The sequence below is a fragment of the Helicobacter sp. 11S02629-2 genome, assembly GCF_002272875.1.
In the GTDB taxonomy this organism is placed as follows: domain Bacteria; phylum Campylobacterota; class Campylobacteria; order Campylobacterales; family Helicobacteraceae; genus Helicobacter_I.
The window spans coordinates 1-57671 of record NZ_MLAN01000001.1; the positions used below are offsets into that span (position 1 = coordinate 1).

Here is a 57671-nt window from a genome sequence, read left to right on the forward strand (position 1 = left end):
CAGATTTAATATCTTCAGATTGAGATATTACTTCATTAGTCTTATTAGATACATTTTGCATAGACTGAGTTATCTCTTCTATAGCAGTAGCAGATTGTTCTAAAGAAGAAGCTTGTGCATTAGAGCTTTGTGATAGGTTTTTGATAGAGCCTTGTAAGGTTTCACACTCTTTAAAAAGATTATTAGCAACATCAAGCTGACCTTTTAGCATATTAGCTATCTCATCTCCTATGTTATTGGCATAAGATTCTATAGCACCCATTGCATTAGGTACTCTTTTTGTAAAGTCTAGTTTCTTGTAAGAGTCAAATACACTAAGTAAGATATTTAAATCTGGACCAACGCCATTTCTTAGTATGTCTAAAAGACCATTTATCGCATCTCTTAGCTGCATAAGCTGAGGGTTTTTTGAAGAGTTAAGTATAGTTCTATCTGCTTTTCTAGCTTCTGCTGTATGCTTAACTACATCTAGACCTTCTTGTACTAATACTCTATCATCTTCTAAAGATTTAGCAGTTTGTTCTATATTTGTGTTTATAAGCCTTGCCATGTTGCCAAACTCATCTTTTGAGTTGATGTTTATTAACTGATGTTCTTTTGTCTCGAAGTTTATAAAGCTAAAGAAGTTTACGATTCCTCTTTGGATTTTGGCTAGTTTTGTGACTATATCTCTAAACATAAAGACAAAAATTACAATCATTATGATGATAACTATGATGGCAAAGATGATGTTTGCTATGAAGTTAAACTCATATAAAGATCTGTTGTTATCGTTGTTTGCATTTACATTTTGTATCTTTAAAGTAAGGATAGACTTAAAGTCTTTAGTTAGAGTTTCTGTTATCTCATAAAGCTCAGCTATATCACTAGTATCTAGCTTTGATATGTCTTTGCTTAAGTCTAGCTTTGCATTTATCATATTATTTATTTGTGCATTAGCAGTTTTGATATCTCCTGCTATTTTATCTGCATAGCTTTTTTCACTAGGGTCAGTTACTGTGGCATAGTAGCTAGTCCAATCTTGGCTTATAGAGTTTTCTAGATTCTGAATAGTATTAGCTGCCTCTTTAGGAGTGATTAGATTAATAGTAGCTTTAACTATAGTGTCAATAATAGATACTGAGTAAGTATTACTTACCTTTTGAAGTGTAAGATAGGGAACAACTTGTGTTTTATAAGTAAGATCAGTTCTTAAGTTAATGTCTCTTAGAGCCTTCATGCTAAAGAATGCAACAAGGATAATGCCTATCATATATACTATAATTAGCAGCATCAGTTTCATTTTGGTGGTCATTATATTTCCTTAATGTTTGTTAGTAGTGTTTAAGTGCACGTTTTATTAACTCCTATTTTACTAAGAAAATAAAAGAAAATTCAACTAATTTGAAAAATGTATAAAGACTTATTGTCTACTAGCTAGTTTTATCTAGTGTTTATGGTTGTTTTTGTCTTTACTTTTAAGTATGGGATTGGTCATTATTACTTTTGGATTATATTACTTACCACTTTAGGAAAAGGGACTAAATGTATAGGGTAGCTATAGTATTTATTGGTTTATGTGCATTGTTGATGGCAGATTCTTTTGATAACCAAGCCTTAGAAGATATGAAAAACTATAAGGCAGAATCTAAAGCAAGAGAGGCAGCTAAAAATCCTGCTAAAGAAGACGCCAAAAAGCCTCCTAAAAGTACTTCTAAATTTAAGCAGTTTTTTTTAGAGCCTAGCTCAGTTTTTAGGCAGCAAAGCCATAAAGAAGAAGAAGCTAAAGACCAAAAAACTAAGCAAGAAGACAAAAAAGACCAACTCCTAACTCCCACAAACTCCTCCCAAGCACAAAGTTTACAATCTACTCCTCCCCCAGCTACAACTCCAAGCCAAGATATAAAAAAAGATTCTAAGCCTTTAAGTAAGTATAGAGAGTATGTCAAAAGAAAAGAATCTCAAACCATCTTTACTATAGGCTCTGTTTCTATAGAGGAGTTAAATGGCAACTACATCATGCCAGTTTATTACAACTTCTTACCGCAGTATGCTAGGTACTTGCAGCAAAATGAAGCTAAGATCCAGCTTAGCTTTAAAGTCGCCACTACTAGGAACTTTTTATGGACTGGAGGGACTTTATACTTTAACTATACTCAGAAGTTTTTCTTCCAGTTTTATAACTTTAGGCAAAGCTCGCCCATTAGAGATATAAACTTTCAGCCAGAGTTAATGTATAACTACCCACTTGATATTAAGTTCTTAGGTGGGACTTTTTCAGGCACTGGTATATCACTAACCCACCTTTCTAATGGCGAAGGTAAGGGTTATAGGACTCAAAGTGGTGCAGTTATAGGCTTTGAACGTGCTTTTAGTGACCCTGCACCAACTGGGGCAGATGTCATAGGCACAGCCTCAAAGAGTTCTAATAGAGTAGTCTTACATGGAATCTGGCACACTGATAACCTTAGAGTAGAACTAAAAGCTTGGGCACCACTTGGGCAAAGACGCACTAATCCAGATCTTTATGACTACTTAGGCTATGGGCAGCTAGACCTTGCTTATAGACATAAACGCAACATCTTTGAAGCCACTCTCACAGGCCTTGGTGCTAAGAGGGCAAACTATCTAGGTTCACTACAGCTTGCTTATACTTATAAAGTTAATGCAAGGGCTGGTATTTATATACAGTACCATTATGGTTATATGGATAGCTTGTATGAATATAACTTTTTGGTTAATCGCGTAGGCATAGGCTTTAGATTCATAAAATAGAAGGCTAGGGGGAAAAGGCATGAAAATCTTTGTAAGTGCTTTAGAGCCAAGCTCTAATCTACACTTAAGGAATCTTAAAGCTAAGCTTTTAGAGTTAGATTCAAGTGTAGAGTTTATAGGTGTTTGTGATAGTGACTTAGGACAAAGTCTTTTTAAAGTGAGTGAGTTTTCTATCATGGGCTTTAGTGATGTTTTTAAAAGACTAAAGTTTTTAAAGCAGGCTATGGATGTACTAGCTAAAGAGGCTTTGAAGTGCGATAAGATTTTGATGCTTGATAGCTCTTCGTTTCATATGAGACTGGCAAAAAAGATTCTATCCATCAAGCCAGATGCTAAGATTATGTACTATATCTTACCTCAGCTTTGGGCGTGGAAGCCTTGGAGGGCAAGAGAGCTTTTAAAAAACTTTACTAAGCTAGCTTATATCTTGCCCTTTGAAGGCAGCTTTTATGACTACTCTCCAAAGGCACGTTTTGTCGGTCACCCCTTGCTTGATATAAAAGACTATAACTCTAAAGAAGGCTTTGCTAACTTAGAATCTAATGTCTTTGTTTTTATGCCGGGTTCTAGGAAGTCTGAGATAAAAGCACATATGGGTGTTTTTAAAGAGGTGGCTTTAAGGCTAAAAGAGCGTCATAGTAACGCAGAACTAAGGCTAATCTTGCCTGCTAAGTTTATAAGCCAAGATGTTAGCACACTCTATGGTGATATAGATATCTTTACTAAGTTTTATGACACTGCAAGTGGACTAAAAGGGGCAAGCTTTTGTGTTGTGTGCTCTGGGACTGCGACGCTAGAGTGTGCGTTGATGCAGATTCCATTTTTACTAGTTTATAAGACTAAGTGGCTTGATTACTTCATTATTAGAAGCCTTGTTAATATAAAATATGCCGGCCTTGCTAATATCTTCTATCAAGCCTTACTAGGTGAAGCACCCGGGCGAGGAAAAAGTGTCTTACATGATGAGATAGTACAGTTTGGTTTTAATGCTACTAATATCTTGCAAAAGATAGATTCCTTTGACTATAAGCGCTACTTTGAAGGAGTTGCACTTTTAAAAGACTACTTAAAAGAAGGCAGCTCTAAAAATGTAGCTACTTGGCTACTAGAAGACTAAGCCTTAGAATCTAGACTAGATTCTAAAAGCTCTTTTATATATCTTCTGTCACGCTTGTGCCATGTCTTCATGTGGTTTAGTATATGAGGGCTAGTTTTTTCTACTCTAGCTAGTAAAAAGCTAGGACTTGCTTTTAGATAGTCACTTAGATGTATATAGTCTTTAAAAGGTCTCCCATCTATAAAGTAGTTTCTTTTTACTAAGCCAAAGTGTAGCCAGAAGATTCCAAGTGCTTTGATGATGGTGTTAGTATCAGTTGGCATTACTTCATAAGCAGCATTTGGTGCCATAGTGTATAGGTTATCTTTACTTACTTCTAGCAGTAAAAGCTCGCTTCCATTATAGGTTGGATATTCATTATTACTTAGAGGGACTAGGCACTTACTTAGCATGTTTTGCTGGTTTAAGTCCTTGCTAAAAAGGGCAAGTTTTAGTTTGGTGATATCTAGGTTTTTTAAAACTCCATTTTTAAAAGGCCCTGAAAAACTCCCAAGTGCATACTTTTCTTGTGCTTCTTTATCATTATAGTTTTTATAGATAGCTTTAAACTGTGCTTTACTTAAGCCTATATTTATCCCACCCATGGCAAAGGCGGCATTTTTGTAAGCTAGGTAGTTAGATAAGAATGTATCTTCAAGACTATCTTCAAGACTGTTTTCAAGATGATTTTTAAGATTATCTTTTGGGGTTAGGTTAAAAAGATTAGCTAGTAGTTTATCTATCATGGAAGGTTTAAAAAGGGGTTTTGTCTTGGGGTTAGGCTGCTTTTTAAAGTTAGCAGTTAGTTTTATGGCTTCTTTTAGCTTTATACATTTACTAGTTAGATAGATCTGGTCTGCATCTACTTTCATATAGTGGCTATATTTTATACGCACCATACCGTGGTTATAAAAGTGGGCTAAGGAGTGGATAGATTCTGAAGGGATGGTGCCTTTAAAGTTTTTTAGTATCTCTTTTGTCTTTTCATCTAGTCTTATATGTGAAGAGTGGGCAGGTAAGATGCTAGGTGTGTAGTAGATTAGATTAATCTTATCTTTATAGATATCTTTTAGCTTTAAGGCTAGCTGATAGGTTTTATCATCGCTTGGCTGGACTGAGAGGACTAGCTCATCTAAAGCTGGCATGACTGAGTGTATACTTGCTTCTAAGGTAGCTTCTTCGTTTTTAGCCCTCATATGTCCACTTAGCCCAGTAGGGCGCTTTGTGTCTAGGGCATCTACTTCTTCTTGTGTGATGGCAAAAGGAGAGGTGCTTTCTAGGGTATAAAACTTTTTATCTTTAAAGTCTTTTGTTTTAGCACTAGCTATTTGGAGACTTTTAATTAAGTATCTCATGCAAAAAACCTACATATAAAACTGATATTTTTTAATCTTTTTAAGATAAGGACTTGTAAAAGGGATGTTGAACCCCCCCCCCCCCCATATTTTGAAGTGTGAGGTCATAAAAACTAAGACTTTGTAAGAGGGCAAACACTCTAGCAAGCAAGGTGCTTTTTGTATGCATTAAAAGCAAGGTCATCCTTTTGTCAAGATTTTGTTAAGAAGGATTGTAGCTTAATTTAAAAGGGGGAGTTAGTGTGAAAAGTAGCTACTAGATGATATAGCATCATCTAGCTTATATGTGAAGAGTGTAAGGTTATATAGCCATTAAGCCATTAAAGTCATTTTCTACGCCCATAGCATCTAGCATGCCAGAGATTTCACCTCTGTGGTGGGTAGCGTGATTAAGCACAGCTAGCATGACTTGGTATCTAGGCTTAATTATGTCTCTATTAGGAGTTTTTAGGTTGTACTCAGTGTAAAACTCATCAATTGATTCTATAACTTCTATTATCATATCACTTGTAGCAGCCCTTGCTTTTTTGTAAGCATCAAAATCATTGGCTATTTCATCTTTTAAACTCATATCTTCTTTTAGATAGTCTAGTTTTTTTACGCCTTTGCCAAAAGTGCTAAATTTAGTGCCATACATTATAAGGTCTGCATTTAAGATGTGGTTTATAGTGCCTTGTAAGCTTTTAAAGTAAAGGCCTCTATCTTTAGTTAGGTCTTCTTTGCTAAGTTTTGATAGTATATTAGCTACATCTTCATTAGCTATCTTGTTGAACTTAGCCATAAGTTTTAGGGTGTCTTTTACGCCTTGATTTTTCATTTTATTCCTTTTTGATTTTGGGTTAAGAAAGTATTTTAGTACTAAAATTTAAATTATCTAGCTTATCTAGCCTAAGAAGATTATCTAGCTCCTCCACCCATAAAGTGAAGTAACTCTAAAGTATCTTTTTCTTTTAATGGAGTATCTCCCCATTTTTCTTTTTTTACTATCTCAGTATTTAGGGAGATAGCTACGACTTGCTCTTCTATGTTTAAGGTTTTTAGTAGTTTTGAGATATCCAAGTTAGCTTCTTTAAAGCTTAGCTCTTTGCCATTTATAGTTAGTTTCATTTTGATTCCTACTCTCAAAGTAAAGTGTATAAGTTTTATTATAATTGAAAAAAACATATAGGTTGATATATGCATTTTGTAGAGGACTTTTATATAAAAAAAGATGCTATTTTTATAGCAGATTCTCACTTTAAGATGGGTGAGATGGCTAGATTTATGGCTTTAAGTGCTATAAAAGATACTCAGGTATTTTTGATGGGGGATATCTTTCATGTCTTAATGGGGAATCTAAAACAAAGCATAAAAGAAAACCTAAGTCTACTACATATCTTAAAAGAGCTATCTTTGAAAAATGAAGTCTATTATCTAGCTGGTAATCACGATATGCATTTGAAATGCATAGAAGAGCTTTCAAATATAAGGCTTTTCTCCCATGCAAGCCAGCCTCTTGTGCTTAAAGACTACAAAGGTGATATTTGCATACTAGCCCATGGTGACTTGTGGATTAATAAAGGCTATGATTTGTATGCGTGGGCTATGAGTAGTGTAATAAGTGGGTACTGCCTAGGATTTTTAGATAAAATCACTCTTGGAAAGCTTTATAAAAGGATAAGGAAGAAAGTCTATCTTAAGCCCATTATCAGAATGCCTTTTAGTGAAGAAAGGCTAAAAAGCTTTGCTAGATATAGGGTAGAACTTTATAAAAAGAGGATTTTTAGCATGGTTTTAAAGCACTACTTAGCACCTAAGGATTCTAAGTTTTGCATCATAGAAGGACACTTTCATCTAAATAGAATCTACAACTTTGACAATGTCAAATATGTAGGCTTAGATGCATTTTACTTTGAAGGGGAACCTTTTGCCTATAACTAAGAAAAGAGACTGTGTATGGAAAAAAGTATAAAAACAAAAAACTTGGTTAATGAGATAGAGCTTGTAGACTTTCGGATAAATGAAAAGCTAGAAGATGGTGAAGTCTATGAAGGCATATATGGTATTAATGTAACTAAAGTTCAAGAGATAATCCAAGTGCCTGAAGTCTTTGAGCTGCCTGCAAGCCCAGACTATATACTAGGAGTTTTTGACCTACGTGGCACTGTCATGCCTTTAGTTGATCTTGCTACTTGGCTTGGAATCAAAGCTAGGGAGCTAGATGTCCCTTTGCATAAAAAAAGAGTGATAATTGCTGAGTTTAATAACTTACAACTTGGCTTTGTTGTCCATGAAGCTAAGCTGATACGACGCATAAGCTGGAGTAATGTAGAGCCAGCTAGCTTTAGTAGTAGTGATGCTATAGGTAAAGAAAGAGTTACTGCTGTCACTAGGATAGAAGATGGAAGGACTATGCTTATACTCGATTTAGAAAAAGTTTTAAGCGATTTAGACTTTTATAAAGATGTCATCTCTAAGCCAGAAGGTGAGGAGAAGAAAAGATTTAGCGGGACTGTTTTAGTAGTTGATGATAGCACTATAGCTAGAACCCTTATTAAAAAAAGCCTTAAAGGCATGGGCTTTAATGTAGTAGAGGCAAAAGATGGAGAAGCTGGGCTTAATGCCTTAGAGACCATAGCAAAAGAGCATCCAAACGACTTACATAGCTTTTTAAAGCTTATAGTTTCAGATGTTGAGATGCCGCGCATGGATGGCTTTCACTTTGCACAAAAGATAAAAGATAACCCTATACTAGCAAGTATCCCCTTAATCTTTAGCTCATCAATCTGTGATAAGTATAGTCAGCAAAGAGGCTTAGATATAGGTGCAGATGCTTACATAGTTAAGTTTAATGAAGATGTCTTTATCGAAGAGATAGCAAAAATTATGGAATAGTAAAAGTATTTTAAACTTTTGCTTAGAATCTAAGATTACACTTGCAAGTGTGATATACTAAAAAACTGTTATTTTTAATGAAAAAGAGGTGCTTAATATGGATGAAATGCAAGAGATAATGGAAGACTTTCTAATCGAAGCATTTGAAATGATAGAACAACTAGATCAAGATTTGGTTGAGCTTGAAAACAATCCTGAAGATTTAGACTTGCTTAATCGTATCTTTAGAGTAGCCCACACTATAAAAGGCTCTAGCTCTTTTTTAAACTTTGATATCTTAACTTTTCTAACTCACAACATGGAAGAAGTGCTTAATAAAGCTAGAAAAGGTGAGTTGAAAATCACCTCTGATGTTATGGATGTCGTCTTAGAATCTGTAGACTTGATAAAAGCTTTGCTTGTGGCTATAAGAAATGATGGCACAGATGCTAATAGTGGCATAGATGTTAGTGGCTGTGTAAGTCGTTTACAAGCTATATCAAAAGGCGATGAGTCTATAAGTCCAAAAGGCACTAAGGCACAAAATAGTGCTGATACGCAAAAAAGCAAAGATTTACAAAAAGATTCTAAAACTTTAGAAGTTGCAAGCAACACAGCAAGCCCTGCAGAGCAAAAAGTGCAAGAGAATGCAAGTAGTACTCCTTCTAGTGAAGAAGAAAAAGACTACAGCAAGATGAGTGATGCAGAAGTAGAAGCAGAGATAGCTAGACTTCTTAGCCAGAGGCAAGAAGAAGATAGAAAGCTTAGAGAAGAGCAAAAAAAGAAAGGCATAGTCTTAGATATACAAGCACCAAAAGATGTAGACGCTGAACCTAAGCCTCCTAAAAGTGAGGCTAGTAAGACTGAGATACCTAAAAGCTATGCGTCTAAAGATGAAGCTAAGCATAGTGATCATGATATCCATCATAAAGTGTTAAGTGCAGGCATGGGCTTAGATTCTAAGTCCAGCAAAGATGGTAAGTCTCCTTCAGTCGCAGTTGAGCCTACTGTAAGAGTAGATGTTAAAAGACTAGATCACTTAATGAACCTAATAGGAGAGCTAGTTTTAGGCAAAAATAGGCTTATTAGGATTTATGGTGATGTTGAAGAAAGATATGAGGGTGAGCGCTTTTTAGAAGAGCTTAATCAAGTAGTGTCTTCTATAAGCACAGTTACTACTGACTTGCAACTTGCTGTTATGAAGACTAGGATGCTTCCAGTTGGAAAAGTTTTTAATAGATTCCCTCGTATGGTTAGAGACCTAAGCCGCGAGCTAGGAAAAAACATAGAACTAGATATAAGTGGAGAAGAAACTGAGCTTGATAAATCCATAGTTGAAGAGATAGGCGACCCGCTAATCCACATCATAAGAAACTCCTGTGATCATGGTATAGAAAGGCCAGAAGATAGGTTAGCTGCAGGTAAAAGTGAAGTTGGTAAGATAGACCTAAAAGCCTATAATGAAGGTAACCACATAGTCATAGAGATAAAAGATGACGGTAAGGGACTAGATGCTGAAATGCTAAGAAGAAAAGCTGTTGAAAAAGGTCTTATGTCGCAAAAAGATGCAGATAGCATGACTGATAAAGAAGCCTATGCGATAATCTTTAAGCCGGGCTTTTCTACTGCAACTACCATTACTAATGTAAGTGGTAGAGGGGTTGGCATGGATGTAGTTAAGACTAATGTTGAAAGACTAAATGGTCTTATAGAAATAGATTCTGAAAAAGGCATCGGAACTACTTTAAAGCTAAAGATCCCTCTAACTCTAGCCATCATGCAAGCTCTTTTAGTAGGTGCACAAGAAGAGTATTACGCCATACCGCTTAGCTCAGTGCTTGAGACTGTAAGAGTAGGGCAAGATGAGATTTACACAGTTGATGGTAAGTCTGTTTTAAGACTTAGAGATGAGGTCTTAAGCTTAGTAAGATTAGCTGATATCTTTAAAATAGATTCTATATTAGGCAATATTAGTGAGGTCTATGTAGTCATTATAGGCTTAGCTGAACAAAAAATAGGCGTTATAGTAGACTATCTAATAGGGCAAGAAGAAGTAGTTATAAAGTCGCTTGGCTACTATCTAAAAGGCACTGAAGGCATAGCTGGGGCGACAGTTAGAGGAGATGGCAAGATAACTCTTATAGCAGATGTTGCAGCTATGATGGATATGGCAAAACATGTAAAAGTAAGCGTTAATAATCTTATCTCTGAGGCTTCAAACTCTAAAGTAAAAAGTGCACCAAGTGACTATATAGTACTAGCAATTGATGATAGCACTACTGATAGGGCTATAATGAAAAAGTGCTTAAAACCACTAGGAGTTACAGTCTTAGAAGCGACTAATGGCCTTGAAGCCTTAGACCTACTAAAAAATGGTGATAAGCAAATAGATGCAGTCTTAGTGGATATAGAAATGCCACGCATGGATGGCTATACTTTTGCCTCTGAAGTAAGAAAGTATAATAAGTTCAAAAACCTCCCTCTTATAGCAGTTACAAGTAGGACTTCAAAAACTGATAGGATGAGAGGGGTTGAAAGTGGTATGACTGAGTATATAACTAAGCCATATACACCAGAGTATCTATTAAACGTAGTAAAACGTAATATAAATCTACCAAGTAGCTAGGAGTTAAAATAATGACTGATAATAATGCACTAAAAGATGTATTTACCAAGCAGAGGGAAAGTGCTGAAGGTAGCAACAGGGTCGAAACTGAAAACGTAGTCCAAGTGATAGGATTTATCATAGGTAGTGAAGAGTTTGCAGTGCCTATCTTAAATGTTAGAGAGATAGTAAAGCCTATAGAGTATACACGTGTTCCCGGTACGCCTGATTACGTACTGGGTGTTTTTAACCTTAGAGGCAACGTTTTTCCTTTGATTAATCTAAGGATGAAGTTTGGCATACCTGCTATAAAACAAGACCAAGATACTAGATACCTAGTAGTTAACCATAATGATGATATAGCTGGCTTTGTTATAGATAAGCTTACAGAAGCTATAAGGATAGATGAAAGCGATATAGATTCCATCCCTGATACTTTAAATGAGCAAGATAACTTAATGTATGGTATAGGTAAGAGGGAAGATAGACTTATAACTATCTTAAAAGTTGATAGCCTTTTAAAAAGAACTTTTTGATATTTTTTATTAAGAAGTAGATAAAAGTATGATAGAAAAAAGCACTAAGATAAAAGCTAGTATAGTTGGGTCTACTGGCTATGTTGGATTAGAGTTAGTTCGCCTTTTAAGTACTCACCCTAACGTAGAGCTAGTGCGTCTTATAAGTCAAAGCTATGATAAAAAGCCTTTAGGTGATGTTTATGGAAGTTTTTTCCATACAGACTATATCTGCTCAAGTGAAGATTTAGAAGAGTTAAGCCACTTAAGTGATGTTATCTTTTTAGCTTTGCCTCATGGAATCTCAAGTGCTAAAGTAAACGCTGAAATCCTTTCTAGATGTAAGATTATAGACATGGGGGCTGACTTTAGACTAAGTGATGTTAAAGTCTATGAAGAGTGGTACTGCGAACACCACGCAAAAGATTTGCTAAAAGAAGCAGTTTATGGACTTTGTGAGCTTAATAGAGCTAATATCAAATCAGCTAGATTACTAGCAAATCCGGGCTGCTATACAACTTCAAGCATACTTCCTTTATATCCGCTTTTAAAAGATGGTCTTATAGAATCTAGTGGCATCATTATAGATTCTAAGTCTGGTTTTAGTGGGGCAGGTAGAAGTGCAAATGCTGATAGTGTCTTTAGTGAGGTTAATGAAAACTTTAAAGCCTATAAGCTTGCAAGCCATCGCCACACTCCAGAGATAGAAGAACACTTAAGCATGGCACATGGCACAGCATTAAAAGTGCTTTTTACTCCTCACTTAGTACCTATGCAAAGAGGTATCTTAAGTGTTATGTACGCTAAGCCTTTATCTGGAGTGAGTTTAGATTCTATAAAAGAAACCTATGATATTTACTACGGATTAGAGCGTTTTATAAGACTACTTGATACTCCTCCAGAGACTAGATGGGTTAAGGGGACTAACTACTGTGATATCTATGTGACACTAGATTCTAGGACTAATACTCTTGTAATAGTTAGTGCTATAGATAACTTAATGAAAGGTGCTGCCTCCCAAGCCCTGCAAAATCTAAACATTATGTTTGGCTTTGAAGAAAGCACAGGCTTACCACTTATAGCCCAACTGCCTTAAATTTTAAGTAGCACTACTTACTATTTTTAACGCTATGTGTTTGGGCTGTGCTTATCTTTTTTGCACAAATCTTGCTTACGCAAATCCTTCTTTCACAAATCTTTTTTGCACAAAGAACTTAAAACTTATATATTTTAATGAGCCATATTTTAGATTCTATAAAAACTGATGGCTTACATACAGTTATAGAATCTTTTTTTAACCTTTTGTCTTCTTAGAAAGTAACATCTAGGCACGTAAGGATTACATTTTGTAATATCACTAGTCTAAGCTTTTTTGAAGGGCACAAAAAGCAAGACTTGGAGAATCTGGCATTTTGATAAGTGATTTAGGCTTACTTGCAAGATACTTTAAGCAAAAAATCCATTTAAAAATAGCTATAATCAAGCTTGTATCGCTATAAAATCAAAGGACGATAATGCAAAAAGATATCATTAATGGCTCCTCTATGTTAGTAGAGGCCTTGCACAAAGAAGGAGTAAAAGTAGTATTTGGCTATCCCGGTGGGGCTGTTTTGAATGTCTATGATGAGATCTATAAGCAGACTTATTTTAGACATATACTAGCACGCCATGAGCAAGGTGCCATACATGCTGCTGATGGCTATGCTAGGGCTAGTGGTGAAGTAGGTGTGGCTATCATCACTAGTGGGCCGGGTTTTACTAATGCTATAACTGGTATCGCTACTGCATATACAGATTCCATCCCTTTAGTGGTTATTAGCGGGCAAGTGCCTATAACGCAGATAGGGACTGATGCTTTTCAAGAGATAGATGCAGTTGGTATCTCTCGCCCTTGCACTAAGCACAACTATCTCGTAAAAGATATACATGACTTCCCTCGCATACTAAAAGAAGCCTTTTACATAGCACGTACTGGGAGGCCGGGTCCTGTGCTTATAGACTTCCCAAAAGATATAAGTGCAGCAAAAGCACCTTTTGTCTATCCTGATGAGATAAATATACCAAGCTATAAGCCAACTACTAAGGGCAACTCAAGGCAGATAAAAAAGCTAGCTAACTTAATCATGGAATCTAAAGCGCCCCTTGCTTACATAGGTGGTGGGGCAGTTAGTAGTGATGCATATGATGAGATAAAGGCTTTTTTAACCCTAACTAAGATGCCTAGCGTTGAAACTCTTATGGGAAGGGGCGTTGCGCAAAATGACCCTAACTTCTTAGGCATGCTAGGGATGCATGGAACTTACGCGGCTAATATGGCAGTAAGTGAGTGCGACTTACTTATATCTCTTGGGGCTAGGTTTGATGATAGGGTAACTGGCAAGGTAAGTGAGTTTGCTAAGTTTGCAAAGATCGCCCATATAGATGTCGACCCAAGTTCAATTGGCAAGATTATAGATGTTAAGTACCCAATAGTAGGCGACTTAAAGTTAGTCTTACAAGAGCTTAATAAAGAGCTTAGAATCCTAATTGGCGAGGCTTATATAGACCAAAGCAAAGAAGAAGTCAAGTCTTTTATAGAGCAAGAAAGCTTTTTAGCAAAGCTTACTAAGTGGAAGCAGCTTCACCCTTTAAAGTATGTAGATAGTGATGAAGTACTAAAGCCTCAGTGGGTTATAGAAGAGCTAGGACGCACTTTAGGAAGCAAGGCAGTTATCGTAACTGATGTAGGGCAACATCAGATGTGGACAGCACAGTTTTACCCACTAGATTCTAAAAGGCAGTTTATAACTAGTGGAGGACTAGGGACTATGGGCTATGGCTTGCCCGCTGCTATGGGTGCTGCAGTAGCACTAGAAGGGAGTGATAAGATAGTAGTTAGTATAAGTGGTGATGGTGGCGTGCTTATGAACATCCAAGAGCTTATGACTTTAAAAGAATCAGGTATAAAGTGCATAAACATAGTGCTTAATAATGGCTACTTAGGTATGGTTAGGCAGTGGCAGGAGATCTTTTATGAAAATAGGCTTTCAAGTGTTACTTTAACCCAGCCAGATTTTATGATGTTAACTAGGGCATTTGGGCTTTTAGGTCTAAGTGCTAGCACTAAAGCTGGCTTTAAAGAGGCATTACAAGAAGCTATAGAATCTAAAGAAGCAAGCCTTATAAACGTAGCTATAGCACCTTTAGAGCAGGTTTTACCTATGGTTCCGGGTGGGAATCCACTTTATAAGATGATACTTGAGTAAGGAAAGATAATGCAAAAAAGAGTTATTTCAATAACAGTTTTAAATGAGCACAGTGTCCTAGCTAGAATCTCAGGGCTTTTTGCAGGCAGGGGTTATAACATAGAAAGCCTTACAGTTGCCCCTCTTATGGATAGCAATCTTTCTTATGTAAGTATCTCTACGCGTGGTGATGAAAAAGTCTTAGAGCAAATCATAAAGCAACTTCACAAGCTTATACCAGTAGTAAGTGTTGGAGAGTGCGAGGATGTGATAACTGAAGAGCTGGCACTTTTAAAGTTTGAGATAAATGAAAATTTAGAAACTATAAAGTCGCTAATCTCTTACTGCCATAACCATATAGTGAGTATGAACTCTCGCTACATAGTCTTTAGCGTATGTGACACACCTAAAAAGATAAGCGAGCTTAAAAACACACTTAAACAGTTTAATCCAAAAGATATGATACGAAGTGGTGTAGTTGTGATGGATAAAAGCTAGTTTGTATTAAAATTAGTATTTACAAAAGCAATCAAATTAATCACAAAGGTAGCAGAAAGTTTTGTCAGACTTAGAGAACAAAGAAGGAAAAGTAGACCGGCAAGTAAAAATAGATGGGGAAACAAAGGCAGGCGAAGAAGTAAAAAATAGCAAAAAGAGACTTATAAGACTTAGGGTTTTAGACTGGTGGAATAATAACTTTGAAGATAACTGTGCAGTTGATATCTTAAAAAGATTCTATGAAGTAGAAGAGTGTTTTGAGCCAGAAAAGTTAGACTTGCTAATCTGTTCTGTCTTTGGGGTAGAGCATCAAAGAGATGAGTATAGAGACGTCAAAAAGCTACTAGTTATAGGAGAGCATATAACACCAGACTTTAATGAGTTTGACTATGCTATAGGGTTTGACTACATAACTTTTGATAAGCGTTATGTGCAGTGCACTATATCGCTTTTAGGTGAGTCAGGCTTACTTGCTAATAAAAAGCATGAAGGCATAACAGAAGATATGTTTGATAGAAAATTTGCTTCTTTTGTAGTTAGTAACAAATGTGCTAATGAGCGAAACTCACTTTTTACTAATCTTTCAAAATACAAGCCCATCTTAAGTGGTGGAAAGTTTGCCAATAATCTTCCTAATAAAAAGCCAGTTGTTGATAAGATGGGCTTTTTAAAAGCTACTAAGTTTAATATAGCCTATGAAAACACTTCAGGACATGGCTATATAACTGAAAAGATAATCGATGCTTTTTCTGCTAAAACTGTCCCCATATACTGGGGTGATCCCTATATAGGGAAAGATGGTATCTATAATCCAAAGTCTTTTATAAACGCCCATGATTTTCAAAACGAAGCAAGCCTTATAGAGTATATAAAAGAAGTTGATAATAATAAAGATTTATATCTAAGCATGTTAAAAGAGCCAGCCTTTTTAGATCCTAACTATGTGATAAATAAGAAGCGTGAAGTAGAAGCATTTATATGTGGCATCATAGAAGAAGGTGAGGTCTACTTTAAGGACTGGTACAATGCACGTCAAGATTACTTCTTAAAAAATTTAGTAGATATAAGACTTTCTGAGTATAACAACTTTGTGGAATATAGAAGGCTTATAAATGGCTATGAGAAGTTAAAACAAAACAAAAAAGCCTTTATGTTATTTAATATGGCTTTTAACTCTACTAGGGTTTTATATAGAGGTGCTAGCAAAGTAAAAAGGCTATTTTTCGGGGGGGGGGGGGGGGAGATAAGTCACAAAAAGATGATATTAACTACCTTGCAAATAGATTCTATGCAAATAGATTCTATAAATCTTGACTTTTTTTAATATCTACCATGCCTTGATATCTCCTATATCTTATTCAAGCTTAAAGACTTTTGTTTAATGGCTTAAAAAGTAATGCCGCCCAAAGTAGAATCTTAATTCTAAGAGGCTAAAAGCTTAGTGAAGCAAGTCTAACGCTTAAGTGATGTTTGCGTCAATGTAGCAAATATACTTTTATATTCCACATTCTAACTCTACGTTATTGATACAAACTATTTTTATTATTATAAAAAGTGTATTTATTTCTCTTATGTTTACTTTTATGTATCAAATCTTGACATTTTTATATCCATTTGGGTTTAGTTCAACTAAGATTGAAGCACAAAAACTTGTAAAGGAGCTTTAATATGAAACTAAAAACCCTAGTGCTAACCTTTAGTATCCTTGCTTGTAGTGGAGCTTATGCCCTAACTCCAAGCGTAGTTAAAGAAAAACAAGCAACTGGCATAAACCTTCCTGCTGCAGAGTGGAAAGTACCAGATGCTATAAATAAAGATGATGGAAGCATAGATGCTTCAAAGCTTCCTAAGTCTCCTTATACAGAGGCAGTCATCTTAGGCTCTAAAATCATGAATGAAACTCATAACTTTATAGGACCAGATGCAAAAGATAAAAGCAAACGTTTTGCGGGTAATCACCTTTCATGCTCAAGTTGCCACGCCCTTGGGGGTACTGTAGCTGGACAGTCTGGCTTTGTTGGAATCTTGGGTCGTTTTCCTGCTTGGCAGGCTAGAAGCGATAAAGTCACAACCTTAGAAGATAGGATAAATGGCTGTATGGTAAGAAGTATGAATGGCAAAATGGTACCAGTAGATTCTAAAGAGATGAAGGCTATGATGGCTTATATGCACTTTTTAAGTCAAGGTATACCAGTTGGGGCTAAGGTAAAAGGGCAGGGCTTACCAAAGATAGGAAATCTTGATAGGGCAGCAGACCCTAAAAAAGGAAAAATTGTCTATGATAACTCTTGCTCTGCTTGTCATGGGATAAATGGAGAAGGTATAAAAAATGTAGCTTCTGCTAAAGGCGACTACTATACTTTTCCACCACTTTGGGGTAAGGATAGCTATAACACAGGAGCTGGGATGTATAGACTTAAAAAGTGTGCAGCCTATGTCAAGGCTAATATGCCTCAAGGTAATGCTACTTTAACTTTAGAAGAAAGCTATGATGTGTGTGCTTTTATAAACACCCAGCCAAGACCTATTTTTGCACATAGAGAAAAAGACTTTCCAGACTTAAGAGTTAAGCCACTAGATATGGACGTAGGGTCTTATGATGATAAATTTGATGTTAAACAACATAGATTTGGACCTTATGATGAGATGGTAAAACACTAAGTTTGCTAACAAATAGCGCTGCTTTTATTAAGTTAAGTGGTGCAACTTTAAAGTTTTAAAGTTGCACCCTTTATATACCAAAACTTATACTTTAAGCTTTAAAAAGCCTCCTATCAACTATATAGATTTTCAATATTCGATATAATCAACCATTTTATTAGACCACGACAAGGTGTGTAATGCGACATTTTCTTACTATTAACGACTATACAAAAGATGAGATATTAGAGATCTTAAAATACGCCTTAGACCTAAAAGCTAAGCATAATGAAGGCATAGATACTCCTGAGCTAAAAGGCAAAATCCTAGCTATGATCTTTGAAAAAAGCTCAACTAGAACACGTGTTAGCTTCCAAGCTGGAATCTATCAGCTAGGAGGACTAGGCATCTTTTTATCTAACTCTGACTTGCAACTTGGACGAGGAGAGATCATAAAAGATAGCTCAGCGGTTATAAGCTCTATGGTTGATATGATAGTTATAAGAACTCATGAACATACACGCTTAGAAGAGTTTGCAAAGTACTCAAGCGTAAATGTTATAAATGGCTTAAGTCAAGACTATCATCCTATGCAAGTACTTGCTGACTACTTAACCATGATAGAAAATAAGATTTTTAAACAAGACCCTATATTAAATATGGAAAGTGAGTATAAAGACCCGCTAGTTGCTTATATAGGCGATGGGAATAATATGGCAAACTCTTGGCTTATGCTAGCTTCAAAGCTTGGCTTAAGGCTTAATATCGCCTCACCTAAAGGTTATAAACCACAAGATAAGTTTGTAAAGATAGCCTTAGAAAATGCTAAAACTTCAGGAGCGATTATAAACATCATGGAAGACCCTAAAGAAGCAGTTGCTGGGGCTAATGTAGTGACTACAGATTCTTGGGTGTCTATGGGACAAGAAGCTGAAAAAGAAGAAAGACTAAAGGCTTTTAAGGGCTATATGGTAGATGAAGACTTGATGAAACTAGCCCATAAAGATTCTATCTTTCTTCACTGCTTGCCAGCTTATAGAGAGCTAGAAGTTGCTACTAATGTGATAGATGGGAGTAAGTCTAAGATCATAGATGAAGCGCATAATCGCTTGCATGTACAAAAGGGAGTTATGTCATGGCTAAGTCGTCATCCGCACAAAAAGAACTAATAAGAAGCTTACAAGATGCAAGTAATGTAGCCATAGCTACTTGTATAGATGATACTCATCTAAGCTTGGAGTTTCAGCAAGGAAGCTTTCAAGAAAAAGAGGCTTGGTTTATAAAGATGCAGCAAACTAGCCAAAGTGCAAGTTCAAGTGAGTTTGTAGTCTTACCAGAAACAGCACTTAATATTCTTTTAGATTCTTTAAAGTCTCAACACGAAGAAAAGCTTGTCTTGATGCTTCAAAAAGATATCTTAAATCTCATGCCACTAGACTTAGAAGACGCACTAGCTGTTGGACTAGAAGAGCTAGAAAAGCTAAGGGCTAAGGATGAGACTTTAAGAAATATAGACACTGAGCTTATAGCAAAGAGGATAAAGACTAACTATCCTAACTTATTCTTTGATGTAAGTAAAATCTTATAAATATAAAACTTTATATGTGAGGATATTAAATATGGGTAAATCTTTAATTCAAATAGACTTTAGTAAGCTTGCCTCACACTCTAAGCCAGGACCTAGATATACAAGCTATCCAACTGCTAATGAGTTTAATGATGGCTTTACTGCAAGCACGCTAGAAGCTTGCTTAAGGCAGTCTGATCTTGCTAAGCCTAGTCTTCCTTTATCTATCTATGTGCACCTTCCTTTTTGTAAGTCAGCTTGCTACTTTTGCGGGTGTAATGTAATCTATACAAGCAAAGAAGACAAAAAAGATAGATATATAAGCTACCTTAAAAAAGAGCTAGAGCTACTAAAAACTAAGCTTGATACAAGCCGAGAGGTAGTGCAGTTTCACTTTGGTGGGGGTACTCCTACTTTTTTTAACGCAGATCAGCTAAAAGAAGTTATAGACTTGATAAAAGGCACTTTTACTAACTTCTCTCCTAGTGCTGAGATAAGCTGTGAGATAGACCCTAGACACTTTGATGAAAAGCAGATGATGGTTTTAAAAGAAGGTGGCTTTAATAGAATCTCTTTTGGTGTTCAAGACTTTGATAGTGCAGTACAAACTGCTGTTAATAGAATCCAAAGTCTAGAGTTAGTAAAAGATAGTATGAATCTAGCTAGGAAGTACGGCATAAACTCTATAAACTTTGATCTAATCTATGGCCTTCCTTTTCAAAGTCTAAAAAGCTTCCAAGAAACTCTAAAAAAAGTAATAGCACTTAGTCCAGATAGGCTTGCTATCTTTAACTACGCCCATGTGCCTTGGGTTAAAAAAAGTATGCGTAAGATTGATGAAAGTGCCCTGCCACTACCAAGTGTTAAGCTTGAGATACTAAAAGAGTGCATAAACGTACTAGAAGATAGCGGCTATGAGATGATAGGTATGGATCACTTTGCTAAGAAAAGTGATGAGCTTTATAAAGCAAAGGCACAAGGTGAGCTAAGGCGTAACTTCCAAGGCTATACAACAAAGGGCTTTAGCCAAACTATAGGCATAGGTATAACTTCAATAGGCGAGGGTGCAAACTACTACACTCAAAACTACAAAGATATGCAAAGCTATGAAGAAGCACTTGATAAAGGAGTGTTACCAGTAAGTATAGGAATCTTGCTAAGTGAAGAAGATATGCTAAGAAAAGCAGTCATTATGTCTTTAATGAACAACTTAGTAGTAAACTTTGAAACTATAAACAAAGAGTTTAATATAGACTTTAAAACTCACTTTGCAAGTGAGCTTAGTGCCTTAAAAGAGTATCAAGACGATGGACTTCTAGAGATAGAAGATTCTAAGATAGTAGTTAGTCCAACAGGTGGCTTTTTGATAAGAAATATAGCCATGGTGTTTGATACATTTTTGGTGCAAAACTTAGAAAGGAAGTTTAGTAAAACCATATGAGTAGTAATGAGACTAAGAAGGCTGAAAGCATCTTAACTAGGACTAGCAACTCTTGTGTTAAGTGTGGCAAGTGTGTGCCAACTTGCACCATACATTCTATCAATCAAGATGAGACCACAAGTCCAAGAGGCTATCTAGACTTAGTAAGGGCTTATGCTGATGGTAAGCTTGCTATGGATAAAGGCCTTAAAAATGCTGTGGAGTCTTGCTTTTTATGTACAACTTGTGTGAGTGTGTGTCCTATGAGTCTGCCAGTAGATGTGGTTATAACTAAGGCTAGGGTTGATATAGCTAAGATTTATGGAATCCCACTTTATAAAAGACTAGCCTTTTACATGCTTTCTCATAGGAAGGTTTTAAACCTAGTTTTTGGACTTGGGGCGTCTTTTAGTTTTTGTGCTTTTAAAAAGGATAAAGATAAGTTTGTTTTGCGTTTTTCTTTTAAAGGCTTTAAAGATAGGGTTATGTTCCCGCTTAATAAAAAGAGCTTTTTGCAAAGTTATCCTGCTGAGATAAAAGCTAGCAAGAAAGATACTAGTGTTAAAACTTCTAAGCTAACTCATAATAAAGTAGCCATCTTTATAGGCTGTCTTGCAAACTATAACTATACAGGGGTTGGAAAAAGCTTAGTAGATATCTTGCAGTTTTTAGGAGTGGGTGTAGTTATACCTAAAAAGCAAGCATGCTGCAGTGCGCCAGCTTACTTTAGTGGGGACTTAAAGACAACGATAAAGTCTATAAGGTTTAATGTTAAGTACTTAAGTGAGTTTGTAGATAAAGTAGATGCAGTGCTTATACCTGAGGCGACGTGTGCAGCCCAAGTCATAACTGACTGGGAGCATGCCTTGCACTTAGATACTGAGATAAATGGTAATGATAACACTGCAATAATTGCTAAGCTAAAAACGATAACTTCTAAAACCTACCTAGCTTCAAAGTGGCTTTATGACTTTACTGATATAGATTCTATCCTTAAGACTAAAAAGATCTTTAATACTACAGTGACTTATCATGATCCCTGCCATGCCAAAAAGGTGCTAAAGGTTTATAAAGAGCCAAGGGCTTTACTTCAAAACTACCCTGTTGTGGAGATGGAAGGAAGTGATACTTGCTGTGGTTTTGGTGGAGTGACACTACAAAGTGAAAAATATCACCTAGCTATAAAAGTAGGAGATAACAAAGCTAATCTTATAAAAGCTACAGAGGCAGACTATGTAAGTGCAGAGTGCAGTGCTTGCAGGATGCAGATAGATAATGCCCTTTATAGAAATAAAGTAGATTCTAAGTTTGCCCACCCTTTAGAGTTGCTAGCTAAAGCCTTGCTTCAACCTTAAAAGGTATGAAAACTTTAATCTATGGGCCGCCTTTTAGTGCTAAGACTACCTTAGCTAGAGAGCTAGCTTCAAGATATAAAAGCAGCTTTTATATAGACCTTAGCCTTACTAAAACTTCCAAGCAAGAAAAACTTCTCCATGACGCCTTAGAAAAAGCTAGCTTCGATTTATCACATGGGGACAAAGACTTAGCTGAAAGCTATGATATATATATCTTTGATAACTTTGAAAATGAAGTCTCCTTGCTACAAGGACTAAAAAATGCCATAGTCATATCTAAGCAGTTTATAGACTTAAAAGACTATAAGGGCATAAAAACTTTTAGTTTTGACTACGCGACTTTAAAAGAGAGATTTGAGTGTAGTTTGCCTAGTTTTATAAAACATGGTAACAATCCTAGCCTTTATGAAGCAAGTGAAGCAAAGCGATCAAATCTCAAATATCAAAGCCTAAAGCTAGCACTAGGTGAAGACTTAGAGGTGTTTTTACATCTATTAGAGTGGCAGTCTTGTAAGATTAGCTTTAATTTTTTATATAAAAAGCTAAGACTTCATATGAAAATATCAAAAGATAGAATCTACTTTATACTTCACAAGCTAGAAGACCAAAGTATCATTTTTACTAAGACTAATAGGCTTTATTTTTATGACTTTAGTTTGGGGGTGTCTTTAGGCCTTTCAACCTTTATGCAGTCTTTTGAAAATATGGTCTTTTTAGAGCTTGTAGCTTTAGGTTTTAAGCTTGAAGCTTCAAAGCTTGCCACTTTTGAAAGCACTAAGTTTTGCTTTTTATGTTTGCCTTTTGCAAGTGGGGATGTTTTAGAAAAAAGGCTAAAAAAACTTAGCCTACTTAACTCAAAAGTAGCCGTTGCCATAACTATGTCTTATGAGTTTAAAGGGGCTAATATACTAGCTTTGCCTTTTGAAAAACTTCCCTTGCTGTTAGATGAAAGGATAAGTGGTTGATTGGAGTGTGTATTTTAGATGCTTAGTTTATGTCTTAAGGCTAAAGAGTGTAATAGACATGATGTGGCAATTTTTATCTATGTTATTTTTGAAGTTTGCCAAAGGCAAACTGTGGCATGCACGATGCGGTAATGACATATTTTTAGATTCTATAAGCTAATAGAATCTATTTTTATAAGCTTAGATTTTATATCTAAAAACCCCTATAGTTTCTTATAAGACTTTTTGGCAAAGTTAACTATTCCAGTTGAAAATTTATAGTCTATGTAAAAGTAGGCATGGCTTCTATCATCAGTCCTGCCGGCAAAATTATTTGGTACATCAGCCCTAGATACTTGTCCTACCTTATAGCCATTATTAGTGTGGACTTGTAGCCATTGTAAAGTTAAGCCAACTCCAAAAGTTTGAAACTGCTGATATAACTCTAATGAGATGGCATTTTCATCACTCTTAGTTGAGTTTGTATACCTGCCTAGTAAGTGCCAAGTAAGCGTGCCTATGCCTACGTCTTCATCACCTCCAAACCAGCCATAAGCACTAAAGGCGTTACGCCCTAAGATAGCAGACTGTGAAGGCCCTACTTCATAGATAGTGCTTGGGTAAACGTCTACGATAGAGTTTATGGTGCTATTACCTATGGTTCCTATGAAGGCATTAGCATGGCCAAAGTTTTTATAAAGCCCAAGTCCAAAGTCATAGTTTTTATAAGTAAAAGTTTGTATTAAAGAAAGGTTATAAGAGGTTCTATCTATTTGTTGACCTAGGTTGTAGCGGATGTTGTTTATAAGCTCTAAGTTTTCATCTTCACCTGCTGCGTTCCACTCTTCATCATCTATACGAACTGCGTAACCTTCAAGAGTAGTATTAGAAGTAAAGTCTCCCCATGCATAAGTACCTACGACCTTACCACCAAAGGCTGTAAAGTCCAAAGGGGTAAAAACTGTAAATGGCCTAAACATGATGCTATTACCCCCATCTGCATTAGCTAAAAGCACATCTATGCCTGCTTGAAAGTAGCCAAGTAAGTTATAGCCACTGCCATCAAGGTTTGTAAGTCTATTAGTTCTTGATCTGCTAGTTGGTGAGAAACGCTGCCAGCCACCAGTTGCTGAAAAGTAGTCATTTAAGCCGTTACTATAAGCTTGCGCGCGAGCCCAAGAGGCCTGCATCCAAGCTTTTACTTGACTATTTTTGTTTTGTCCAAAGTTGTAGTGAAAGTCAGCGTCAAAACCTTGAGTATAACCACTTAGGTAGTCTGTAGTTGACTCATAGCGTCCACCTTGAAAGTCAAAGTACTTGCTAGTAAAGGCTACATAGGCGTTATGTACTAAGACGTTTCTAGTGTTATTACCAGTAGCGTTACCTGTCCCAGCAAAACCCGGCCATATACCTATCTCAGCAAAGACTTTTCCAGAATCGCTTGCAGTTTTTGTTGAGTCATAAGCAAGCCCTCCTAGAGTTGCACCCACGTCAAAAACTAGACTTGTATCTTGCCAGCCTAGCTTATCAGTTGGGTCTATGTTTAAGTCAAGCTGGGTTATTAAGGCGGTATAAGATTCTGTAGGGTACTTGCCTTTGTCATCATCTAGCCTTTGATTATTAAAGCCAAATTTTGAAAAAGTACCTACGTAGCCATCTAGCATGACCATAGGGCGCTTTGTCGTGTTTTCTTGTGTGGTGGTGGTAGTGTTTGTATCTGTTTGGGTGTTTGTAGTATCTGTAGTTGTAGTATCTGTAGAGTAGGCTAGGGTGCTAAAAAGTGTCAGAGCTAGCACTGAACCTTTAAAGAAGACAGCTGGTTTCATAAAACTCCTTTTAAGATTATTATTGATAATCATTCTTAATAATTGAAGTTTATTCTAGTACTAAGTTTCTTTGAAGTCAATGGTATTTATTGAATATTTAGAAACTTTTGCATTAATTATTTTTCTTCTTAAATAGCCCTAAAAGTGGGAATTATAGCTTTATCATTATGAGTTAATCTTAGAGAAAAGATTCTCATTTTGACTAGAGTTTTGTTAAAAAGTAATATATTATTTTATTTTTTTATAGTTTTTGTTATTTTTATATTTATGGGATAAATTTTTGAATATTTTTTAATATTTGTAATGAAAGATACTTTTTATATGGAATCTCTAATTTTTAAGCTTGTAGTTTTTTATGTTTAAATTATATTTAGATGGTAATCTTTAGTCATGTTATGTAGCAAGAGGTAAAAGACTGATTTGGCAATTTTTATTTTTATTATTTTGCAGTTTGATACAGATAGTCTTTAACTTTATTATTTTGTAGTTTGCTAAAGCAAACTATGGCAAGGCAATTTTTCTATTTTCATAATATGCTAAGAGTGCTAAATGCATGATTTGATAATTAGATATTTATAGAATCTATATTAATGTATAGAAGTTATTTTTAGATTCTATATTTTTAACACTTTTTCCCTCCCCTTGTAGTTACTCTTGCAAAGGGAGGAGGAACTAATAAAGAAACTTTTAAGCCACACTTTTTAAGCTAGGGCTTAAAGCCTTAGATTTTTTTGTAAGACTTTCTCATAAAGGCTTTTACACCTGAAGAGAATTTATAGTCTATATAGAAGTAGATATGGCTTCTATCATCAACACGAGGGGCAAAGTTATCAGCTACTTTTGTGTAAGAGCCTACCATAAAGCCTCTGTTTGTATAGTCTCTCATCCACTCAGCTGTGAAACCTACGCCAAACATTTTGAATTGTTGGTAAAGATCTAGAGTTACAGCTGGTTCTTCTGCTCTATCACTAGTAGTGTATCTTCCTTGTAGTCTCCAAGTAAGCGTACCTATTTTTACATCTTGATTCCCACCAAGCCATAGGTAAGAAGTAAACGCCCTTCTTCCTACAACTGCTGATAAAGATTGACCTATCTCATAAACTGAGTTTGAGTAAACATCTATATCGCTTAAAGCACTATTACCAATTGATCCCATGTAGGCGTTAGCCATACCAAAGTTTTTATAAAACCCAACTCCAAAGTCATAGTTTTGGTAGTTGAACTTTTGTATAAGGGCTAGGTTGTAGCTGTTTTGATCTATGACTTGACCTTTGGCGTAGCGTATATCGCCTTGTTTTTCTAAGTTACCAGCAGTTCCTGCTAGATTCCACTCTTTGTCATCTACTTTTACCCAGTAGCCTTGAAGTGTAGTAGTAGACTTAAAGTCTCCACTTGCATAGCTTCCTACTGCTTTACCACCTACTGCTGTGAAAACACCCGGTGTAAAGTAAGCAAAAGGTCTTAAAAGTAAGCTGTGGCTTCCATCTGCATTTTGTGCATAGATATCTATACCGCCAGCGTGAACTCCTAGCAAGTTAGGGTTGCTTGTGCCACCTTGAGCAGTGTGCTGCCAGCCTGAAGTTGGAGCATAGTAGTCATATAGCCACTCACTATATGCTTGAGCCCTTCCCCAAGAGCTTTGCCACCAAAGTCTTAACTCGTGATTCCCTGCAAACTTAGTGTGTAAGCTAGTAGTGAAACCTTGTGTATAACCGCTAAAGTAGTCAATCTTTGATTCATAACGTCCGCCTTTGAAGTCAAAGTACTTGCTTTTGAAGTCTAAGTAAGCGTTGTGGACTACTATATTTCTTGCAGTGTTGCCATTTAGTGTTTGGTTTTGAGCGTAGCCTCCCCAGTAACCTACATAGTTATAGCTTAGACCACCTTCAGAGCCGGGAAAATTACCGTTGTTTGCAAACTTAGTTGAGTCATAAGCTAGCCCACCTAGAGTTGCACCCACGTCAAAGACTAAGCTTGTATCTTCCCAGCCAAACTTTTGGCTAGGGTCTATGTTTAAATCAAGCTGGGTTATTAAGCTAGTGAAAGATTCTGTAGGGTATTGACCTTTTGTAGTATCAACAGGGGCGTTATTAAAGCCAAACTTTGAAAAAGTCCCCACATAGCCATCTAGCATAACCATAGGCCTTTTAGCTGTAGTAGTTGTGCTTGTATCTGCATTATCTGCGCCTAGTGCCAAAGTCCCAACAAGGCTTGCTGCTAAGACTATAACAGAGCCTTTTATTAAAATACTTCTCATAATGTACTCCTAAGTAATATTTTTGGTGTGGGCATTGTAGTACTATGGATAATTTATGTCAATATCATTTAATAAGCATTTATGTAACAATGCTAAATGCGTTAGTGATTAAATTTAAGTTTTAGTTAAGAGAAAAAGATTTAAAAATGCTATTAAAGTAAAGATAAGTTGTATAAAAAGTAAAAATAATTGATCTAGCCCTCATAGGCTAGATCTTTATAGAAGCTATTTTAAGTATAAAAGTAAAATTTTTATTATCTTATAGTTTTGTATAAGATTTTTTCATAAAGTTTTTAACTCCACTGGAGAATTTGTAATCGATATAGAAGTAAGCGTGGCTTCTATCATCATATCTACGTCCAAGTGTAGAAGGATTTCCGGCAAATAGTTGTCCAACTGCATAACCTGCATTTGTTTGTACACCAAGGTAAACTAGGTTAAGCCCTACGCCAAAGTCTTTAAACTGTTGGTAGATATCAAGTGATAGTGAGTTTTCTTCTGCCCTTGGAGCTGTTGTATATCTGTACTGAAGATTCCAAGTGAGATCACCTATACCTACATCGTGAGTACCACCTACAAAGCCATAAGCACTAAAAGCGTTTCTTGCTAAAGCGTTAATGTAGTCACGTCCATAGGCATAAACTGAGTTTGCATTAACATCTACATAGGAGTTAAAGCTAGCATTCCCTGTAGTACCTATGATGGCGTTAGCAAAGCCGAAGTTTTTATATAGACCTAGACCAAAGTCAAAGTCTTTAACATAGAAGGTTTGGATTAATGCTAGGTTAAAGCTGTTTTTATCTAGTGTCTCACCAAAAAGTTTTGCATTAAGCCCTGTGCCAACTGCACTAAGCTTAGAAGGATCATTCATAGTAGCATTACTTAGTCCTACCCAGTAGCCTTGAAGATGAGTTTTAGACTTAAAGTTAGAATCTCCAAAAGTAGCTACTACCTTACCACCTACTTGAGTGAAGATATTATTAGCAAACTCTACAAAAGGTCTTACTAGGATGTTTCTAGTGTTATCAGCATTGCCAAAAGTTAGATCAAGTCCTGCAAAGTGAAGTCCACTGAAGTTGTCTTTTTGCCAGCCGCCACTTTCTGAGTAGAAGTCATAAAACCATCTACTATAAGCTAGACCCCTTCCCCATGAGCTCATCCACCAAAGCTTAGCTTCGTTGTTATCACCAAACTTATAGTGTACGTTAGTGCTAAAGCCTTGGTTGTAACCGCTTAAGTAGTCAGCATCAGATTCATAACGACCACCTTTGAAGTCAAAGTACTTGCTTTTAAAGTCTACATAGGCGTTATGTACGATGATGTTTCTAGTGTTGTTCCCAGTAGCTTCTTGGGCATTTCTAAAGTAGCCATCACGATAGCCAAAGTAGTTAAAGGCTAAACCGCCGCCATTAGTGCCATTATTATCAAACTTAGTTGAGTCATAAGCTAGCCCTCCTAAAGTCGCACCCACATCAAAGGTTAAAGAAGTATCTTCCCAGCCAAACTTTTGACTAGGGTCTATGTTTAAATCAAGTTGAGTTACAAGGCTAGTAAAAGACTCTGTAGGATATCTGTCTTTTGTGGCATCAACTGGAGTTTGGTTAAAACCAAACTTTGAAAAAGTACCCACATAACCATCAAGCATAACCATAGGTCTTTTGGCAGTAGTAGTGGTGCTAGCAGCCTCATCACCTAGGGCTAAAGTCCCAACGAGACTAGCAGCTAAAATCAAAAACGAACCTTTTAGAAAAACAGCTTTCATAAAAACTCCTTATGTAATTTTGGATTGGGGTCATTGTAGTACTAGGGATAATTTGATGTCAATATCATTTAATCTTTGTTTAATCTTCTCTGTACGAGTATGCGAATACAAAGGGGGGTTTTGCTGTGTTACAAAAGTGACTTTAGATTCTCATTTTGGCTAGGAAAACTACCTAATTTGTGGAGAAAATAAGACTTGAAATTTTTTAAAAGTATTTGATCTAAGTCAAAAAAAGCCTTAGCTAAATTTATATAAAAATAAACGAAACATTTTCTTATTATATTTTTGCACTTTTTACTATAGGTAACATAATCAGTATAGTTTTTATATGAAATTTTTACTTTGCTTTTATTTGCCAAAGATTTTTTAAAAGCTAGAGTAGGCCTTTGATTCTTATTTTTAATTAAAAATTACTTTTATTTGTCTTAAAAGGCTTGCTTTTAATCTACTTTATAGTTAATCTTTTGAAAATTAACATGAGGAAGGAAGATAATGCCAAAAGTTTATTTTTTTGCTACCTGTGTGGGTAGTGCGGTGTATGCAGATACATGTGTAAATGCCATTAAGCTTTTACAAGATGCAGGCGTAGAAGTCATCTTTAAAAAAGATCAAACCTGCTGCGGTCAGCCAAGTTTTAATAGTGGTTACTATGATGAGACTAGAAAGATAGCACTTCATAATATTAAAGTTTTTGAAGGAGACTATCCTATAGTTACTATAAGTGGTTCTTGTGCTGGTGTTATGAGAAAAGATTATGAAGAGCTTTTTGAAGGAAGATCAGAGATAGATGAAGTAAGAAAGTTTCAAGCTAGGATGTTTGAGCTTAGTGAGTATTTAGATTCTGTATTAAAGATAAAGTATGACACTAGAGATAAAGGTGAAAAGATAAAAGTTACATGGCACTCTAACTGCCATGCTTTGCGCGTTGCTAAGTGTATACCTAGTGCTAAAAACATACTTAGGTCTTTGTCTAATGTAGAGCTTATAGAGCTTGAAAGAGAAGAAGAGTGCTGTGGCTTTGGCGGGACTTTTGCCGTTAAAGAGCCTGAGCTTAATAAGGCCTTAGTTACTAGTAAGATAGAAGATATAAGATCAAGAAACGTAGACTTGATGTTAGCTGCTGATGCAGGCTGTCTTTTAAATATATCAGATGCTATGAAAAAGCAAGGCTACAACCTTCCAACGATGCATTTTTATGACTTCTTAGCTAAACGCTTACAACTTGCATAAAGGAGATAAGATGAGCGGACATTCTTTATATCATTCAAAAAAAGACTATCACGATAAGGTTATACAAAAGCTAGGCGATAAACAACTTGGCACTAACTTAAAGTCTGGGATGGATACCTTAAAGGCTAATAGAAAAAAAACCATAGCAGCAAGATACTTTGACTGGGAAGGCTTAAGAGAAGAGGGTAGTAAGATAAAGCAAAATGCTTTAAGGAATCTTGATACCTTGCTAACTACCTTTGAAGAAAAGGCTAAACAAAATGGCATGAAAGTGCACTGGGCTAGCACTCCAGATGAGGCTAATGATATCATCTACAAACTAGCTGTAGAAAAGCAAGTAACTACCATACTTAAAGGTAAGTCTATGGCTAGTGAAGAGATACAGCTTAATGCCTACTTAAAAGATAAGGGTGTAAAAGCAGTAGAAACTGACTTAGGTGAGTTAATAATCCAGCTTATAAGCGAGCCACCAGTTCATATAGTAGTACCTGCTATACATAAAAATAGAAATCAGATAGGACAGATTTTTGTTGATAAGCTAGGAAGTGAGTATGTTAGCGAGCCAGAAGAGTTAAATAAGATAGCACGCAAACACTTAAGAAAAGAGTTTGAAGGCTTTAAGATGGGAATCTCAGGAGTAAACTTTGCTGTAGCTAATGAAGGTGCTATATGGCTAGTTGAAAATGAAGGTAACGGAAGGATGAGTACTACTGCTTGTGATATCCACGTGGCAATATGCGGTATAGAAAAGATAGTAGAAAGCTTTGAAGATGCTTGTATATTAGATTCTCTCCTTGTGCCTTCAGCAACTGGAGCAGTTTTAACTTGCTACAACAACATCATCTCTTCTCCTAGAAAGGTAGATGAGCTAGATGGGCCAAGAGAAGTCCATATAGTAATGTTAGATAACAATAGATCTAATATGCTTTCTCAGCCTCACTACTGGAAGGCTTTAAGCTGCATAAGATGTGGTACTTGCTTAAATCACTGTCCAATTTATGACAAGATAGGAGGGCATGCTTACTTAAGTACTTATCCAGGACCTATAGGAGAGGTGGTAAGCCCTCAGCTTTTTGGACTTGATAACGTCTCTCCTATAGTTAATCTTTGCAGTCTTTGTAATAGGTGTAATGAAGTCTGCCCAGTTAAGATTCCACTAGCTGACTTGATACGCGACTTAAGGGCTGAAAAAGCACACGAGTATGAAGGAAAAATAGCAGGCTATAAAAATACTAAAGTTAATCGCATAGAAAAAACTATCATGGGTAAGTTTGCAGACTTTGCAAGTAGCGGGTCTAAGTGGCGCTTTGCTATGAAGATGGCAACTCTTGCACCACTTGCTAAACCTTTTGGAGGTGCTGTGCCTATACTTAATAAGTGGCTTGCAAACCACTCCTTTCCAGAGATGAGTGGGAACTTGAACTCAAAAGTCAAAAATATGAAAGGAGTTATCTATGAGTAGCAGAGAAGATATATATAGTAAAGTAAAAGATGCTTTAAAAGTTAACTACATACCAGAAGTACAAGTAAGCCATACAGACCGTATGGTCTATGATAAAGATAAGCTACTAGATACTTATATAGAGTATCAAAAGGCTAATCAAGGCACAGTTTTACTCTCCAGCAAAGAGACTTTAAAAGAAGATGTCAACAAACTTATAGCTGAGCTTGGCGTAAAAAGACTACTTATAGCTAGAAATATAGAATCTGGCTTTGGTATAGATGACTTAAATGTAGATGAAAAGATAGTCTATAACAAGACTGTAGAAACTCAAAGAAGTGATCTTTTCAACATAGACTTTAGTATACTGCATGCAAATCTAGGTGTGGCAAACTTAGGGATTTTGGGCTTTTCTACTGATGAAGACTGCCCAAGACTAGCAAGCCTTATAGTTAGTAGCTGCATAGTTTTGCTTAAAAAAGAAGACGTTGTGGCTAATCTTTTTGAAGCTATAAATAAGCTAAAAGGCACTAGGAAAGATGGGCACTTGCCTACTAATATAGTTTTTATACTAGGTCCAAGCAGGACTGCTGATATAGAGCTTATAACAGTTTTAGGAGTCCATGGTCCAAGGAATGTACATGTAGTTTTATACTAGGACTTTGGAGTTTTGAGAAGCATTTTTAAGATGCCTTTAGGGCGTCTTAAAAAGCTAGGATTTGATTAGGATTAGTAAGATTTATGAAAAAAGTCTCATTATTTTTGCTTTATAACGATTTATTACATTTTGTTACCTTGCTATGCTTAGTTTTATGTGGCGTTATATTTTATGCTTTCATATTTTTAAGTTTACTTCAAAACCTATTATTAAATAAGATTAATGTTTTAGTCTAATAGTTTTAGAAACTTAAGTATCCTTGTGATAAGAGTTATACTGTTAAGAATAGGGATTATTTTCAATAAGTGTGCTACGCAAAATGCAATTAAGGATATTACATGAGCAAAAAAGTTGTTATCTTCATAGACTGGGAGAACTTAAGAAAAGAGATCGAAAAGATACAAAAAGATAAAAAATGCACACATTTCAACAAAAACACGCTTAACTACAACAACGCCACTCACATAATGGCACTAATTTACTCCTTTATAGAAAAAGATGACGACTTGCAGAAGATATTTTTCTACACTGCCCCGCCAATTGACATGGATGATAATATGTGTGCGAGTGTAGAGATAAAGCCTAGGATTCCACAGTATGCAAAAGATTTTTTAGATAGCATAGTAAAGCAGCCCTATGTCGCTTCAAGACTTGGAATCTCAAAGTTTAGAGGCTTTGATGAAAGTGGCAAGCCTATATTTATACAAAAACAAGTTGACATGCTTTTAGGGCTTGATATAGCCCATGTAGTTTATAACAAGCTAGCAGATAGAATCTTAATCTTTTCAAAAGATATAGACTTAGTCCCAGCCCTTAAATGCGCTAGAACTCAAGGTGTCATAACCATACTTGCTAACATTAAAGAAGGCTTTGATATGAACTCAGAGCTTATGAAGCACTCAGACTTAATCCGCACAAGAAGCTGTGAAAATATAGTTGGCTATATATCAAATAAGATGCAAGAGTTGCAGAAATAGAGTTTGGTTTTAAAGATTTTGCTATTTTGCTAGTTTTGCCTTGCTAGTTGCTTGTGTACTTTTATAGTACATGGCATCTTGTTTTCATAAGTTCAATTACGTATATTTGATTAAAAAGGAAAAAACCATGACTAATATTGATTACAGCAAATACTCAAACAAAAACAGTCGAGAGCTTTTAAATTATCTATTAAAAGCACAAGAAAAACAAAAAAAGTTAAAAGCAGAAATGGAGGAAAAGATTAAGCAACAATCAATGCTTGTAAATTTTTTAAAAGCAAAAGTAAAAGAGAGTATAGACACGCCAAACTTATACACACTTGAAACATCTCCAATCATACAAAAGCATAGACAAGAAAGGGAAAAAATCCAGAGGAAGCAGAACAAATTCTAAAAGAACTACAAGAAGAGATACAAAGCTATAGCAATGAAAATTCTGATTCCTAGCAAGATTGAAAAATACCTATCAAAGCTAGAAAAAAGTAACCCAAAAATATCAAATAAAGTTATAGATTTAGTATTCTTTGATGCTATGCCACGCAAGGGCTAGAATGTGCGTTGGCTTAAAAAATAGATTCTATAAAACTATAGAATCTAAAAAATATTTGATTGCCACGTTGACGCACACACCTCTTAGTGCATGATTATCGTGGTATCTTTTTTTGCTTACCTCTTATACTCCTTTAAGTGTCATGGAAGAAAGAACATAGGGAATCTTTGTGCAGTAAGGAGACTAAAAGAAGGAGTTACATACCTAAGAGTTAGCCGCCTTTTTGAGATAAGCTCTAATTTCATTGCAACAAATGCATATTTTTACTTCTTGTAACCTCCTATTTAAAAACTTTTCTCACCTTACTTTTCTCGCCACTAAATGACCATTATGTCAACTTATATTCTTCTTATGATTTTAATGTTACAAAAATTTACACTCAAAAAAGAGTAGATTTTACAAAGTTATATCAACACCACTTGTGTTTAGTATGATTGTAAGTTTTTTTTAAAGTTAACTGAGTAGAATGTAACGATGTCACAAAATTTACAGAAGGCTAACTCAAGTTGATGTTAAATAAAGTCTGGCATCATAGTTTCTTTTACCACATTCTAAGGAGTTCACCGTGTCATATTCACAAAAAGTGCTAAAGCAGATCAAAGAAAAGTTTCCTTCCCAAACTGTTTTCCATCAAGCAGTAGAAGAAGTTTTAACTACCATCAAGCCTTTGCTAGATAAAGAATCTAAGTATGAAAAAAATGCGATTCTAGAAAGACTAGTAACTCCTGATAGGCAAATACACTTCCGTGTGTCTTGGGTTGATGACAAGGGCAAAGTGCAAGTTAACCAAGCTTATAGGATAGAGTTTAGCCAAGCTATAGGGCCTTATAAAGGCGGTCTTAGATTCCATCCTAGTGTTGATGAGGGTGTGATTAAGTTTTTAGGATTTGAGCAGATTTTTAAAAACTCACTTACTGGAGAGGCAATTGGCGGCGGAAAAGGCGGAAGTGACTTTGATCCAAAAGGTAAAAGTGATGCTGAGATTATGCGTTTTTGTCAAAGCTTTATGAGTGAGCTTTTCCGTCATATAGGGCCTAATACTGACGTGCCAGCTGGAGATATAGGAGTTGGTGGTCGTGAGATAGGCTATCTTTTTGGTCAGTATAAAAGACTAGCTAATGAACACACAGGTGTGCTAACTGGTAAGGGACTTAACTGGGGTGGAAGTTTGGTTAGAACAGAAGCTACAGGCTATGGTTGTGTATACTTTGCAGAAGAGATGCTAAAAGCAAGAAATGAAAACCTAAAAGGTAAAACTTGCTCAGTTTCAGGTAGTGGAAACGTTGCTATCTACACTATAGAAAAGCTTCATCAACTAGGTGCCCTGCCAGTTACTGCAAGCGATTCAAGTGGTATGATTTATGATCCTAAAGGCATAGATGTTTTACTTTTAAAAGAGATAAAAGAAGTAAAAAGAGCACGCATAGAAGAGTATGTAAAACATAAAAAAGAAGCTACTTTTACTCCAGTAAGCAAGTATCCAAAAGGGAGAAATGCAGTGTGGGATGTGCCAGTTTTTGCAGCCTTCCCTTCAGCTACTCAAAATGAGTTAAATGGCGAAGATGCTAAAGCTTTACTTAAAAATGGCTGTAAGTGCGTAAGTGAAGGTGCTAATATGCCTTCATCCTTAGAAGCTATAAATGAGTTCTTAAAAGCAAAAATCGCCTTTGGTCCAGCAAAAGCAGCAAACGCTGGTGGTGTGGCAGTAAGTGCTTTGGAGATGAGTCAAAACTCACGTATGCAAAGAGATAGTTTTGAAATAGTTGATAATCAGCTTAAAAATATCATGAAGCATATTTTTACCATCTCAGATGCCGCAGCTAAAGACTTTGGTGATCCTACTAACTTGGTTATGGGAGCAAATATCGCTGGTTTTAGAAAAGTAGCTGATACTATGATAGACCTTGGAATCTACTAGGATTCTAAAAAGACTTTAAGTCTTTATGGGCGCCACTTTGGTGGTGCCTTCTTCATATAGTTCTTCTTTTATATAGCCCTTTCATTGATAGATATGTATTTCACATTTTATAAGTCAGCATATTTTTATTAAGAAAACTGCTTTTACTTGCCTATTTGCGTGGTAATGGTGGAAGCATCTAAAACATGGCAATCAAATATAATTTATAATCACATTTTTAGCTTTAACTATTTAATTACTTCACTTTGCATGAACGCTTCTAGTTAATGACATAAACCCTCATCTAAGACATTAGTAAATATTTTATTTACTAATGTCTTAGTAAGAGTAAATTAATATTTTTCTAATATGTTAAGCCATCAACAAAAAATCATATAAGTTAAGAAAGTATTTATCAAATATCAAGTTATCTTTTTATATCCAGAGCTAGACATTATAATAATCACTATTAATATAAATTATTAATAAAAATTATAACTATTCTTAAAGGGACTGAATGAAAAAATACGCAACCTTAGCCCTAACCTTAGGACTACTCTTCGCGCAAGATGATATTCAAAAGACAGATGACAAAGAACAAAATACTAACCACACTAGACTAGATAAAGTCGTCGCCACAGCTAGCGGTTTTGAACAAAACATCAGCCAAGCTCCAGCGTCCATATCCGTAGTCACTCCAGAAGACTTAAGTGCTACTCCAGTTAGAGATATAGCAGAGGCCCTCCAAGATGTCCCTGGCGTATCTATAGATAGTGGAGTTGGAAAAACAGGCGGTTGGGGGATAACTATAAGAGGTATGCCCCAAGCTTACACTCTCTTTTTGCAAGATGGAAAAAGGCTTAATGTAACTACAGGCACACTTCCTAATGGCTTTTCAGAAACCTTAACTTCTTTCATGCCTCCACTTAATGCAATAGAACGTATAGAAGTTATAAGAGGGCCTATGAGTACGCTTTATGGCAGTGATGCCATAGGTGGGGTTGTAAATATCATCACTAAAAAAAGCTTTGATAAGTGGGGTGGGAGTATAACAATGGATGGCTTAGTGAATGAAGATAAGGCCTTTGGTAATACAGCCTCACTTGGAATCTATACAGCAGGACCACTTGATAAGGCTAAGTACTGGGGGTTAACCTTGCGTGCTAGAGAGTTTTATAGAACCAAGGTTAATGTCAATGACTTTAAGAGGATTCCAAACCTAACTTTTAATAGCACTGGCATAAATGCTGCTGCAAGAAATAACGTAGTAGGCCTTTCAGAATCTAATATCTACAATATAGGCTCTAGACTTATCTATACTCCAAGTGCGCAAAATAGCTCTTATATAGACCTAGACTGGGGTAGCCAGTGGTATGATAACTCTTTAAGTCAGTTAGGTACTATAGGTGCAGGATATGGCCCTTCACTAACTTTTGATAGGCTTAATGCCATAGCAGCCCACGATGGTAAGTATGAAGTAGGCGGGCTTTTAAGAAGGATCTCTACTGATACTAGCTTACAGCTAAACTATGCTTCTAACTTTGGGCGGCAACTAACAGCAGATGTTTTTACTAATAGACCTGCTGAAAGGCATCTAACTGGTCAGTCACGTGACATCTATGGAATCGATGTTATAGCTGATCAAAACACTAAGTTTGATTATGAGACAGTAAAGCTTACAGTGGGTGGTCGCTACTGGTTTAACTCTATGAATGATAGGGTGATACCTAATACTTCTTTTATCTACCAACATAACGCAGCCATCTTTGCAGAAGCCCAAATAGAGATAATTGATAATCTCCTTTTAACCTTAGGCAATAGGATAAACTATAACTCAGCCTTTGGTTTTAATAACTCTCCACGTGTTTATCTAGTCTATAACCCACTAGAGTGGCTAACTGTAAAAGGTGGGGTTGCCCAAGGCTATAAAACTCCTAACGTTAACCAACTAGTACCGGGTGTTATAAATCTAACTGGTCAAGGACAAGTGCTAGTTTATGGGAATCCTACCTTAAGACCTGAGACTTCAACTAACTATGAGTTAGCTGTAGCGACTGATAATGACTGGTTTGAAGCAAGTTTGACAGGATTTTATGTTGATTTTAGGGATAGGATAGGGAATGTTAATGTATCTCCACAAGCTGCTTTACCCGGTGGAGGTGGAATTTGTACTCCTATAAGAACTATGACTAATGGTAATGCAGTAAATAGTAATGTCAATAGATGTCAGACTCAAGAAAACCAGTCAAGTGCTTTAAGCTATGGCGCAGAGGTCTTTTTTGGTCTTAAGCCAGTAGATGTAGGAGTTGGTGCTATTAAATTTAACGCAAGTTATACTTTTAATAAGACTGAAGCTGTGCCTGCTCAAAGTGCAAGGAATCAGTTTAGGGTTCCTTTTACAGATGTACCACTTCACACTTTAAACTCAGCTATAACTTATATATTAGATGAGTTTAATATCTTTTTACGTGGTGAGTTTAGAGGAGATACCTTTAGACAAGAGATAACCTCAGCCGAGCAACAACAAAAATTTATAAATGCAGGTGTTAGTCAGTACTACAAAGACTACTTTTTACTTCATATAGGGGCTAACTATACTTATAAGATAACAAAAGACCAAAGTATAAAGCTAAGTCTAGGTATTAATAACCTCTTAAATCAAGACTTCTTTGACTACACAGTAAGAGACCCTCTAGCAAGCAATGGAAGCACTGCCCAACCGTTAAATGCTTACAATTATATCCGTGAAGGTCGACGCTATTATGGTTCAGTGACTTATAACTTCTAGTTTTATAAGCTAGCTACTTTATAAAAGTAGCTAGTTAACTAAACTCACTAATTACCAAAGTAGTAAGTGTAATTAAGTGTTATATCACTACTTCCAAAGTTGGCATTAGTGTTTCTAAAATAGTGTTGATACTCTAAAGATATGCTTTGATTCTTACCTATAAAGGCGATAAGTCCAAGCTTAATAGTTGGCATGATGCTAGGGGTTTTATCAGGGTTTGTCTCATTTGCTTGCACAGCAGTTTTTGCCCTTTTGCTATCTTGTGTTGCAGCTAGGGCGACTAGGGCATCTTTTTGTTTTTTAGCCTGTGTGTTTGCCTCAGCTATAGCGCTTTGTGCATTAGCTATGACTTCTTTAGACTGGGCGATAAGCTTTTGTGTGGCTGCATCATCTTTTGCTATGGTAGCACTTTGAAGTTGTGCTACTACATTTTGTGCTGAGTTTATGATATCTTGATAGCGTTTTATGATGTCTTGTTGACTCGTAAGCTGGTTTTTAAGTATGTCTATGGTGTTTCTATAGACGTTTATGGTCTGACCTTGTGCAGTTCTTGTAGAGACTAAGCCTCCATACTTTTGAGATGCTACCTCATACTCTGGATCCAGTTTAGCAAGGGCTGCCCTTGCGTCTCTTATCTCTTTGGCTCTCTCTCTTATGTTAGCTAACCCTACACCAAGTGTGAATAAATTATCACTCCACTTTCCGTTTCTAAATTCTCCAGTATCTGGGTCTATAAAGTCAGTTAGAGGCTGGGCTGTGCCTCTATTAGTCCTTATAAAGTTACCTGCGTCATTTGCCTTGGCAAGCTGTTCGCTTACTTGTGCCCTCAAGCTATTAGCTACTGCTCTTGCAGCTTCAGTTTGATTAAAAGTGCCTATATATTCTTTTTGTTTTTGGGTAAGTTCGTCATTTTGCTGGTTTATGATATTTTGCAAGTTATTTATATTAGAACTCATCATCTGGCTAACACTACTTAGATTAGAGATAGTCCCTCTAAGCTGGTTTATCTGTGCGTTTGCTGCAGAAAGCCTTGCATTAGCCTCAGATAAAGCGGCACTATTTGCATTACTTGCAGCTGGGCTTATGATAGTAGTTGGAGTTGAAAAACTTGGGCTTGTAAAGCTTGGAGTTATGCTAGAAGTTCCAAAGCTGTTTGTAGAGCTACCTCCATTTAGTCCATTACCCATAAGGTAGGGTAGTAAAGCTAAAAGGGCTGCGTTTTGATTAACCCTAGTGCTGGCAACTGGCGTGCCTTGTGCGGGAGTGTTAATCTCACCACTACCTGAGTTTATAGCATCATTATTCCTTATAGCAAGACCTACTCCTGCTATGTAGCCTAGTTTGATGTGGCCATTTCCTATTTTAAAAGCTTGGATAAAGTCAAGGTTAAAAGAGTACTGAGGGTAGAAAGATGAAGAGACCTTATTAACCCCAACGCCAAGTGTTGCTTGAAGTCCAAGTGTGCTATTAGCCGTGGTAGTAAAGATCCCAGTTCCTAGTGTTAGCTTTGTGTTTAAGCCAGCCCCTGAAAATCTTATAGCTTGCTCATCTCCATCTTTTACATTGTGTGCACTTATACTAGTTCCTAGACCACCACCTAGTAAGAACTTTATGCCATTTATATCATTGTTTGTTTGCTTGTCTGTAGCGTTTCCATCTTCTGCTAAGGCTATAGTACTTAGGCTTAATATAAGTGAGGCTGAAAGTAAGATTTTAGTGACTTTAGACATATTTCATCCTTTGTATGTTTGGTTGTATGTTTAATTTTAAAAAAGGAAGCTATGTCGCTTTTTGCTTGTAACTAATAGTGCTTAGTTGGCAAAAGATAAAGCGATATAAGTTCAAAGAGGCATTATGTCTAAAGGTGTTTTTAATAGAACTTTTTAGGTCTTAGATTCTAAAAAAACACTAGATGTTTTAGGTTAAGTAAAGTTAAGGTTTATCAAGTTTAAAGCCACTAGTAAAAATATAAAAGCTTTATCTTACTTATCTAGTCTTAAAAAATGCAGTAAAAATAAGATAGTAAAAATACTTAGAATCTTAAGCTTTTTGAGTAAAAAAGATACGCTTTAAGTCTTGATATTAGATTTTATAGTTAAGGTTTAGCTTACTTATAGCCATGTTTTTGGAATCTATAGCTTATAAAGGAGTTTATTACAAAGCTTTTGTGTAGTATAGAAGCATTTATAAAGCTTTAAAAAGAATATATGGAATCTAATATATTTTAGATTCCATATACTTAAAATACTTAACCTAAAAAGGCTTTACTCCATAATATTACTTATACCTATAGCGCGACTTAGCAAGGTCTTTTTGCTGCTTTCTCCATCAAAAGATGCACCAACTGTCATAGTAGTTATATGAACTCCACCTAACATGATGACTTCTTTATTGGTATCTGAAGAGCCAGTAACTGACCAAGCATCGTGGGCTACAAGTGCGCGCTGCTTGCCATCTATAGTAGTAGTGCCAATGTATATCATGATATGACCCTTAAGCCAGATGATAGATCTAAAAGGCACTCCATTAGCTATGATATAGCTTTCTTTTTGTTCATTAGTCATCTTGCTTAGGTCTTGTAAGTTGCCAGTGTAGTTTGCTTGCGAGGCTGAGTTACGCGGTAAGAAGATGCCAAAGTTTGCAAAGCTATCGCGCGTAAAAGCAGAGCAGTCTCTATTACCAAAGATTCCACCCCAGCCGTACTTTTCACCCATCATAGTATTTATTAAATTAGCCATCATGTCATCACTAAAAGGGATGGGGAAGTCTTTAAAGCTAGTTTTAGGGTAGGCTATCTCAACCTTTTTAGCATAGCCATCAAGCCCTTTTTTAAAAAGTATAAGCTTATCGCTAGTCTTATCGTAAGGGAAAAGCTGGCCGATTTTTGCATCTATGAAAAAAAGTCTTTTTGGGTCGTTTAGTGGGGTGTTATCTTCATTAGTAACTTTGTAGTTTTTTAGTTTAAGCAAAAAGTCTTGTAATTTAGGGTCTACTAAGGCTACATCATTACTTAACACCCAGCCATCTACATAAGCACTGTGTACGTGGGCAAACTTGCCATCAGTGCTAAACTGAGTTATAACGACTGGAGTGCCTTCAAACATGGAGCTGTTTTGCCACCTATCAAAAGGGAAGTTGTGTCTGTTTTTATAGCGTGGCTTTAAGGTAGGGACTGCCCTAACGTTAGTATTGTTTACTATGATTGCATTTTGTGGGTTTTTATAAAAGCTATCTACGTTCATATTAGCTATTAGCTTTTTAAAGTCACTTATAGTATTTGGCATGAGGTTTTCACCAAAGCCTAAGAGAGAATCTCTTTTAGCTATAAGCTTTTTTATATCTTCATCTCTTTTTAGCTTTTCGCTTAAGCTAAGATGGCTTGAATCTTCAGCTATTAAAGCATTTGCATCATCATCTGCTTTGATGGCGTTTTGTAAGCTTGGGATTATCCAAAAAGTCTCTGCCTTAGTAGCTGTTGGCTTAGTAGTCCAAACTGAGTAGTAGATACCTAAGTACTTATCTTTTAAGTCTTTAAAAACTTCTTGTGTTTGTTCTAACTTAGCGTAAGTTGTGGCATCTTGAGAGATGTTAAAAAGCTTATTATCTACAACTTGTGGGTAGTGTATATCTGTCTTGATAGACTTAGTAGGGAGTGAGCAAGCAATGATTAATAATGCAAAAGCAGCAGCAAGTACGTACTTTATATATTTCATTTTAATCCTTAAAGATGTTTTCTAAAGTGTCTATGTGAAAGCTAGCTTTGTACTTTACAAGAGGTCTTTTAATGGCACTTGGTTTTTCACATAAAAATCTTAAAATCTCTTCTTCCCCACTAGGTTTAACATCTAAGGACTTATAAGTAGTGCCTTTTTTGTTTAAAAGTATATCTATGCTTATATCTTTTAGCACTTCTTTTAAAAACTCTAAGCTTGGAGGGGTTTTTTTATAGTCTATAAAAGTGTAGGGGATGCTTTTAGAATCTAAAAAGCTAAAGGCTTTTTTCATGGTGTTGCAGTTTTTTATACCATATATCTTTACTTCATCTTGCATCTTTGCCCCTTTGTGTATTTAGCTTTTAAGTGTCTTTGCTAAGTTTATAAACTCTTCTCCTCTTTTGGCATAAGAAGGGTACTGATCTAGGCTAGCACAAGCTGGGCTTAGTAAGACTAAGTCATCTTTGTTAAGACTAGATTCTATAAGGCACATGGCTTCTTTTAAAGTCTCTTTGTAAATAGAATCTATAGCACTATCTTTTAAAGTTTTAGATATAGCTAAGCCATCTCTTCCTATGGTGTAAATCTTTATCTTAGGGTTTTTAAGTAGAGGTATGATTAAGCTTATATCAGCACCTTTTAAGTCACCTCCGAGGATTAAAAAAAGTGTGCTTTTTAGGGTGGATAGGTAGTGTGTTAGGGCGGCGTGTGTTGCGTGTGGATTAGTAGCTTTAGAGTCATCTATAAAAGTAACTCCATTAAAACTATACTCTTCCATCCTATGCCCACCTATCTTAAAGTCATCTATATCTTTTATTATAGGAAGCTTTGCAAGCTTATAGCTACTTAGTGCAAGGGTGGCATCAAGAGAGAAAGGGAAGGCAAAGTTTATGGAATCTTTTATATCAAAGTGGCTTTTAAGATCGCTTTCATCTTCATATAAAAAGATTCTATCTTTGTGGCATTTTAAAAAGGCTTTAACTATCTTTGTATCTTCAAGACTACTTGGGATGATGCACTTAAAGTCTGACTTTTTTTCTTGAGCTAGAAATATACTAAGTGGCTTTAACTTATCATCTATATAGTTAGAAAAGCTTTCATGCCAGCTTATATGATCTTGTTCTACTGGTAGTAAAAGGTAGATATCAGGCAGGGCAGTTTTGGTGTAGTGGAGGGTAAAAGAGCTAGTTTCTATGGCTAGGATTTTTTTGTGTTTAGTGAGTGCCTCACTTAAAGGAAGTCCTATATTGCCACAGGCTAGGGAATCTTCATTTAAAAAAGCACACATCTGCGTAGTAGTAGTCTTGCCATTAGTCCCACTTATCCATATACTAAAAGGAAGTTTATAGTTAGAGTAAAGATACTCATAGTCACTAATAACTGGATGTTTAAGCTTAAAAGGTGGGATGCCCGGGCTTACTATGTTTATATCATCTTTATTTAGCACTAGAGCGTTAAAGTCTTTTAAAGTGGAAGCACTTATAGAATCATCATAGACTTTATAAGCTAGATGTTTAGATTCTAAAAGCTTAGCAAGGGCTTTATTAGTTAGTCCATATCCTATTAGATTTATCATCATCTTATCTTTAATGATAAAAGTGCCACTAGGTTGCTAAGTATAGCCACTATCCAAAATCTAACTATGATCTTGTTTTCCGCCCAGCCCTTCACTTCAAAGTGGTGGTGCAAAGGTGCCATGAGAAAGATTCTCTTTTTCCTTAGCTTGAAGCTTCCAACTTGCAAGATGACAGAAAGTGTTTCGATGACAAAGACAAAGCCTATGATTATAAGTAGTATCTCACTATTAGCAATAATTGCACAGTATGCTACAAAGCCACCTATAGCAAGGCTTCCACTATCTCCCATAAAAACTTGTGCAGGGTGGCAGTTATACCAAAGGAAGCCAAAAAGAGAGCCTATTAAAGCTAGACTTATGACCATAACTTCTCCAGCTCCATAAACCCTAGGCCAGAAAAGATACCTTGACCACTCATAGTTCCCTGCTACATAGACAAAAACACTAAGGCTTGCTAGAGCACAAATACTTGGCACTGTTGCTAGACCATCTAAGCCATCAGTGATATTTACAGCATTAGTAGTAGCTAAAAAGACCAGCATCCAAAATATGATGGCGATGTAGGGATAGTTAGTCACATCAATGACAGGGTGTTTTAAAAATGGCAGATACAAGCTAGTGTTAAGCCCAGAGTAGTACATACCAAGACTTAAGATTAAAGCTATAACTGCAAGGAGTGAAAACTTGACTTTAGCACTCATGCCAGCATTACTCTTAGCGGCTATCTTAACGTAGTCATCACGCGCGCCAACTAGACAAAAAAGCAGTAAGCAAAGCATGCCAAGAAGTGCGTAGGTGTTATCAAGCTTTATAGTAAGTATGCAAGCTATAAGTGTTGAAAGCACAAAGACTAACCCTCCCATAGTAGGAGTGTTTTTCTTTTGAGCGTGTGCTTTTATGAAAGTAGATATAGGCTGGTTTGCTTTTTTGCTAGCAGCCCAAGCGATAAACTTTGGCAGCAAGAAAGCAGAGAGCAAAAAGCCTATGATAAAGCTTGTGCCAGCACGGACAGTGATATATTGAAATATATTAATATCTAGATATTCATAAAGATAATAAAGCATTGGCTACCTTACAAGGTGAGTATGTAAACTTGGAGTATAGCCAATTTTGAAATTCTAAGAATCATAAAAGGCCAAAAAACATGCTTTGAGTAATGTAAAAGTGGATTCCATAAAACTTATAAAGTAAAAGTTAGAAAGGTAAATTGATAATTAAATGTAAAGAAAGTGGTGTCCTAAGCAGGACTTGAACCTGCGGCCTTATGATTAGGAATCATACGCTCTATCCGGCTGAGCTATTAAGACAAAAACTATGGTGCCGAAGGTCGGACTCGAACCGACACAAGGTTGCCCTTACTAGATTTTGAGTCTAGCGCGTCTACCAGTTTCACCACTCCGGCTAAATATATAAAAAAGCAAATGGTGCACTGAGCGAGACTTGAACTCGCACGAACGAAGTTCACCACCCCCTCAAGATGGCGTGTCTACCATTCCACCACCAGTGCCACCTAAAAAAGCATCTTTAAAAACTTAAAATATGCCAAAGAACCTAAGATTTTAAAATAAAATCAAGAGTTGAATTTTAGCATATTTTCTGTGAAGATTTAGACTTTTGTAAGCGAGGCTTTTAGAATCTAAATCCAAACTTTACTTATCAAATAGCTTTACTAACTCACTACTTGTGATAACTTTTGCCCCATAAACCATCTTTAAGTACTCTAGACCTTCTTCATAGTCTTTTTTAGTAAAGGCGTTAGTAGCATCACTAGGAACTACTATCTTATAGCCTAGACAAAAGCCATCTGCACAAGTGTGCCTTACGCAGATATTAGTATGAAGGCCAGTTATGATAAGCGTGTCTACTTTTAGCTCTCTTAAAAGTATGTCAAGGTCTGTGCCAAAAAAGCCACTATATCTTCTTTTAGGGACTACATAGTCTTTTTCACATACTCCAAGCTCAGGGATGACTTTAGCCCCATCAGTGCCAGCTATACCGTGATCACCCCATAGGGCTAGTTCATGATCTATGCCTTTTATATGGGCGTCATTTGAAAATATAACAGGGATGTTATGCTTTCTTGCAGAATCTAAAAGGCTAACTGTACTAGCTATAATGTCTTTGGCACCCTCGCACTTTAAAGCACCAGTTACAAAGTCATTAAGCATGTCTACAACTATGATTGCAACTTTTTTGTTATCAATATTTTCTAGTTTATCTTTCACTTTTATATCCTTTTGCTTGGGTTAGTTTAAGGGAGTATTTTAGACTAAAAAGACTATAAGTCATAATATGAATGATAAAACTTATTACTTGCTAAGGAAAGAATAGGGTGTTTGGTAAAGAAGTAAGCAAGATGAGAAAGCTTCTAACTTTATGTATTAGGCTATCTCATCTTAGTGTTTTAGTTTTTAAGATTTATATTTAGATTCTATAAAAACGGGTTTGCATATAAAGCGATGATGGCAAAAACAAGTGTATAGATAACTTGCGCTTCAATAAGAGCTATGGCGATAAACATAGTCGCTTGAAGTTTTGAACCAAGTGCTGGGTTTCTAGCTGTACCAGTTATAGCTGCAGCTGCTGCGTGTCCCATACCTATACCACCACCAAGAGCGGCTATACCTAAGCCTACAACTGCTCCAACTACAGAAAAGGCTTGTATAAACTCTTTTCCACCTATCTCACCTGCAAATGCAAAGCCGGTTATGGCAAGCACAGTAAATAATAACTTCATTAAGTCTCCTTATATATCAAAGTCGTTCGGATCAATACCCCTACTTAAACTCTGTAAGGTGGATTATGTACTAAGTTTGATTAAGAAAAGTTTAAAGTTAAAAGACTTTAGGCTTGTAGGCTTAGCTTTTAAGGGTGGAATCTAATATTTTATATTTTGCTTTGTATTTAAAAGGGAGTGTTATTGCATTAGATAACTCCTTTTTACCTAGTGCTTTAAAAATAAAACTTTTTGCATGGCAATACTCAAATTTAAGCTTACTTTAATCAAAAAAAAAAAAACGGCTTACAATATCTCGCATTTTCAAATAATGAAAGCTAGCAAAGTTAACCTTTGTTAAATCAGATAGCTACATGTCATTGCCATAGCTTATAACAACAAGACATTAAAAGCATATACCACGCCTTAACTCAAAAAATTAAAAAAAATACAAAACGCCAACGAGGAGAATTAAAAATGAAAAAAAGTGTAGTAAGTATAATAGCCCTAATGGCAATACTAGGAATAGGTAGTCTAGCAAATGCTAATGAAGCACAAAGCGGGAATCTAATATGCAAACAAAGTAATGATGGGTCAGGTGAGCTTATCTGCCATAAAGCGATAATCATCCAAAGTCCAAACACTCAAGTACAAAACACTCAAACTCAAAATGCCGATGAGATAAGAACTATAAAGAGAGTAGAGTATAGCGATGATACTGGCACTAGCAGAGCTAAAAAAGAAGGTAATAGCGGGTTTTTGCTAGGCATTGATCTAGGGATTACTAGACCACTTGGCTATGGTGCAGGCTTGCGTATAGGAGGTCAGAAAGCTTTCACTCATAATATGGGCTTAAGATTCTACCTTAGTGATAATTTTGCTGTATCAAGTGGTTTTTTCGATAATGGCTTGGCTGCTAATATAGACTACTACTATAACTTTGTTAAAGGCTTTGGATTCTATATAGGATCTGGCATAGGCTATGAAACTGTTGTAGGTGGTTTTGGTAGCAGTAGGGTTGATTTTGGTGATAGTGGTGGTGGAAGTTTTATGTATAGTAGCAGTAGCTATGCTTCTGGTGCTGGTAGTCCTAATGGTATATCTAATGAGCAAACAGTAAGAGCCTTAACAACGATGGGTCGCTTAGACCAACAGAGGAATAGAATAGAACAAGACCAAACATTATCAGATGAGGAAAAGTCTACTAAAATTGAAGCTCTAGAGAATAAAAGTAGCAACATAGCTGCTGACTTAGCTGCTGGAGATTCTGCATCATTAGAAAGAGATATAGCTAATGCTGCAACAAGAGTTTCTGCAAGTGTTGTACAGCCACAAACTACAGAAAGTTCTGGTATATATTCTGTTAGTAGTTTTTACGTCCCTATAAACTTAGGACTTCAGTATGACTTTGGACATAGCATACTTAATCTAGGTATAAAAGTGCCTTTATATGTTGGAGGGGGAAGTATAGCCTCTGGAGGTCTTACAGTCATAGGGGGCTATACCTATGTATGGTAGAAGTGTGTGGTAAGAAGAAAGATTGCAATGTTGATTAATATGTCAGCACTTTATAGTGATATAAATACATCTTTTTAGTATATGAAACTCACTTGCATTATTGAAAGATAAGTAAGCACTAGCTTGCGTGGTAATCAATCACAAGGGGGATATAAAATCGCCATCTTAATAAAGGCATCTTTTTGTGATGATAATGTTTAGATTACCACGCAAACTTTTAATCTTTTAGCGTTAATCTCTTAGTGCATGATATTTTAAGCCCTACCTTTTATAACCTTGCCATCTTCTAGCACTACCCAAGGAAGCCCTTGCTTATCAAGCTCACTCATAAAAGGATCAGGGTTATTTTGCTCCATATTAAACACACCCTTACCACTCCAAACTTTTGTAGCTATAAGCTTTGCGCCAATGACAGCTGGTACACCTGTAGTGTAGCTTACACCTTGTGCATTTACTTCTTTATAACACTCTTCATGATCACAGACATTATAGATATAAATAGTTCTTTGTTTACCATCTTTTTTGCCTTTAAAGTAGCAGCCAATATTAGTTTTACCTTTGGTTCTAGAAGCTAGACTTGCAGGGTCTGGAAGCAAGGTTTTTAAAAACTGCATAGGGATGATTTTTACACCATTATGCTTTACTTCATCAATGCGCAACATTCCTACATTTTCAAGGCACTTCATATGAGTTAGATAGCTTTGTGAAAAAGTCATAAAAAATCTTATGCGTTTTAGCCCTTTTATGTGTTTTACTAGACTTTCTAGCTCTTCGTGATAAAGAAGATAGGAATCTTTTTTACCAACTTCTGGATAGTCCCAAACTTGCATTATCTCCATAGGCTTAGTTTCTATCCACTTGCCTTCTTCCCAGTAGCGGCCATTTGCACTAACTTCTCGTAAATTTATCTCAGGGTTAAAGTTAGTGGCAAAAGCATAGCCATGATCACCTGCATTGCAGTCTAGAATGTCTATAGATTCTATAGAATCAAAGTAGTGTTTTTGAGCATAGGCACAAAAGACATTAGTAACTCCTGGATCAAAGCCACTTCCTAAAAGCCCATAAATCCCAGCTTCTTTAAACTTAGCATCTAGTGCCCACTGCTCTTTGTACTCAAACTTAGCAGTGTCTGGATGCTCATAGTTTGCAGTATCAAGGTAGTTAGTCTTAGTTTTTATGCAAGCTTCCATAATGCTTAAGTCTTGATAAGGAAGGGCTACGTTTATAACCACTACTGGCTTATACTTTTCTATCAAAGCTACTAGGGCGCTTACATCATCAGCATCAACTGCTTCTATGCTTATCTTACCTAGCCCTTTAGATTCTATACTTTTGGCTATGGCACGAGGTTTATCAAGCGTGCGACTTGCTAGGATGATATTAGAAAATACATCTTTGTTCATAGCTAGTTTATGGGCTACTACACCTCCAACGCCTCCAGCGCCTATTTGTAATACTGTCAATTTAGTTCCTTTATTAGAAGTTTATTATTTATATAAGATGGCATTATAAGTGCTAAATGTTACCAAACTACTGCATTTTTATGGAATCTTGCTCTGTAGCTTCTTGCTTGCTAGCATCTTCTTTTAAATCTTTTTTAGATTCTGTCTTAATATCTTCTTTTGTGTCTGTTCTTATCTCTTCTTTGTTGTCTGCTTTTTCATCTTGCTTGATGGCTTTTAAAAATATGTCATAGACCTCATCAAGCTTAGCTTGCTCAAATCTATACTTACCATGCTCTTTGCATAAGTCTTTTATGTTGATATTACCGTGTTCATCACTTACTGCATTAACTATTTGCTCATAGAGTTTTAGTTTACAAAGTATATAAGCAAACATCTCTTTATCGATATCTGGAAGCTTGGTAGTAGTAGTTTTTTCTTCTTTTTCTTTGGAATCTTCAGTCTTATGCTTATTAATAATCCTAGCTGGGATTCCAACTGCCACACAGTCATCTGGCACATCTTTTACTACGACTGAGTTAGAGCCTATTTTTACATTTTTCCCTATAGTGATATTACCTAGTACTTTAGCACCACTACCTATAACTGCACCTTCTAAGATAGTAGGGTGCCTTTTAGTCTTTTCTAGGCTTACTCCTCCTAAAGTTACTCCCTGATAGATAGTGACATCATCACCAATGATAGCAGTCTCACCAACTACTAAGCCTATACCATGGTCTATAAAAACCTTTCTTCCAACAACTGCTGCAGGGTGCAAGTCTATGTTATAGGCAAACTGACAAAAGCCCATGATGATGCGTCCTAAGACTTTCCAGTTTTTGAGATAAAGTCTATGTGCTATCCTGTGAAAGACTATAGTCATAACGCCGGGGTAGTTGAAAAAAAGCTCGACCTTGCTTTTAAAAGCTGGGTCTTTTAGTCTTGGTATGCTGAAGTCTTCTTTCATAAGTGAAAATATATTTCTGTTTAATGGATCTATTTGTGTTGTCATCAATATATCCTTATTTAAATTTATAATTTTTAGCTTGCTAAATTAGAGGCAATTGCTACATTATAGCGTGGCTTTAAAATTAAGCTTTATTTATACTCTCTACAGTGTTTTTTTGTTAGAATAGCCCAAGTTTTAGATTCCACCACACGCTATTTTGAGCTTGGTTTAACCTTGTGACAAATTAAAGCATTTTATATAAGCCTAGGAGCGATTTTTGATAAGCAGTATAGACAAAACTACCTCTTTGCACCTGCATAATGAAGCACAGTTTTTATGTTTCACCTTGGAAGAAGATAATAAGGATAGTAACCAGCTTTATGCGATGAATGTTTTTAAAATAAGAGAGATAATCTACTATGATGGTGACTTAGCAGAAACTGCCGGGGAGAATGATGGCATAGTGCTAGGCTTTCTAACAGTAAGAGGAGAAAGCATACCCTTGCTAGATATGAGAAGGTGGCTTTACTATAATCCAAAAGAGCCTAATAAAGACTTAAAACCTTACTCAGTAGACAACTCTAAAAAAAGCCTAGTTGTGATATGTAACTTTTCTGAGCATACAGTTGGGCTAAAGATTCACAGTGTAAAACGCATCATACAAAAGAGTTGGAGTGAGATATCAGTTGGCAGTGAGTTAGGCTTTGGCGGGAGTGATGATAAGATAACTGCTACTACTAAGTTTGATGATGGTAGTGTAGTCCAGATCTTAGATGTAGAAAAGATGCTACTTGATGCCTTCCCTCATATAGATGATTCTAGAGACTTGGAGTTAAGCTCGCTTAAGTTTATAGATAGTGATAAGATTATCTTGCTAGCTGAAGATTCTAAGCCTGCACAAAAGTCTTTGCAAACCATCATGGAGCATCTTGGCTTAAAGTACTTTACTTTTGCTAATGGTAAAGCCTTACTTGAGTACCTTAACAGTCCGGGGGCTTTAGCACAAGTTGGCGCGGTTATCACAGACTTAGAGATGCCAGTGATATCTGGCTTTGAAGTCTTAAGAAGCATTAGAAATAATCCAAAAACTAAAGACTTGCCAGTTATCATAAACTCATCTATGAGTAATGATTCTAATATGGAAAAGGCTAGGGAGTTAAGGGCTAGTGCTTTTATAACGAAGTCTAATCCTAGAGAAGTAGAAGATGCATTAAAAAATGCATTACATATAGAAGTAAAAACACATTAATTTAAGGTAGGGATATGCTTAGAACAACTTATAACGCAGATTTAAGTTTAAAAGATATAGGAAAAGAAGTAAGGCTTTGTGGTTGGTGTAACACTTATAGGGATCATGGAGGGCTTATCTTTATAGACCTTCGTGATGTTAGTGGACTAGTACAACTAGTCTGTGATCCAAGCTCTAAGGCACACGCTATAGCTTCAAGCGTAAGAGACGAGTACGTTTTACTAGCACAGGGAAAAGTGCGCGCGCGTGGCGAAGGACTAAGTAACCCTAAGCTAAAAACTGGAGATATAGAAGTAGTGCTAGATTCCCTAACTATAGAAAATAAGTCTTTAACCCCTCCTATAAGCATAGGGGATTTTAGTGTTAATGAAGAGCTTCGCTTGAAGTATCGCTATCTTGACCTCCGTGCCCCTAAAAATATAGAAACTTTTAAGCTTAGATCTAAAGTTAACAACCTTACTCGTAACTTCCTAGCAGAAAACAACTTTATAGAAGTAGACACACCTATACTTACTAAGGCCACGCCTGAAGGAGCTAGGGACTATTTAGTGCCTTCGCGTGTGCATGCTGGAGAGTTTTACGCACTACCTCAAAGCCCTCAAATCTTTAAACAGCTTTTAATGATTGGCGGGTTTGATAGATACTTTCAGATAGCTAAGTGTTTTAGAGATGAAGACTTGCGCGCTGATAGACAGCCAGAGTTTACACAAATTGACATAGAGATGAGTTTTTGCAAGGAAGAAGACATCATAGAGTTAGCTTCAAATCTTATAAAAACCATCTTTGAAGGCTGCGGTAAAAAGGTCAATCTTCCAATCCCACGCATGCTTTATAAAGATGCTATGAATTTATATGGAAGTGATAAACCTGATATGAGATTTGGCTTACCTTTAGCTGAGGTAAGTGAATACTTTTTAGATTCTGAAAATGATATATTTAAAAATATAGCCTTACTTGCCAAAGATGAAAACAACCTTAAAGGTGGTGGTAACACTATAAAAGCCTTAGTTGTGCCGGGTGCTGATAGCATCTTTACTCGTAAAACTTATGGCGAGCTTGAATCTTTTGTGCGTGACTTTGGAGCAAAAGGGCTAGCTTACATACAGCATAAAGAAGATGGCTTAAAAGGGCCACTAGTTAAGTTTTTAAGTAAAAGCAGTTTAGATTCTATGATTAAAGCTTTAAATTTAAAAGTTGGCGATGTGGTCTTTTTTGGAGCTGGAGTTAAAAACACTGTGCTTGATTACATGGGGCGTTTAAGGCTAAAACTAGGAAGCGACTTAGGGCTTATAGATGAAGATGAGCTTAGCTTTTTGTGGGTAGTAGACTTTCCTATGTTTGAAGAAGATGAAGAAGGACTTAAAAGCTTACACCACCCTTTTACCATGCCAAAAGACATTAATGCTAATCCTTTGAAAATGGACTCAGTAGCCTATGATATCGTGTTAAATGGTATAGAGTTAGGTGGTGGAAGTATAAGAATCCACAAAGAAGACATCCAAGCAAAAGTCTTTGACCTCTTAGGTATAAGTAAAGAAGTGGCACAAGAGAAGTTTGGCTTTTTACTAGAAGCGTTACGTTTTGGAGCACCACCCCATGGTGGTATAGCTTTAGGGCTTGATAGATTAGTCATGTTACTTAGCAAGTCTAGTAGTATAAGAGATGTTATAGCCTTCCCTAAAACGCAAAAAGCTACTTGTCTCTTAACTGATGCACCAAGTCATATAGATTCTAAGCAGCTGCGTGAGCTTCATATAAAAACTAATACAAAGGATGCAAAGTGAAGAAGTTGTTTTTAATCATAGGAGCCCCAGGTAGTGGTAAAACTACAGATGCTGAAAAGATAGCTGCTAACCGTGCTGATATAGCAGTACACTACTCAACTGGCGAGCTTTTAAGAAGTGAGAGTGCAAGCGGAAGTGAAAGAGGCAAACTTATAGAATCTTTTACTTCAAAAGGTCAGCTTGTGCCTCTTCATATAGTTGTACAAACTATAGTTCACGCTATAACTAACGCACCAAAAGATGTCATACTAATAGATGGCTATCCAAGAAGTGTAGAGCAAATGAATGAGCTTGATAGCGTTTTAAGCATGAAAGATGATGTAAAACTTACAAGCGTCATAGAAGTAGAAGTAAGTGAAGCTGTAGCAAAAGATAGAGTTTTAGGACGTGCTAGGGGGGATGATGATAATGCTGAAGTGTTTAAAAACCGCATGCAAGTTTATCTTGAACCACTACCTGAGATAGAAAAGTTCTATACTCATAAGAAGATATTACATAAGATAAATGGCGAAAGAAGCATAGATGAGATAGTCTCTGAGATGCAAAAATATATAGAATCTAAAATATAATCAAATAAAGAAAGGCTAATAATGAATATAGAAAATATAAGTTATGGAAAAGATATAAATCACATAAACGCAGTTATAGAGATACCTTATGGGTCTAATATAAAGTATGAGCTAGATAAAGAAACTGGGGCTATAGTAGTAGATAGAGTTATGTTTTCAGCTATGTTTTATCCAGCAAACTATGGCTTTATACCCCAAACACTAGCTGATGATGGCGACCCGCTTGATATCTTAGTGTTAAATGAGTATCCACTAATCCCCGGAAGCGTTATAGCATGCAGGGTTATAGGCATGCTTATAATGGAAGATGAAAAAGGTATGGATGAAAAGCTACTAGCTGTGCCAGTTAGTAAAGTAGATGCTAGATATGAAAATATTAAATCTATGAGTGACTTGCCTAAGATAACACTAGATAGAATCAAAAACTTTTTTGAAACTTATAAAATGCTAGAGCCTAATAAATGGGTAAAAGTTAAAGACTTTGTTGATGCAAAGCAAGCTGATATAGTTTTACAAAAGTCATTGAAGGCATATAAGTAAGGTTTATACATGGGACAAAAGGTAGTTTTAGTTATAACAGATGGCATAGGTTACAGTGATAAAGAAGCTTATAATGCCTTCGTGCATGCTAAAAAGCCAAACTATGACTACCTTTTTAAACATGTCCCAAACTCATTAGTTAGCACGCACGGTCTAAGTGTAGGGCTTCCAAGCGGGCAAATGGGTAATAGTGAAGTAGGACATATGTGCATAGGAAGTGGGCGCGTGCTTTATCAAGACCTAGTTAGGATAACTAAGGCACTAGATAGCGGAGAGCTTTCTCAAAGCGAAGTTTTAAAAGACTTTTTAGAGCCACTAGATTCCCTTCATATCTGTGGTCTTTTAAGCGATGGTGGTGTGCACTCCCATATCTCTCATCTTAAAGGTCTTCTTAATATCATCAAAGACAAAAAGATATATCTACATCTAATAACTGATGGCAGGGATACTAAGCCTTTAAAAGCACTAGAATTTATAAAAGAGATGGAATCTTTTTTAGATGATAGAGTAAAGATAGCTACTATTATAGGGCGCTTTTATGCCATGGATAGGGATAATAGATGGGATAGAGTAGAGCTAGCTTATAAGAGTATAGTTGAAGGTGCTAATAAAACTTTTTTAACTCCAAGTGAGTATGTAAAAGCCTCTTTTGAAAATGAGATCTTAGATGAGTTTATAGAGCCTGCTAGCTTTTTTGACTATGAAGGATTTAATAAAAATGATGGCTTTTTGTTTTTTAACTATAGAAGTGATAGAGCAAGAGAGCTTGTTGGGGCTATAGGACTAAAAGAGTTTTCTCACTTTAAAAGAGATAGAGGAAGCTTTAAAACACTTTGTATGTGTGAGTATGATGAAAACTTTAACTTTCCCATCCTTTTCCCAAAACAAAAAGTCAAAGATACTTTAGCTGAGATAGTAAGCAAGCATGGATTAAAACAAGCCCATATCGCTGAGACTGAAAAGTACGCGCATGTGACTTTTTTCCTAAATGGAGGAGTTGAAAGTGCTTTTCTTGGTGAAGAGCGATTTTTGGTTGCAAGTCCTAATGTTAAAACTTATGATTTAAAACCAGAGATGAGTGCTTATGAAGTTAAAGATAAAGTTATAGATTCCATGCAAAAAGGCTTTGATTTTATCGTAGTAAACTTTGCTAATGGCGATATGGTAGGACACACTGGCAACTATGAAGCAGCTATCAGTGCAGTTGAAGTGGTAGATAAGTGTATAGGCGAGATATTTAAAGAGAGTGAAAAGCTTGATTATGCCTTTGTTATGACTAGTGATCATGGTAACTGTGAGGCTATGAAGGATGAAAACTTAAAGCCTTTAACCAATCACACAGTAGGCGATGTCTTTTTATTTATAAACGCAAAAGGTGTTAGCAAGGTAGAAAATGGCGCACTAGATAACATAGCCCCAAGTGTACTTAAAATCATGGGATTACCTATAGACCCTAAAATGAGTAAGCCTTTGATATAAGATTTAAAGCTGGGTTGTGTGGCTATAGGTACCTTATAGCTACTTAATGGCTTTATATATCAGTGCTTACTTGTAATAAAAAAGTAGCATTTAAAGCTAGACTTACTTAAAAACTAGCTTTTATATCTTAAAGTATGTTTTCAAAGCTTCCATGATGCTTGTGTCATCTCTACCTTCTGCGGTGACTAAGATGCTATTGGTATCACTTTTTAAAACTATACTACTAGCGTTATTACCTATATAGTTTATACCTTGCTTTTTAGCTTCAAGCTTAATCCTCATAAGATCTAAAAACTGCAAAGTATTAGAATCAAGCCTCCCAAAACGCTCTTCTATTTCCATTTCTATATTATCTATATCAGCTTTGGTGCTTGCAAGGCTTAGTCTTTGATATAAGTCTAGTCTTAGTCTATCTTGCTCTATTAAAGTAGGGCTTAAGTAGGCGTTAATGCCAAGTTTTATATCTAGTTTACTGTCTTTATCACTAAGCTTGTTTTTAGAGTGCTTTACGCTTTCTATACACTCTTTTAAGAGACTTGAGTACAGCCCAAAACCAACTTGCTTGATATGTCCGCTTTGCTCTTTGCCTAGTAAGTTCCCTCCACCTCTTATCTCTAAGTCTTGATTAGCTAAGGCTGCTCCACTTCCAAGATAAGAGTTTTTTTCCATAGCCAGTAGTCTTTTATTAGCATCTTCATTTAAGTCATCCTCACTTAAAAGATAGCAAAAACTAAAGACATTACCCCGTCCTACTCTGCCTCGAAGCTGATGGAGGTCAGCTAGGCCAAAAGTTTTGGCATTATCTATGATTATCGTGTTTGCGTTAGGAAAGTGAAGGCCACTTTCTACTATTGAGGTGCTTAAAAGGATGTCATATTTTTTCTGCATAAAATCAAGCATGCCAGCTTCTAGCTCCTTAGGTGAGACTTTAGAGTGCAAGCTTAGTATCTTTACATCAGGCAAGAGTGTTTGCAAGTGAGAGTGCACAGCAGGCATCTTTTCTATGTTGTTATAGATATAAAATACTTGCCCACCACGCCTTAGCTCACGGTTTATAACTTCTTTTAAGAGGCTATCGCTTTTTAGTTTAACAAAGGTCTTGCTTGGTGCTTTGTAGCTTGGGGGAGTTTTAAGGTAGCTTAAAGACTTAAGATTAGAAAATGCCATATGAAGTGTTCTAGGGATAGGAGTAGCTGACATGCTAAGCATGTGTATATGGCTTCCTTTTTGTTTTAAAAGCTCTTTTTGCTTAACGCCAAACTTATGCTCTTCATCAACTATGATAAGGCCAAGATTTTCTATCTCTACATTAAAGATAGCCTGTGTTCCTATAAGGCAAATAGGCTCTTTTTTGGCTATGCACTCTAAGATTAGATCTTTTTCTTTTTTGGTTGTATTAGAATCTAGTCTAAAAACTAGCTCATCTCCTAAACCTTCTTTTTTAAGCCTTTCTTTTACTGAGTTAAAGTGCTGATAGCTTAGTAAGGTAGTGGGGACTAGGAGGATAGAAGAGTAGTTATTAAGCAAGGCTAGCTTTATAAGACTTAGTGCTATCTCAGTTTTTCCAAAACCTACATCTCCGTTTAAAAGCCTATCCATAACTTTTCCACTACCTAGGTCTTCTAAACAGTCTTTTAGACAAGCTTCTTGATCTGGGGTTAGTATAAAGCTTCTTTTAGCATTAAACATATCCCAAGCAAGCTTTTTTTGCTCTGTATCAAGTAAGAACTTTGGCGCTTCTATCAAGGCTCTTTTAGCTTGAAGGTCTATTATCTCACCTGCCATGTGCATAAGGTCTTGTTTTACTTTTTGCTTTATAGCAGTAAGTCTCATCTTGCCTAGTCTATCAAGCTTTATGTTTTCTTGGGCTATGTAGCGCTCAATCATATTTAGATTATAAATTGGTAGTAGTAAAAACTCTTCT

46 protein-coding genes and 3 tRNA genes (1 of these 49 running past the window's edge) are annotated in these 57671 nt (G+C 36.2%); 29 read left to right on the plus strand and 20 right to left on the minus strand.

The window, feature by feature from the left end; all coding sequences use genetic code 11:
- The coding region (locus BKH40_RS00005) for an MCP four helix bundle domain-containing protein (protein ID WP_180675028.1) at positions 1-1294 on the minus strand (1294 nt) is incomplete at its 3' end.
- 230 nt (positions 1295-1524) lie between these two features.
- On the opposite strand from BKH40_RS00005, the gene BKH40_RS00010 reads away from it, so the two are divergent.
- The gene (locus BKH40_RS00010; RefSeq protein WP_095275711.1) at positions 1525-2754 is read left to right on the plus strand and encodes a phospholipase A; all 1230 of its coding nucleotides are present in this window, start codon (positions 1525-1527) and stop codon (positions 2752-2754) included.
- Positions 2755-2773: 19 nt separating this feature from the next.
- Entirely contained in the window at positions 2774-3871 is a 1098-nt protein-coding gene (gene lpxB / locus BKH40_RS00015) for a lipid-A-disaccharide synthase (RefSeq protein WP_095275713.1), read from the plus strand.
- Here the strand turns inward: lpxB and BKH40_RS00020 are convergent.
- From BKH40_RS00020 to thiS, 3 genes are all read right to left on the minus strand, one after another.
- Positions 3868-5205: a hypothetical protein gene (locus tag BKH40_RS00020; RefSeq protein ID WP_095275714.1), complete on the minus strand. Its 1338-nt coding sequence runs from the start codon at positions 5203-5205 to the stop codon at positions 3868-3870. The genes lpxB and BKH40_RS00020 overlap by 4 nt on opposite strands.
- A 301-nt stretch (positions 5206-5506) precedes the next feature.
- Positions 5507-6022, minus strand: coding sequence for a DinB family protein (locus BKH40_RS00025; RefSeq protein WP_095275716.1), 516 nt, complete (start codon positions 6020-6022; stop codon positions 5507-5509).
- A gap of 80 nt (positions 6023-6102) precedes the next feature.
- Positions 6103-6312: a sulfur carrier protein ThiS gene (gene thiS / locus BKH40_RS00030; RefSeq protein ID WP_095275717.1), complete on the minus strand. Its 210-nt coding sequence runs from the start codon at positions 6310-6312 to the stop codon at positions 6103-6105.
- Between the two features lie 69 nt (positions 6313-6381).
- On the opposite strand from thiS, the gene BKH40_RS00035 reads away from it, so the two are divergent.
- The 14 genes from BKH40_RS00035 to BKH40_RS00100 all read left to right on the plus strand — a co-directional run bounded on the left by BKH40_RS00035 (position 6382) and on the right by BKH40_RS00100 (position 22847).
- Positions 6382-7125, plus strand: coding sequence for a metallophosphoesterase (locus BKH40_RS00035; RefSeq protein ID WP_095275719.1), 744 nt, complete (start codon positions 6382-6384; stop codon positions 7123-7125).
- Positions 7126-7140: 15 nt separating this feature from the next.
- Positions 7141-8079 (plus strand): chemotaxis protein CheV, encoded by a 939-nt coding sequence (locus BKH40_RS00040; protein ID WP_095275721.1) that lies wholly within the window; start codon positions 7141-7143, stop codon positions 8077-8079.
- Between the two features lie 97 nt (positions 8080-8176).
- A complete protein-coding gene (locus tag BKH40_RS00045) occupies positions 8177-10684 on the plus strand; it encodes a chemotaxis protein CheW (RefSeq protein ID WP_095275723.1) in 2508 nt (835 codons plus the stop codon).
- Positions 10685-10695: 11 nt separating this feature from the next.
- Positions 10696-11199, plus strand: a complete 504-nt coding sequence (locus BKH40_RS00050) for a chemotaxis protein CheW (RefSeq protein ID WP_095275724.1) — start codon at positions 10696-10698, stop codon at positions 11197-11199.
- 28 nt (positions 11200-11227) lie between these two features.
- A complete protein-coding gene (gene argC, locus BKH40_RS00055; RefSeq protein ID WP_095275726.1) occupies positions 11228-12274 on the plus strand; it encodes an N-acetyl-gamma-glutamyl-phosphate reductase in 1047 nt (348 codons plus the stop codon).
- A 418-nt stretch (positions 12275-12692) separates the two neighbouring features.
- Complete coding sequence (locus tag BKH40_RS00060) at positions 12693-14423, plus strand: acetolactate synthase large subunit (RefSeq protein WP_095275727.1); 1731 nt, start codon at positions 12693-12695, stop codon at positions 14421-14423.
- A gap of 9 nt (positions 14424-14432) precedes the next feature.
- Positions 14433-14900, plus strand: a complete 468-nt coding sequence (ilvN, locus tag BKH40_RS00065; protein WP_095275728.1) for an acetolactate synthase small subunit — start codon at positions 14433-14435, stop codon at positions 14898-14900.
- Positions 14901-14961: 61 nt separating this feature from the next.
- Positions 14962-16224 carry a glycosyltransferase family 10 gene (locus BKH40_RS00070; protein ID WP_095275730.1) on the plus strand — a complete coding sequence of 421 codons (1263 nt, stop codon included), beginning with the start codon at positions 14962-14964 and terminating at the stop codon, positions 16222-16224.
- Positions 16225-16568: 344 nt separating this feature from the next.
- Positions 16569-17561, plus strand: a complete 993-nt coding sequence (locus tag BKH40_RS00075; protein WP_095275731.1) for a c-type cytochrome — start codon at positions 16569-16571, stop codon at positions 17559-17561.
- Positions 17562-17740: 179 nt separating this feature from the next.
- Complete coding sequence (gene argF / locus BKH40_RS00080; RefSeq protein WP_095275733.1) at positions 17741-18709, plus strand: ornithine carbamoyltransferase; 969 nt, start codon at positions 17741-17743, stop codon at positions 18707-18709.
- The gene (locus BKH40_RS00085) at positions 18676-19128 is read left to right on the plus strand and encodes a DUF2603 domain-containing protein (RefSeq protein WP_095275735.1); all 453 of its coding nucleotides are present in this window, start codon (positions 18676-18678) and stop codon (positions 19126-19128) included. Before argF ends, BKH40_RS00085 begins: the two co-directional genes overlap by 34 nt.
- Before the next feature lie 31 nt (positions 19129-19159).
- Positions 19160-20548: an oxygen-independent coproporphyrinogen III oxidase gene (gene hemN, locus BKH40_RS00090; RefSeq protein ID WP_095275737.1), complete on the plus strand. Its 1389-nt coding sequence runs from the start codon at positions 19160-19162 to the stop codon at positions 20546-20548.
- Complete coding sequence (locus tag BKH40_RS00095; protein WP_095275739.1) at positions 20545-21882, plus strand: (Fe-S)-binding protein; 1338 nt, start codon at positions 20545-20547, stop codon at positions 21880-21882. The genes hemN and BKH40_RS00095 overlap by 4 nt, the downstream gene beginning before the upstream one ends.
- A gap of 5 nt (positions 21883-21887) precedes the next feature.
- Complete coding sequence (locus tag BKH40_RS00100) at positions 21888-22847, plus strand: ATP-binding protein (RefSeq protein WP_095275740.1); 960 nt, start codon at positions 21888-21890, stop codon at positions 22845-22847.
- Positions 22848-23050: 203 nt separating this feature from the next.
- On the opposite strand, the gene BKH40_RS00105 is transcribed toward BKH40_RS00100, so the two are convergent.
- The 3 genes from BKH40_RS00105 to BKH40_RS00115 all read right to left on the minus strand — a co-directional run bounded on the left by BKH40_RS00105 (position 23051) and on the right by BKH40_RS00115 (position 28671).
- Positions 23051-24652, minus strand: a complete 1602-nt coding sequence (locus tag BKH40_RS00105; RefSeq protein WP_180675031.1) for an outer membrane family protein — start codon at positions 24650-24652, stop codon at positions 23051-23053.
- Positions 24653-25373: 721 nt separating this feature from the next.
- Positions 25374-26909 carry an outer membrane family protein gene (locus BKH40_RS00110; RefSeq protein ID WP_095275744.1) on the minus strand — a complete coding sequence of 512 codons (1536 nt, stop codon included), beginning with the start codon at positions 26907-26909 and terminating at the stop codon, positions 25374-25376.
- Positions 26910-27168: 259 nt separating this feature from the next.
- Positions 27169-28671 carry an outer membrane family protein gene (locus BKH40_RS00115; protein ID WP_095275746.1) on the minus strand — a complete coding sequence of 501 codons (1503 nt, stop codon included), beginning with the start codon at positions 28669-28671 and terminating at the stop codon, positions 27169-27171.
- A gap of 492 nt (positions 28672-29163) precedes the next feature.
- Here BKH40_RS00115 and BKH40_RS00120 point away from each other — a divergent pair, with 492 nt between their 5' ends.
- From BKH40_RS00120 to BKH40_RS00150, 7 genes are all read left to right on the plus strand, one after another.
- The gene (locus BKH40_RS00120; protein WP_095275748.1) at positions 29164-29901 is read left to right on the plus strand and encodes a (Fe-S)-binding protein; all 738 of its coding nucleotides are present in this window, start codon (positions 29164-29166) and stop codon (positions 29899-29901) included.
- Positions 29902-29911: 10 nt separating this feature from the next.
- Positions 29912-31363 carry a LutB/LldF family L-lactate oxidation iron-sulfur protein gene (locus tag BKH40_RS00125; RefSeq protein ID WP_095275750.1) on the plus strand — a complete coding sequence of 484 codons (1452 nt, stop codon included), beginning with the start codon at positions 29912-29914 and terminating at the stop codon, positions 31361-31363.
- Positions 31356-32000 carry a lactate utilization protein C gene (locus BKH40_RS00130; RefSeq protein ID WP_095275752.1) on the plus strand — a complete coding sequence of 215 codons (645 nt, stop codon included), beginning with the start codon at positions 31356-31358 and terminating at the stop codon, positions 31998-32000. The genes BKH40_RS00125 and BKH40_RS00130 overlap by 8 nt, the downstream gene beginning before the upstream one ends.
- A 338-nt stretch (positions 32001-32338) precedes the next feature.
- Entirely contained in the window at positions 32339-32977 is a 639-nt protein-coding gene (locus BKH40_RS00135) for an NYN domain-containing protein (protein WP_095275754.1), read from the plus strand.
- 127 nt (positions 32978-33104) lie between these two features.
- Entirely contained in the window at positions 33105-33371 is a 267-nt protein-coding gene (locus BKH40_RS00140; RefSeq protein ID WP_095275755.1) for a hypothetical protein, read from the plus strand.
- Between the two features lie 721 nt (positions 33372-34092).
- Positions 34093-35445: an NADP-specific glutamate dehydrogenase gene (gene gdhA, locus BKH40_RS00145; RefSeq protein ID WP_095275757.1), complete on the plus strand. Its 1353-nt coding sequence runs from the start codon at positions 34093-34095 to the stop codon at positions 35443-35445.
- Between the two features lie 496 nt (positions 35446-35941).
- On the plus strand, positions 35942-38212 hold the full coding sequence (locus BKH40_RS00150) for a TonB-dependent receptor (RefSeq protein WP_095275759.1): 2271 nt from the start codon (positions 35942-35944) through the stop codon (positions 38210-38212).
- Between the two features lie 47 nt (positions 38213-38259).
- Here the strand turns inward: BKH40_RS00150 and BKH40_RS00155 are convergent, their stop codons facing one another.
- The 10 genes from BKH40_RS00155 to BKH40_RS00200 form a co-directional block, all read right to left on the minus strand.
- Positions 38260-39942 (minus strand): hypothetical protein, encoded by a 1683-nt coding sequence (locus BKH40_RS00155; protein WP_095275760.1) that lies wholly within the window; start codon positions 39940-39942, stop codon positions 38260-38262.
- A gap of 534 nt (positions 39943-40476) precedes the next feature.
- Positions 40477-41925, minus strand: a complete 1449-nt coding sequence (locus BKH40_RS00160; RefSeq protein ID WP_095275762.1) for an SH3 domain-containing protein — start codon at positions 41923-41925, stop codon at positions 40477-40479.
- A 1-nt stretch (position 41926) separates the two neighbouring features.
- Positions 41927-42262, minus strand: a complete 336-nt coding sequence (locus BKH40_RS00165) for a Spx/MgsR family RNA polymerase-binding regulatory protein (RefSeq protein WP_095275764.1) — start codon at positions 42260-42262, stop codon at positions 41927-41929.
- A gap of 18 nt (positions 42263-42280) precedes the next feature.
- Positions 42281-43501 (minus strand): UDP-N-acetylmuramoyl-L-alanine--D-glutamate ligase, encoded by a 1221-nt coding sequence (murD, locus tag BKH40_RS00170; protein ID WP_180675033.1) that lies wholly within the window; start codon positions 43499-43501, stop codon positions 42281-42283.
- Complete coding sequence (gene mraY / locus BKH40_RS00175) at positions 43501-44565, minus strand: phospho-N-acetylmuramoyl-pentapeptide-transferase (protein ID WP_095275768.1); 1065 nt, start codon at positions 44563-44565, stop codon at positions 43501-43503. The genes murD and mraY overlap by 1 nt, the downstream gene beginning before the upstream one ends.
- 166 nt (positions 44566-44731) lie before the next feature.
- Positions 44732-44808: transfer RNA gene (locus BKH40_RS00180), tRNA-Arg, on the minus strand.
- A gap of 8 nt (positions 44809-44816) precedes the next feature.
- Positions 44817-44903: transfer RNA gene (locus tag BKH40_RS00185), tRNA-Leu, on the minus strand.
- 20 nt (positions 44904-44923) lie between these two features.
- Positions 44924-45008: transfer RNA gene (locus tag BKH40_RS00190), tRNA-Leu, on the minus strand.
- Positions 45009-45150: 142 nt separating this feature from the next.
- Complete coding sequence (locus BKH40_RS00195) at positions 45151-45726, minus strand: isochorismatase family cysteine hydrolase (RefSeq protein WP_219350142.1); 576 nt, start codon at positions 45724-45726, stop codon at positions 45151-45153.
- Between the two features lie 206 nt (positions 45727-45932).
- Positions 45933-46238 carry a F0F1 ATP synthase subunit C gene (locus BKH40_RS00200; RefSeq protein ID WP_095229211.1) on the minus strand — a complete coding sequence of 102 codons (306 nt, stop codon included), beginning with the start codon at positions 46236-46238 and terminating at the stop codon, positions 45933-45935.
- Positions 46239-46694: 456 nt separating this feature from the next.
- On the opposite strand from BKH40_RS00200, the gene BKH40_RS00205 reads away from it, so the two are divergent.
- Positions 46695-47735 carry a hypothetical protein gene (locus BKH40_RS00205; RefSeq protein WP_095275770.1) on the plus strand — a complete coding sequence of 347 codons (1041 nt, stop codon included), beginning with the start codon at positions 46695-46697 and terminating at the stop codon, positions 47733-47735.
- Between the two features lie 254 nt (positions 47736-47989).
- Here BKH40_RS00205 and BKH40_RS00210 read toward each other — a convergent pair whose 3' ends face one another.
- The gene (locus tag BKH40_RS00210; protein WP_257842456.1) at positions 47990-49198 is read right to left on the minus strand and encodes a saccharopine dehydrogenase family protein; all 1209 of its coding nucleotides are present in this window, start codon (positions 49196-49198) and stop codon (positions 47990-47992) included.
- Between the two features lie 67 nt (positions 49199-49265).
- Positions 49266-50189 carry a serine O-acetyltransferase gene (cysE, locus tag BKH40_RS00215; RefSeq protein ID WP_095275771.1) on the minus strand — a complete coding sequence of 308 codons (924 nt, stop codon included), beginning with the start codon at positions 50187-50189 and terminating at the stop codon, positions 49266-49268.
- Positions 50190-50403: 214 nt separating this feature from the next.
- On the opposite strand from cysE, the gene BKH40_RS00220 reads away from it, so the two are divergent.
- Genes BKH40_RS00220 through gpmI form a run of 5 tightly spaced genes read left to right on the plus strand, consistent with a single transcriptional unit; the run spans position 50404 to position 55747 of the window.
- Positions 50404-51375 carry a chemotaxis protein gene (locus BKH40_RS00220; protein WP_095275773.1) on the plus strand — a complete coding sequence of 324 codons (972 nt, stop codon included), beginning with the start codon at positions 50404-50406 and terminating at the stop codon, positions 51373-51375.
- A 14-nt stretch (positions 51376-51389) separates the two neighbouring features.
- Positions 51390-53159, plus strand: coding sequence for an aspartate--tRNA ligase (gene aspS, locus BKH40_RS00225; RefSeq protein ID WP_095275775.1), 1770 nt, complete (start codon positions 51390-51392; stop codon positions 53157-53159).
- A complete protein-coding gene (locus BKH40_RS00230; RefSeq protein ID WP_095275776.1) occupies positions 53156-53728 on the plus strand; it encodes an adenylate kinase in 573 nt (190 codons plus the stop codon). Before aspS ends, BKH40_RS00230 begins: the two co-directional genes overlap by 4 nt.
- 21 nt (positions 53729-53749) lie before the next feature.
- On the plus strand, positions 53750-54268 hold the full coding sequence (gene ppa, locus BKH40_RS00235) for an inorganic diphosphatase (protein ID WP_095275778.1): 519 nt from the start codon (positions 53750-53752) through the stop codon (positions 54266-54268).
- Between the two features lie 9 nt (positions 54269-54277).
- A complete protein-coding gene (gene gpmI, locus BKH40_RS00240; protein WP_095275779.1) occupies positions 54278-55747 on the plus strand; it encodes a 2,3-bisphosphoglycerate-independent phosphoglycerate mutase in 1470 nt (489 codons plus the stop codon).
- Positions 55748-55867: 120 nt separating this feature from the next.
- Here the strand turns inward: gpmI and BKH40_RS00245 are convergent, their stop codons facing one another.
- Positions 55868-57671 carry the 3' portion of a helicase-related protein gene (locus tag BKH40_RS00245; protein ID WP_095275780.1) on the minus strand. The gene runs 1259 nt beyond the window's last position, so only the last 1804 of its 3063 coding nucleotides appear in the window; the start codon falls outside the window, past its right edge — the gene reads right to left on this strand; its stop codon occupies positions 55868-55870.

Coding starts and splice junctions, on each gene's coding strand:
- BKH40_RS00095 (WP_095275739.1), top strand. CDS start 20,545: ATGAGTAGTAATGAGACTAAGAAGGCTGAAAGCATCTTAACTAGGACT.
- lpxB (WP_095275713.1), top strand. CDS start 2,774: ATGAAAATCTTTGTAAGTGCTTTAGAGCCAAGCTCTAATCTACACTTA.
- BKH40_RS00155 (WP_095275760.1), bottom strand. CDS start 39,942: ATGTCTAAAGTCACTAAAATCTTACTTTCAGCCTCACTTATATTAAGC.
- BKH40_RS00105 (WP_180675031.1), bottom strand. CDS start 24,652: ATGAAACCAGCTGTCTTCTTTAAAGGTTCAGTGCTAGCTCTGACACTT.
- gpmI (WP_095275779.1), top strand. CDS start 54,278: ATGGGACAAAAGGTAGTTTTAGTTATAACAGATGGCATAGGTTACAGT.
- BKH40_RS00140 (WP_095275755.1), top strand. CDS start 33,105: ATGACTAATATTGATTACAGCAAATACTCAAACAAAAACAGTCGAGAG.
- BKH40_RS00130 (WP_095275752.1), top strand. CDS start 31,356: ATGAGTAGCAGAGAAGATATATATAGTAAAGTAAAAGATGCTTTAAAA.
- argC (WP_095275726.1), top strand. CDS start 11,228: ATGATAGAAAAAAGCACTAAGATAAAAGCTAGTATAGTTGGGTCTACT.
- BKH40_RS00110 (WP_095275744.1), bottom strand. CDS start 26,909: ATGAGAAGTATTTTAATAAAAGGCTCTGTTATAGTCTTAGCAGCAAGC.
- BKH40_RS00205 (WP_095275770.1), top strand. CDS start 46,695: ATGAAAAAAAGTGTAGTAAGTATAATAGCCCTAATGGCAATACTAGGA.
- BKH40_RS00025 (WP_095275716.1), bottom strand. CDS start 6,022: ATGAAAAATCAAGGCGTAAAAGACACCCTAAAACTTATGGCTAAGTTC.
- mraY (WP_095275768.1), bottom strand. CDS start 44,565: ATGCTTTATTATCTTTATGAATATCTAGATATTAATATATTTCAATAT.
- cysE (WP_095275771.1), bottom strand. CDS start 50,189: ATGACAACACAAATAGATCCATTAAACAGAAATATATTTTCACTTATG.
- ilvN (WP_095275728.1), top strand. CDS start 14,433: ATGCAAAAAAGAGTTATTTCAATAACAGTTTTAAATGAGCACAGTGTC.
- BKH40_RS00035 (WP_095275719.1), top strand. CDS start 6,382: ATGCATTTTGTAGAGGACTTTTATATAAAAAAAGATGCTATTTTTATA.
- hemN (WP_095275737.1), top strand. CDS start 19,160: ATGGGTAAATCTTTAATTCAAATAGACTTTAGTAAGCTTGCCTCACAC.
- BKH40_RS00135 (WP_095275754.1), top strand. CDS start 32,339: ATGAGCAAAAAAGTTGTTATCTTCATAGACTGGGAGAACTTAAGAAAA.
- BKH40_RS00150 (WP_095275759.1), top strand. CDS start 35,942: ATGAAAAAATACGCAACCTTAGCCCTAACCTTAGGACTACTCTTCGCG.
- BKH40_RS00125 (WP_095275750.1), top strand. CDS start 29,912: ATGAGCGGACATTCTTTATATCATTCAAAAAAAGACTATCACGATAAG.
- BKH40_RS00050 (WP_095275724.1), top strand. CDS start 10,696: ATGACTGATAATAATGCACTAAAAGATGTATTTACCAAGCAGAGGGAA.
- BKH40_RS00040 (WP_095275721.1), top strand. CDS start 7,141: ATGGAAAAAAGTATAAAAACAAAAAACTTGGTTAATGAGATAGAGCTT.
- BKH40_RS00060 (WP_095275727.1), top strand. CDS start 12,693: ATGCAAAAAGATATCATTAATGGCTCCTCTATGTTAGTAGAGGCCTTG.
- aspS (WP_095275775.1), top strand. CDS start 51,390: ATGCTTAGAACAACTTATAACGCAGATTTAAGTTTAAAAGATATAGGA.
- BKH40_RS00165 (WP_095275764.1), bottom strand. CDS start 42,262: ATGCAAGATGAAGTAAAGATATATGGTATAAAAAACTGCAACACCATG.
- BKH40_RS00010 (WP_095275711.1), top strand. CDS start 1,525: ATGTATAGGGTAGCTATAGTATTTATTGGTTTATGTGCATTGTTGATG.
- BKH40_RS00045 (WP_095275723.1), top strand. CDS start 8,177: ATGGATGAAATGCAAGAGATAATGGAAGACTTTCTAATCGAAGCATTT.
- BKH40_RS00115 (WP_095275746.1), bottom strand. CDS start 28,671: ATGAAAGCTGTTTTTCTAAAAGGTTCGTTTTTGATTTTAGCTGCTAGT.
- BKH40_RS00075 (WP_095275731.1), top strand. CDS start 16,569: ATGAAACTAAAAACCCTAGTGCTAACCTTTAGTATCCTTGCTTGTAGT.
- BKH40_RS00200 (WP_095229211.1), bottom strand. CDS start 46,238: ATGAAGTTATTATTTACTGTGCTTGCCATAACCGGCTTTGCATTTGCA.
- BKH40_RS00100 (WP_095275740.1), top strand. CDS start 21,888: ATGAAAACTTTAATCTATGGGCCGCCTTTTAGTGCTAAGACTACCTTA.
- ppa (WP_095275778.1), top strand. CDS start 53,750: ATGAATATAGAAAATATAAGTTATGGAAAAGATATAAATCACATAAAC.
- argF (WP_095275733.1), top strand. CDS start 17,741: ATGCGACATTTTCTTACTATTAACGACTATACAAAAGATGAGATATTA.
- BKH40_RS00020 (WP_095275714.1), bottom strand. CDS start 5,205: ATGAGATACTTAATTAAAAGTCTCCAAATAGCTAGTGCTAAAACAAAA.
- BKH40_RS00085 (WP_095275735.1), top strand. CDS start 18,676: ATGGCTAAGTCGTCATCCGCACAAAAAGAACTAATAAGAAGCTTACAA.
- thiS (WP_095275717.1), bottom strand. CDS start 6,312: ATGAAACTAACTATAAATGGCAAAGAGCTAAGCTTTAAAGAAGCTAAC.
- murD (WP_180675033.1), bottom strand. CDS start 43,501: ATGATAAATCTAATAGGATATGGACTAACTAATAAAGCCCTTGCTAAG.
- BKH40_RS00120 (WP_095275748.1), top strand. CDS start 29,164: ATGCCAAAAGTTTATTTTTTTGCTACCTGTGTGGGTAGTGCGGTGTAT.
- BKH40_RS00160 (WP_095275762.1), bottom strand. CDS start 41,925: ATGAAATATATAAAGTACGTACTTGCTGCTGCTTTTGCATTATTAATC.